45 protein-coding genes, 1 rRNA gene and 1 pseudogene (1 of these 47 running past the window's edge) are annotated in these 57671 nt (G+C 60.6%); 28 read left to right on the forward strand and 19 right to left on the reverse strand.

Going from position 1 to position 57671, the window contains the following annotated elements:
* From rrf to recD, 4 genes are all read left to right on the forward strand, one after another.
* A 5S ribosomal RNA gene (gene rrf, locus AB4Z35_RS17280) occupies nucleotides 1–83 on the forward strand; the annotation flags it as partial.
* Between the two features lie 139 nt (nucleotides 84–222).
* Nucleotides 223–3672: an exodeoxyribonuclease V subunit gamma gene (gene recC / locus AB4Z35_RS17285; protein ID WP_442098284.1), complete on the forward strand. Its 3450-nt coding sequence runs from the start codon at nucleotides 223–225 to the stop codon at nucleotides 3670–3672.
* Nucleotides 3672–7361, forward strand: coding sequence for an exodeoxyribonuclease V subunit beta (gene recB / locus AB4Z35_RS17290; protein WP_442098285.1), 3690 nt, complete (start codon nucleotides 3672–3674; stop codon nucleotides 7359–7361). Before recC ends, recB begins: the two co-directional genes overlap by 1 nt.
* Nucleotides 7358–9451 (forward strand): exodeoxyribonuclease V subunit alpha, encoded by a 2094-nt coding sequence (gene recD, locus AB4Z35_RS17295; protein WP_442098287.1) that lies wholly within the window; start codon nucleotides 7358–7360, stop codon nucleotides 9449–9451. Before recB ends, recD begins: the two co-directional genes overlap by 4 nt.
* Here the strand turns inward: recD and AB4Z35_RS17300 are convergent.
* Entirely contained in the window at nucleotides 9448–10395 is a 948-nt protein-coding gene (locus tag AB4Z35_RS17300; protein WP_104450826.1) for a LysR family transcriptional regulator, read from the reverse strand. The two genes, recD and AB4Z35_RS17300, sit on opposite strands and share 4 nt — an antisense overlap.
* Before the next feature lie 149 nt (nucleotides 10396–10544).
* On the opposite strand from AB4Z35_RS17300, the gene AB4Z35_RS17305 reads away from it, so the two are divergent.
* Together AB4Z35_RS17305 and mmsB are read left to right on the forward strand one after the other, a co-directional pair.
* The gene (locus AB4Z35_RS17305) at nucleotides 10545–12071 is read left to right on the forward strand and encodes a CoA-acylating methylmalonate-semialdehyde dehydrogenase (protein WP_108229312.1); all 1527 of its coding nucleotides are present in this window, start codon (nucleotides 10545–10547) and stop codon (nucleotides 12069–12071) included.
* Between the two features lie 10 nt (nucleotides 12072–12081).
* A complete protein-coding gene (gene mmsB / locus AB4Z35_RS17310; RefSeq protein ID WP_442098288.1) occupies nucleotides 12082–12969 on the forward strand; it encodes a 3-hydroxyisobutyrate dehydrogenase in 888 nt (295 codons plus the stop codon).
* 133 nt (nucleotides 12970–13102) lie between these two features.
* On the opposite strand, the gene AB4Z35_RS17315 is transcribed toward mmsB, so the two are convergent.
* The 7 genes from AB4Z35_RS17315 to AB4Z35_RS17345 all read right to left on the reverse strand — a co-directional run bounded on the left by AB4Z35_RS17315 (nucleotide 13103) and on the right by AB4Z35_RS17345 (nucleotide 19150).
* Nucleotides 13103–14200: a GlxA family transcriptional regulator gene (locus AB4Z35_RS17315; protein WP_442098289.1), complete on the reverse strand. Its 1098-nt coding sequence runs from the start codon at nucleotides 14198–14200 to the stop codon at nucleotides 13103–13105.
* Between the two features lie 109 nt (nucleotides 14201–14309).
* On the reverse strand, nucleotides 14310–15710 hold the full coding sequence (gene gabP / locus AB4Z35_RS17320; protein WP_116260225.1) for a GABA permease: 1401 nt from the start codon (nucleotides 15708–15710) through the stop codon (nucleotides 14310–14312).
* 483 nt (nucleotides 15711–16193) lie between these two features.
* Nucleotides 16194–16538: a cupin domain-containing protein gene (locus AB4Z35_RS17325; protein WP_007900627.1), complete on the reverse strand. Its 345-nt coding sequence runs from the start codon at nucleotides 16536–16538 to the stop codon at nucleotides 16194–16196.
* A gap of 106 nt (nucleotides 16539–16644) precedes the next feature.
* On the reverse strand, nucleotides 16645–17016 hold the full coding sequence (locus tag AB4Z35_RS17330; RefSeq protein WP_007998798.1) for a MerR family transcriptional regulator: 372 nt from the start codon (nucleotides 17014–17016) through the stop codon (nucleotides 16645–16647).
* A gap of 49 nt (nucleotides 17017–17065) precedes the next feature.
* The gene (locus tag AB4Z35_RS17335; protein WP_442098292.1) at nucleotides 17066–17644 is read right to left on the reverse strand and encodes an NAD(P)H-dependent oxidoreductase; all 579 of its coding nucleotides are present in this window, start codon (nucleotides 17642–17644) and stop codon (nucleotides 17066–17068) included.
* 42 nt (nucleotides 17645–17686) lie between these two features.
* On the reverse strand, nucleotides 17687–18571 hold the full coding sequence (locus AB4Z35_RS17340) for a LysR substrate-binding domain-containing protein (RefSeq protein ID WP_442098294.1): 885 nt from the start codon (nucleotides 18569–18571) through the stop codon (nucleotides 17687–17689).
* 234 nt (nucleotides 18572–18805) lie between these two features.
* Nucleotides 18806–19150, reverse strand: a complete 345-nt coding sequence (locus AB4Z35_RS17345) for a cupin domain-containing protein (RefSeq protein ID WP_007900627.1) — start codon at nucleotides 19148–19150, stop codon at nucleotides 18806–18808.
* A gap of 264 nt (nucleotides 19151–19414) precedes the next feature.
* Here AB4Z35_RS17345 and kynB point away from each other — a divergent pair, with 264 nt between their 5' ends.
* A complete protein-coding gene (gene kynB / locus AB4Z35_RS17350; protein WP_442098295.1) occupies nucleotides 19415–20080 on the forward strand; it encodes an arylformamidase in 666 nt (221 codons plus the stop codon).
* Nucleotides 20077–20931, forward strand: coding sequence for a tryptophan 2,3-dioxygenase (kynA, locus tag AB4Z35_RS17355; protein WP_442098297.1), 855 nt, complete (start codon nucleotides 20077–20079; stop codon nucleotides 20929–20931). The genes kynB and kynA overlap by 4 nt, the downstream gene beginning before the upstream one ends.
* A gap of 63 nt (nucleotides 20932–20994) precedes the next feature.
* On the opposite strand, the gene AB4Z35_RS17360 is transcribed toward kynA, so the two are convergent.
* From AB4Z35_RS17360 to antA, 4 genes are read right to left on the reverse strand one after another with little or no spacing between them, the layout of a single operon-like run.
* Nucleotides 20995–22398 (reverse strand): amino acid permease, encoded by a 1404-nt coding sequence (locus AB4Z35_RS17360; RefSeq protein WP_116260227.1) that lies wholly within the window; start codon nucleotides 22396–22398, stop codon nucleotides 20995–20997.
* A 43-nt stretch (nucleotides 22399–22441) separates the two neighbouring features.
* Nucleotides 22442–23461, reverse strand: coding sequence for an anthranilate 1,2-dioxygenase electron transfer component AntC (antC, locus tag AB4Z35_RS17365; RefSeq protein ID WP_442098299.1), 1020 nt, complete (start codon nucleotides 23459–23461; stop codon nucleotides 22442–22444).
* 18 nt (nucleotides 23462–23479) lie between these two features.
* The gene (gene antB / locus AB4Z35_RS17370) at nucleotides 23480–23971 is read right to left on the reverse strand and encodes an anthranilate 1,2-dioxygenase small subunit (protein WP_007989001.1); all 492 of its coding nucleotides are present in this window, start codon (nucleotides 23969–23971) and stop codon (nucleotides 23480–23482) included.
* Nucleotides 23971–25362, reverse strand: coding sequence for an anthranilate 1,2-dioxygenase large subunit (gene antA, locus AB4Z35_RS17375; protein WP_442098301.1), 1392 nt, complete (start codon nucleotides 25360–25362; stop codon nucleotides 23971–23973). Before antA ends, antB begins: the two co-directional genes overlap by 1 nt.
* Nucleotides 25363–25747: 385 nt before the next feature.
* On the opposite strand from antA, the gene AB4Z35_RS17380 reads away from it, so the two are divergent.
* Nucleotides 25748–26761: a helix-turn-helix domain-containing protein gene (locus AB4Z35_RS17380; protein ID WP_442098303.1), complete on the forward strand. Its 1014-nt coding sequence runs from the start codon at nucleotides 25748–25750 to the stop codon at nucleotides 26759–26761.
* A gap of 14 nt (nucleotides 26762–26775) precedes the next feature.
* Here the strand turns inward: AB4Z35_RS17380 and AB4Z35_RS17385 are convergent, their stop codons facing one another.
* Entirely contained in the window at nucleotides 26776–27249 is a 474-nt protein-coding gene (locus tag AB4Z35_RS17385; protein ID WP_007994565.1) for an Lrp/AsnC family transcriptional regulator, read from the reverse strand.
* Nucleotides 27250–27470: 221 nt separating this feature from the next.
* Here AB4Z35_RS17385 and kynU point away from each other — a divergent pair, with 221 nt between their 5' ends.
* The 3 genes from kynU to AB4Z35_RS17400 all read left to right on the forward strand — a co-directional run bounded on the left by kynU (nucleotide 27471) and on the right by AB4Z35_RS17400 (nucleotide 31637).
* Nucleotides 27471–28721: a kynureninase gene (gene kynU, locus AB4Z35_RS17390; protein WP_442098304.1), complete on the forward strand. Its 1251-nt coding sequence runs from the start codon at nucleotides 27471–27473 to the stop codon at nucleotides 28719–28721.
* A 104-nt stretch (nucleotides 28722–28825) separates the two neighbouring features.
* A complete protein-coding gene (locus AB4Z35_RS17395; protein WP_442098306.1) occupies nucleotides 28826–30139 on the forward strand; it encodes an OprD family porin in 1314 nt (437 codons plus the stop codon).
* A gap of 88 nt (nucleotides 30140–30227) precedes the next feature.
* The gene (locus AB4Z35_RS17400; RefSeq protein ID WP_442098307.1) at nucleotides 30228–31637 is read left to right on the forward strand and encodes an amino acid permease; all 1410 of its coding nucleotides are present in this window, start codon (nucleotides 30228–30230) and stop codon (nucleotides 31635–31637) included.
* Nucleotides 31638–31667: 30 nt separating this feature from the next.
* Here the strand turns inward: AB4Z35_RS17400 and AB4Z35_RS17405 are convergent, their stop codons facing one another.
* Nucleotides 31668–32558: a LysR substrate-binding domain-containing protein gene (locus tag AB4Z35_RS17405; protein WP_442098308.1), complete on the reverse strand. Its 891-nt coding sequence runs from the start codon at nucleotides 32556–32558 to the stop codon at nucleotides 31668–31670.
* Nucleotides 32559–32783: 225 nt separating this feature from the next.
* Between AB4Z35_RS17405 and AB4Z35_RS17410 the strand changes: the two genes are divergently transcribed.
* Nucleotides 32784–33548, forward strand: a complete 765-nt coding sequence (locus AB4Z35_RS17410; protein WP_442098309.1) for a sulfite exporter TauE/SafE family protein — start codon at nucleotides 32784–32786, stop codon at nucleotides 33546–33548.
* Here the strand turns inward: AB4Z35_RS17410 and AB4Z35_RS17415 are convergent.
* Nucleotides 33538–33852: a putative quinol monooxygenase gene (locus AB4Z35_RS17415; RefSeq protein WP_442098310.1), complete on the reverse strand. Its 315-nt coding sequence runs from the start codon at nucleotides 33850–33852 to the stop codon at nucleotides 33538–33540. The genes AB4Z35_RS17410 and AB4Z35_RS17415 overlap by 11 nt on opposite strands.
* A gap of 162 nt (nucleotides 33853–34014) precedes the next feature.
* Between AB4Z35_RS17415 and AB4Z35_RS17420 the strand changes: the two genes are divergently transcribed.
* The 7 genes from AB4Z35_RS17420 to AB4Z35_RS17450 all read left to right on the forward strand — a co-directional run bounded on the left by AB4Z35_RS17420 (nucleotide 34015) and on the right by AB4Z35_RS17450 (nucleotide 41854).
* On the forward strand, nucleotides 34015–34605 hold the full coding sequence (locus tag AB4Z35_RS17420) for an NAD(P)H-dependent oxidoreductase (RefSeq protein WP_442098312.1): 591 nt from the start codon (nucleotides 34015–34017) through the stop codon (nucleotides 34603–34605).
* Between the two features lie 121 nt (nucleotides 34606–34726).
* Nucleotides 34727–35638 (forward strand): LysR family transcriptional regulator, encoded by a 912-nt coding sequence (locus AB4Z35_RS17425; protein WP_442098313.1) that lies wholly within the window; start codon nucleotides 34727–34729, stop codon nucleotides 35636–35638.
* A gap of 281 nt (nucleotides 35639–35919) precedes the next feature.
* Nucleotides 35920–37365, forward strand: a complete 1446-nt coding sequence (locus tag AB4Z35_RS17430; protein ID WP_442098314.1) for a SulP family inorganic anion transporter — start codon at nucleotides 35920–35922, stop codon at nucleotides 37363–37365.
* Nucleotides 37366–37585: 220 nt separating this feature from the next.
* Nucleotides 37586–38935: a GntP family permease gene (locus AB4Z35_RS17435; protein WP_442098316.1), complete on the forward strand. Its 1350-nt coding sequence runs from the start codon at nucleotides 37586–37588 to the stop codon at nucleotides 38933–38935.
* 14 nt (nucleotides 38936–38949) lie between these two features.
* Entirely contained in the window at nucleotides 38950–39810 is an 861-nt protein-coding gene (locus AB4Z35_RS17440) for a MurR/RpiR family transcriptional regulator (protein ID WP_442098318.1), read from the forward strand.
* Nucleotide 39811: 1 nt separating this feature from the next.
* A complete protein-coding gene (locus tag AB4Z35_RS17445) occupies nucleotides 39812–41269 on the forward strand; it encodes an N-acyl-D-amino-acid deacylase family protein (protein ID WP_442098320.1) in 1458 nt (485 codons plus the stop codon).
* A 216-nt stretch (nucleotides 41270–41485) separates the two neighbouring features.
* Entirely contained in the window at nucleotides 41486–41854 is a 369-nt protein-coding gene (locus AB4Z35_RS17450; RefSeq protein WP_442098322.1) for a glyoxalase superfamily protein, read from the forward strand.
* 26 nt (nucleotides 41855–41880) lie between these two features.
* Here the strand turns inward: AB4Z35_RS17450 and gliR are convergent, their stop codons facing one another.
* Entirely contained in the window at nucleotides 41881–42909 is a 1029-nt protein-coding gene (gene gliR, locus AB4Z35_RS17455; RefSeq protein ID WP_442098324.1) for an AraC family transcriptional regulator GliR, read from the reverse strand.
* A 210-nt stretch (nucleotides 42910–43119) separates the two neighbouring features.
* Between gliR and AB4Z35_RS17460 the strand changes: the two genes are divergently transcribed.
* The 6 genes from AB4Z35_RS17460 (at nucleotide 43120) to AB4Z35_RS17485 (ending at nucleotide 52989) form a co-directional block, all read left to right on the forward strand.
* On the forward strand, nucleotides 43120–44715 hold the full coding sequence (locus AB4Z35_RS17460; RefSeq protein WP_442098326.1) for an FAD-binding oxidoreductase: 1596 nt from the start codon (nucleotides 43120–43122) through the stop codon (nucleotides 44713–44715).
* A 5-nt stretch (nucleotides 44716–44720) separates the two neighbouring features.
* Nucleotides 44721–46310, forward strand: a complete 1590-nt coding sequence (locus AB4Z35_RS17465; protein ID WP_442098328.1) for a glycerol-3-phosphate dehydrogenase/oxidase — start codon at nucleotides 44721–44723, stop codon at nucleotides 46308–46310.
* A 20-nt stretch (nucleotides 46311–46330) separates the two neighbouring features.
* Nucleotides 46331–47899 (forward strand): FGGY-family carbohydrate kinase, encoded by a 1569-nt coding sequence (locus AB4Z35_RS17470; RefSeq protein ID WP_442098329.1) that lies wholly within the window; start codon nucleotides 46331–46333, stop codon nucleotides 47897–47899.
* 242 nt (nucleotides 47900–48141) lie between these two features.
* Entirely contained in the window at nucleotides 48142–49431 is a 1290-nt protein-coding gene (locus AB4Z35_RS17475) for a phospholipase (RefSeq protein WP_442098331.1), read from the forward strand.
* 71 nt (nucleotides 49432–49502) lie between these two features.
* Nucleotides 49503–51458, forward strand: coding sequence for a DUF1302 domain-containing protein (locus AB4Z35_RS17480; RefSeq protein WP_442098332.1), 1956 nt, complete (start codon nucleotides 49503–49505; stop codon nucleotides 51456–51458).
* A gap of 157 nt (nucleotides 51459–51615) precedes the next feature.
* Nucleotides 51616–52989, forward strand: coding sequence for a DUF1329 domain-containing protein (locus tag AB4Z35_RS17485; RefSeq protein WP_442098333.1), 1374 nt, complete (start codon nucleotides 51616–51618; stop codon nucleotides 52987–52989).
* Between the two features lie 165 nt (nucleotides 52990–53154).
* Here the strand turns inward: AB4Z35_RS17485 and AB4Z35_RS17490 are convergent, their stop codons facing one another.
* Both AB4Z35_RS17490 and AB4Z35_RS17495 read right to left on the reverse strand, forming a co-directional pair.
* Nucleotides 53155–54018, reverse strand: coding sequence for a methyl-accepting chemotaxis protein (locus AB4Z35_RS17490; protein ID WP_442098392.1), 864 nt, complete (start codon nucleotides 54016–54018; stop codon nucleotides 53155–53157).
* Nucleotides 54013–55074: pseudogene (locus tag AB4Z35_RS17495) on the reverse strand (methyl-accepting chemotaxis protein); the annotation flags it as partial. The pseudogene AB4Z35_RS17495 and the gene AB4Z35_RS17490, both read right to left, overlap by 6 nt.
* Before the next feature lie 260 nt (nucleotides 55075–55334).
* On the opposite strand from AB4Z35_RS17495, the gene AB4Z35_RS17500 reads away from it, so the two are divergent.
* Nucleotides 55335–56006, forward strand: a complete 672-nt coding sequence (locus AB4Z35_RS17500) for a histidine phosphatase family protein (RefSeq protein WP_442098335.1) — start codon at nucleotides 55335–55337, stop codon at nucleotides 56004–56006.
* 34 nt (nucleotides 56007–56040) lie between these two features.
* Entirely contained in the window at nucleotides 56041–56874 is an 834-nt protein-coding gene (locus AB4Z35_RS17505) for a phosphatase PAP2 family protein (protein WP_442098336.1), read from the forward strand.
* Nucleotides 56875–57079: 205 nt separating this feature from the next.
* Here the strand turns inward: AB4Z35_RS17505 and AB4Z35_RS17510 are convergent, their stop codons facing one another.
* A protein-coding gene (locus tag AB4Z35_RS17510) for an ArnT family glycosyltransferase (RefSeq protein WP_442098338.1) crosses the window boundary here: on the reverse strand, nucleotides 57080–57671 show its 3' end. 848 nt of this gene lie beyond the right edge of the window; only the last 592 of its 1440 coding nucleotides appear in the window; the start codon falls outside the window, past its right edge — the gene reads right to left on this strand; it ends in the stop codon at nucleotides 57080–57082.

Raw genomic sequence — 57671 nt, forward strand, 5'->3', positions numbered from 1 at the left:
CCCATCCCGAACTCAGCAGTGAAACGATGCATCGCCGATGGTAGTGTGGGGTTTCCCCATGTGAGAGTAGGTCATCGTCAAGATTAAATTCCGAAACCCCTATCTGCGTACGCAGGTAGGGGTTTTGTTTTTCTGGCTCCTGTAGGAGCAAGCTCGCTCCTACAGCCAATCGCCTTCAATGCTAAAGTCGTCCCTCGAATTTGCATTTTCCAAGGAAGCCTTATGCCGGACGCGACGTCCCTCAGTGCTGGTTTTATGGTGGTTCACGGCAATCGCCTGGACGAGTTGCGCAGCCTGGTGGTCAGCTGGATGCGGCGCTACCCGCTGGCTCCCCTGGAGAATGAAATCGCGTTGGTGCAAAGCAATGGCATTGCCCAATGGCTGAAGCTGGCACTGGCGGAAGATTCCGAGGAAGACGACATGGGAGGCTGCGGCATCGCCGCCGCCATCGACGTGCAGTTGCCCGGTAGTTTCATGTGGCAGCTCTATCGCATGGTCCTTGGCCGCGATGAGATTCCGGCCAAGTCCCTGCTTGATAAAGCTCCGCTGACCTGGCGTCTGATGCGACTGCTGCCGCAGTTGATCAACCAACCGCACTTCGAGCCGCTGCAGCGTTTCCTGACCCATGACACCGATCTGCGCAAACGCTATCAATTGGCTGAGCGTCTGGCGGATCTGTTCGACCAATATCAGGTGTACCGAGCTGACTGGCTCGAAGATTGGGCAGAAGGTCGACATCAAACAAGAAACGGCAGGGGCGAAGCCCAACCCCTGACGCCGGCCAATTGCTGGCAGGCAGAGTTATGGCGCGCACTCTTGCTGGATGTGGGAGAAGAAGGCATGGCGCAAAGCCGTGCCGGCGTCCATCAGCGGTTTGTCGAGCGAATCAACAATCTCGAGGCAGCCCCCAAGGGATTACCCTCGCGAGTGATCGTTTTCGGGATTTCTTCGCTGCCTGCTCAAGCCCTGGAAGCATTGGCGGGATTGGCACGATTCAGCCAGGTCCTGCTCTGCGTACATAACCCATGTCGTCATCATTGGGCCGACATCGTCGCCGATAAAGACTTGTTACGGCATCAATACAAGCGTCAGGCCCGCAAAAGCGGCATGCCGGTAGTGATCGATCCGCAAACCCTCCACCAACATGCTCACCCGCTGCTGGCTGCCTGGGGTAAACAGGGGCGGGACTATATCAACCTGCTCGACAGTTATGACGATCCCAACAGCTATCGCTCGGCATTCCGCGACGGGCGCATCGACTTGTTCAGTGACGGTCAGCCGTTGAATGTGCTCAACCAGTTGCAGGATGACATCCTCGAGTTGCGCCCCCTCAACGAGACTCGGGAGCGTTGGCCGGCCATCGATCTGCAGAAGGACGGATCGATCCGTTTTCACATCGCTCATAGCGCCCAGCGAGAGGTCGAGATCCTCCACGATCAATTACTCGCGCGCTTCAGCGCCGACCCGAAATTGCGGCCCCGGGACATCATCGTGATGGTCCCGGACATCGACAGTTACGCACCGCATATTCGTGCCGTGTTTGGTCAGCTTGACCGCCAGGACCCACGCTTCATTCCATTTACTTTGGCTGACCAGGGCCAGCGTGGTCGCGATCCACTGCTGATTGCGGTCGAGCACCTGCTCAAGTTGCCTGACAGCCGATTCCCCGTCAGTGAGATTCTCGATCTGCTGGACGTCCCGGCACTGCGCGCTCGCTTTGGTGTCGAGGAGCGTGACCTGCCGACGCTGCACCGCTGGATCGAAGGTGCCGGCATTCGCTGGGGTATGAATGCCGAGCAACGTGCCGGGCTCGGGCTGCCGAATGAGCTGGAGCAAAACAGCTGGCGTTTCGGCTTGCGACGGATGTTGCTCGGTTATGCCGTTGGCAGCGCCGATGCTTATGAGGGGATCGAACCCTACGACGAGATCGGTGGTCTGGACGCTGCGCTCATCGGTCCGCTGGTTGCGTTGCTGGACGCGCTGGAAGTGGCTCATCATGAACTCTCTCAACCTGCGCCGCCGGGGCAATGGGGCTTGCGCTTGCAGGCTTTGGTGCAGTTGTTCTTCCTTGCCGGTAACGAACACGATGACTACTTGCTGGCCCAGCTCGAAGAGCTGCGCGAGACCTGGCTCGAGACCTGCGAATCCGTCGGCTTGCAGGACGAGTTGCCGCTGACCGTCGTCCGTGAAGCCTGGCTTGCAGGTCTGGATCAGGGCCGTTTGTCCCAACGCTTTCTGGCCGGTGCGGTCAACTTCTGCACCTTGATGCCCATGCGCGCTATCCCGTTCAAACTGGTCTGCCTGCTGGGCATGAATGACGGCGATTATCCGCGCGCGCAGCCACCGCTGGATTTCGATCTCATGGGCAGTGATTACCGGCCAGGCGATCGCTCCCGGCGCGAAGATGACCGTTACCTGCTACTGGAGGCCTTGTTGTCGGCACGGGACCAGCTCTACATCAGTTGGGTGGGCCGCAGCATCCGCGATAACAGCGAGAGACCTGCGTCGGTACTGATCGGCCAGTTGCGTGACCACTTGGCCAGCGGTTGGCGATTGGCACAAAGTGGCGAGGATCTGCTTGAAGCCATGACCCGGGAACACCCCTTGCAACCTTTTAGCGCCCGCTACTTTCACGAAGGGGATGAGTCGTTCAGCTACGCCACCGAATGGCAGGTCCTTCATCAAGCGGCAGAGCAACAGGCGAGTGTCGAAGTGCTTGAGGCTCACGTTCAGGACGAACCACTCAGTCTCGGTCAACTGCAGGATTTCCTGCGCAATCCGGTACGGCACTTTTTCAGCCAGCGACTGAAGGTCTTTTTCGAGGCGGCTGAAGTGCCGTTGGCCGATGAAGAGCCTTTTGTCCTGGATGCGTTGCAGCGTTACAGCCTCAGCGACCGTTTGCTCGAAGCGGCGCTGGCAGATCCGGGAAATACCGGACAAGCACTGGAAGATCAGGCAAAGCGCCTGCAAAACAGCGGACTGCTGCCCATGGCCGGATTCGGTGAGTGCCTGCAACATGAATTGATCGAGCCTTTACCTGACTTGTTGCAACGCCACCAACAGCTCCTGGCTTTGTGGCCAACACCGCTCAGCAGCGCGTTGCCCGTCAATCTTGAACTGCAAGGCCTGCAGATCGAGGGCTGGCTCAGCGGCCTGCATCGACGCGCTGATGGTGGTTTGCTGTCTATCACTACGATCCCCAACAGTATCGGCTCGATCAAGTCGCGCAAATGGCATCGACTGACGCGCCCGTGGCTCACGCATCTGGTGGCTAATGCCAGTGGCATGGCGTTGACCACCGCACTGGTGGCCAGCGACGACAGCCTGTTGCTCGGACCGATGGACGAGTCTACGGCACAGAAGATTCTGGGCGAGCTGTTGATGGCCTGGCAGTCGGGTATGCGCCAGCCGCTACCGATCGCGGTAAAGACAGCCTTCGCGTGGCTGGGGCAGACCGACCCGGTCAAAGCCGAAGCCGCTGCGCGCAAGGCTTATGAAGGTGATGGGCAGACGACGGAAGGAGAGCGTCGCGAAAGCCCGGCACTCGCACGCCAATTCGCCGATTACGATGGCTTGACCGCCGATGAAACCTTCCCCGACTGGTGTGATGCGCTCTATCGCCCGCTGCTTGAAGCACCCTGGCGTTCACTGTCCAGCGAGGAGTCGCGTTGATGAGTACAAAGACACCTCTGGCCCTGGCCTTCCCGCTGCGTGGCAGTCAACTGATCGAAGCCAGCGCCGGGACCGGCAAGACGTTCACCATTTCCGCGTTGTATCTGCGCCTGGTTCTTGGCCACGGTGACGAGGGCTCGGGGTTCGGGCGAGAGCTGTTGCCGCCGCAGATCCTCGTCGTGACGTTCACCGACGCCGCGACCAAAGAGCTGCGCGAACGCATTCGCACCCGGCTCGCCGAGGCCGCACGATTTTTCCGCGATGAAACGCCCGCCCCCGACAGCCTGATTGCCGAGTTGCGTGATCAGTACTTGCCCGAGCAATGGCCCGGGTGCGCAAACCGCCTGGATATCGCCGCCCAGTGGATGGACGAGGCGGCGGTGTCGACCATCCACAGTTGGTGCCAGCGCATGTTGCGCGAGCACGCATTCGACAGCGGCAGCCTGTTTACCCAGACCCTGGAAACCGACCACAGCGACTTGCTGGGGGAAGTCCTGCGTGATTACTGGCGGCTGTTCTGTTACCCGATGCAAGGTGACGCATTGAATTGGGTGCGCAGCAATTGGGGTGGACCGGCGGCGTTGCTGCCGCGGATTCGTGCGCTGTTCGCCAGTGAGCGGGATACGCCTCAAGGGAAAGAGCCCGCCGAGGTGATTGCGCAATGCTTGCAGGAGCGACGGGTTGCCCTGATCGAACTCAAGAAGCCCTGGCTCCAGTGGGCGGACGAGTTGCTTGCGATCTGTCACCAGGGCGTTGCCAGCAAGGCTGTCGACGGTCGCAAGATGCAGGCACGCTATTTCGAGCCCTGGTTTGAAAAGATCAAAGCCTGGGCCGAGGACGAATCCCTTGAGCAACTGGATATCGGCACCGGCTTCACTCGCCTGACCCCTGATGGCATGACCGAAGCCTGGAAGGGCGAAGCGCCTCGACATCCGGGGCTCGATGCGATGGCCGGCCTCAAGGCCTGTCTCGATGGGTTGCCAACGCCTGATGCCGCCGTACTGCAACACGCCGCCCGCTGGGTCGGGGCACGATTCGAGGAAGAGAAGCGCCGTCGCGCGGAAATGGGCTTCGACGACATGTTGCTGCGCCTTGATGCGGCCTTGCAGTCCGATGGCGGCGAGCGACTGGCAACCCTGATTCGTGAACAGTTTCCGGTCGCACTGATCGATGAGTTCCAGGACACCGACCCGGTGCAATACCGGATCTTCGAGAGCATCTACCGCATTGAAGAGAACAGCCCCGAGTGCGGCCTGTTCCTGATCGGTGACCCGAAACAGGCGATCTACGCTTTTCGCGGCGCCGACATCCATACCTACCTTCGCGCCCGTCAGGCCACCACTGGCCGTCTGCACACCCTGGGCACCAACTTCCGCTCAAGCCATGGCATGGTCAACGCGGTGAACCATGTGTTCGAGCGCGCTGAAGCCCGGGAGTCAGGACGCGGCGCTTTCCTCTTCCGGGAGAAAAACGGCGACACCCCGGTTCCGTTCATGCCGGTGGCCTCCCAGGGCCGCAAAGAGATCTTGCGCATCAATGATCAGGCAGTCCCGGCCTTGAACATCTGGCACTTGCCGGCCGAACAGCCGTTGTCCGGCGCGGTGTACCGGCAACATCTGGCGGCTGCCTGCGCCAGTGAAATCACCGCATTGCTCAATGGCGGGCAGCAGGGGCAAGCGGGATTCACCCAGGACGGCAAAGCCTTCAGGGGCCTGCTGCCGGCGGACATCGCCATCCTGGTACGCGACGGCAAGGAGGCGCAGGCGGTTCGTGCGCAATTGGCCGCCCGTGGCGTGCGCAGTGTTTATCTGTCGGACAAGGACTCGGTGTTCGCCGCCCAGGAGGCGCATGACGTGCTGACCTGGCTCAAGGCCTGCGCCGAGCCGGATGTCGAGCGCCCGCTGCGTGCCGCGTTGGCCAGCATCACGTTGAACCTTTCGTTGACTGAGCTGGAGCGGCTGAATCAGGACGAGTTGGCCTGGGAATCCCGGGTCATGCAGTTCCGTGGCTATCGCGAAGTCTGGCGCAAGCAGGGTGTGCTGCCGATGCTGCGCCGTTTGTTGCACGACTTCCGTCTGCCCCAGGCGTTGATCGCACGCAGTGACGGCGAGCGGGTTTTGACGAACCTCCTGCACCTGTCCGAATTGCTGCAACAGGCGGCGGCTGAACTCGATGGCGAGCAAGCCCTGATCCGGCATTTGTCCGAGCATCTGGCGTTGTCCGGTCAGGCTGGCGAAGAGCAGATCCTGCGTCTGGAAAGTGATGAGCAATTGGTCAAGGTCGTGACCATTCACAAATCCAAAGGCCTTGAGTATCCGTTGGTGTTCCTGCCGTTTATTTGCTCGGCGAAACCGGTAGATGGCAGCCGACTGCCGTTGCACTACCACGATGAATCAGGCAATGCCCAGGTCACGTTGAAGCCGACGGCAGAATTGATTGCCCTGGCTGACGATGAGCGTCTGGCCGAGGATCTGCGCTTGCTCTATGTCGCCCTGACCCGGGCGCAACACGCCTGCTGGCTGGGGGTGGCTGACCTCAAGCGCGGCAACAACAATGGCTCGGTGCTGCATCTGTCGGCATTGGGTTATCTGTTGGGCGGCGGTGCGTCATTGGCCGACTCCCCGGCGTTGCAGCTTTGGTTGCGGGACCTGCAACAGGACTGCCCGGCGCTGGCGTATGCCGAGCTGCCTGAAGCGACAACAGAGCATTACCAGCCACCGCAAAACGAAGCGGCGCTACTGGTTCCGCTGATCCCGAAACGCAAGGCCAGTGAAAACTGGTGGATTGCCTCTTACAGTGCATTGCGCATTGGCGACACCCTGAGTGTCGGCACGGACGAAGCGCCGGAGAGTCCGCAGGCGCAAAAACTGTTCGATGACGAACGTCTCGACCCGCAGGCCCCTGGAGAAGTGGTTGCTGGTGGCGGCGATATCCATCGCTTCCCGCGCGGTCCGAACCCTGGCACCTTCCTCCATGGTTTGCTCGAATGGGCGGGGGGCGAGGGTTTTGATGCGGCACCACAAGATGTGATCGACTCGATTGCCCGTCGCTGCAATCGTCGAGGCTGGGAAGGCTGGATCACCACGCTGAGTGACTGGCTGCAGCATCTGCTCAAGTCGCCGTTGCATCTGGGCGCCGGTCAGGCCCCGGTGATATTCGGGCAGTTGACGCAGTACCAGGTCGAGATGGAATTCTGGTTCGCCAGCCATAAGGTCGATGTGCTCAAGCTCGACGCGCTGGTGTGCCAATACACCCATAACGGCGTGGCCCGGGTGGCCGCCGAACCTGTGTTGCTCAACGGCATGTTCAAGGGCTTCATCGACCTGACGTTTGAGCACAACGGCCGCTATTACGTTGCCGACTACAAATCCAACTGGCTTGGCGCCGATGATGCGGCTTACACAGTGCAGGCCATGGAACAGTCGATTCTCGACAACCGTTATGACCTGCAATACGTGTTGTACCTGTTGGCCCTGCATCGCCAGCTCAAGGCGCGGCTTGCCGATTACGACTACGACCGGCATGTCGGCGGTGCCTTGTACCTGTTTTTGCGGGGTACGCGTGCGGCCAGCCAGGGTATGTTTTTCACCCGTCCGCCAAGAGAACTGATCGAGCGTCTGGACCGGCTGTTCCAGGGCAAGCCAGAGCCCAAGGCCGAGCCCGCCTGGGAACGGGGAGTACTGTTATGAATCGCTCATTCGCCGATTTGCTGCCCACATCGCTGGCAGCCGAAAGCCTGGCCGAACTCGCGCCGCTGAGCCGTGCCGATGACTTGCTGTTGTTGCTCACGCGTTGGGTCGAACGTGGCTGGTTGCGAGCGCTGGACAAAGCCTTTGTGGCGTTTCTGCATGAACTGGCTCCGGATGGTGATCCGTTGGTGTTGCTGGCCGCCGCGCTGACCAGCCACCAATTGGGCCACGGGCATGTCTGCCTTGACCTGTTCGAGACCCTGAAAGAACCTGACTTCGCCCTGTCATTACCGCCCGAAGGTGACGTGCAAGGCGGCGCAATGCTGTTGCCCTCGCAATTGCTCGGATCGCTGGACGGGGCCCATTGGTGCAAGGTACTGGCCGCCAGCAACCTGGTGGCTCTGGCTGCTGACAGTCGTGACAACGTGCGCGACCGACCTTTGGTGTTATCGGGCAAACGCTTGTACCTGCGTCGCTATTGGGCCTACGAGCGACGGATCGACCTTTCGTTGCGCGAGCGTCTGACGGAACACGAATCCACGCCGAGCGACCTGCTCCAGCGCCTCACAGGATTGTTTGGGCCTGCCCGGTCCGGTGAAGTGATCGACTGGCAGAAGCTTGCCTGCGCCCTGGCGACGCGCAGCGCCTTCAGCATCGTGACGGGGGGGCCGGGAACCGGCAAGACCACGACCGTCGTGCGCTTGCTGGCTTTGCTCCAGGCACCAGCGGTCGAGGCCGGCATGCCCCTGCGCATTCGCCTCGCCGCACCTACCGGCAAGGCTGCGGCGCGTCTGACAGAATCCATCAGCCAGCAAGTCCGGACCTTGAAGGTCACGGAAGAAATCCGGGAAAAGATCCCGTCCGACGTCACCACCGTTCACCGTCTGCTCGGCAGCCGGCCCGGGACTCGTCATTTTCGGCACCACGCGGGCAATCGCCTGCCGCTGGATGTATTGGTGGTGGACGAGGCCTCGATGATCGACCTGGAGATGATGGCCAATCTGCTCGACGCATTGCCGGCCCATGCGCGCCTTGTGCTGTTGGGTGACAAGGATCAGTTGGCTTCGGTAGAAGCCGGTGCGGTATTGGGGGATCTGTGTCGCGACGCGGAGGCGGGCTGGTACAGCCCGCAGACGCGCCAGTGGCTGGAAGCCGTCAGTGGCGAAAGCCTGCAGGCCAGCGGACTGCAGGAGGACGTGCAGGGTGCTCATCCATTGGCTCAACAGGTTGTGATGTTGCGCCATTCCCGGCGATTCGGAGAAGGCAGCGGTATTGGCCAACTGGCTCGTTGGGTCAACCAGCAGCAACCCGAAGAAGCACGCAAGTTGTTGTCTGCGCGAAGCCATGACGACGTGTATTCCTTGTCCCTCAAGGGGGAGCAGGACCGGGCTCTGGAACGCTTGTTGCTCGAAGGCCACGGTGAAGGACCGCAGGGTTATCGGCACTACTTGAGCCTGCTGCGCAATCAGCGCCCGGCGCTCGATAGTCCGCTGGAAGATTCACGCTGGACCGACTGGGCCCGGGAGGTGTTGCAAGCCTTCGACGCGTTCCAGTTGTTATGTGCCGTGCGCAAGGGGCCGTGGGGTGTGGAGGGCTTGAACCAGCGAGTGACGGACGCCTTGCTAAGGGCGCGCCTGATCGACAGTGACCAGCAGTGGTACGAAGGTCGCCCCGTGCTGATGACCCGCAACGATTACGGCCTGGGTTTGATGAACGGCGATATCGGCATCGCCCTCAAGCTTCCGGAGCGTGAGGGCCCCGAGGCCGGCAAGCAGGTTCTGCGTGTCGCCTTTCCGCGCAATGACGGCCAGGGTGGCGTGCGCTTTGTCCTGCCGAGCCGGCTCAATGATGTCGAAACCGTGTACGCCATGACCGTGCATAAATCCCAGGGCTCGGAATTTGCCCACACCGCGCTGATCCTCCCCGACGCCTTGAACCCCGTGCTGACCAAGGAACTGATCTACACCGGGATCACCCGGGCCAAGAACTGGTTCACCTTGATCGAGCCCCGAGCAGGGGTGTTCGAAGAGGCGGTGAGGCGCAAGGTCAAGCGCTTGAGCGGGTTGATGCTGGCGCTCGGCGCAGACTAATCGGCAAACAACATCTCCCGGCTTTCGCCCATCAGCAGGCCCTGATTCTGCTCGGTGACCTGGCGGATGTAATCCCACAACAGGGTGATCCGCTTGAGCTTCCTCAGGTCCTCGCGGCAGTACATCCAGAACTGTCGAGTGATATTGATTTCCTGTGGCAACACCGGCAGCAGGCGAGGGTCCTGAGTGGCGAGGAAGCACGGCAGGATGGCCAGTGAGCGCCCCTGCTGCGCCGCCACGAACTGCGCGATCACGCTGGTGCTGCGCAGATTGGCACTGGCGCCCGGCAGCACGTTGGCCAGGTACAGCAGCTCCGAGCTGAACGCCAGGTCGTCGACGTAACTGATAAACGAATGTTTCGCCAGGTCTGCCGGGCGGCGGATGGCCGGGTGGTTGTCGAGATAGTCCTGGGTCGCGTACAGCTGTAACCGGTAGTCGCACAATTTGCAGCATACATACGGACCATGCTCCGGACGCTCCAGGGCGATAACGATGTCGGCCTCGCGCTTGGACAGGCTGATGAAGTGCGGCAGCGGCAGAATATCCACCGAAATGGCCGGATAGGTGTCGACGAAGTGGCTCAGCTGCGGCGTGATGAAAAAGCTGCCGAAACCTTCGGTGCAGCCCATGCGCACATGGCCGGACAGCGCCACGCCGGACCCGGAAACCTGCTCGCACGCCATGTGCAAGGTGCTTTCGATCGACTCGGCATACCCCATCAACCGCTGGCCTTCGGCGGTCAGGACAAAGCCGTTGGTCCGGGATTTCTCGAACAGCAAGGTGCCCAACGCCGTTTCCAGGGAACTGATGCGCCGCGACACTGTGGTGTAGTCCACCGCCAGGCGCTTGGCCGCAGTGCTGGCTTTGCGTGTGCGGGCGACTTCAAGGAAAAACTTGAGGTCATCCCAGTTCAACGAACCGAGGGAGGTGATGTTTTTTTGCATGTTGGACCGGTTTTTATGTGCGTTCTTATTAGAAGTTTGCACATCTATACTCCAAAAACAGTCCGTTAACCATTTCGCGGCACACGCCTCATCTCAAGGCGACTTTTTCGCCTTGGCTCCCAGATAAAAATAAACATCCGGAGACCCACATGAACGTATCGCTCACGCCTAACGAAACCACCGTGCAGAAGGTCAAGCTGTTGATCGACGGCCAGTGGGTCGAGTCCAAGTCCACCGAATGGCACGACATCGTCAACCCGGCGACCCAGCAAGTGCTGGCCAAAGTGCCGTTTGCCACCGCCGAAGAAGTCGACGCCGCCATCAGCGCCGCTCATCGTGCTTTCCAGACCTGGAAGCTGACGCCAATCGGCGCGCGGATGCGCATCATGCTCAAGCTCCAGGCGCTGATCCGCGAGCATTCCAAGCGCATCGCCGCGGTCCTGAGTGCCGAGCAGGGCAAGACCATTGCCGACGCCGAAGGCGATATTTTCCGTGGCCTGGAAGTGGTCGAGCACGCCTGTTCCATCGGCAGCCTGCAAATGGGCGAATTCGCTGAAAACGTCGCCGGTGGCGTCGACACCTACACCCTGCGCCAGCCGATCGGCGTGTGCGCGGGCATCACCCCGTTCAACTTCCCGGCGATGATTCCGCTGTGGATGTTCCCGATGGCTATCGCCTGCGGCAACACCTTCGTGCTCAAACCGTCGGAACAGGACCCGATGTCGACCATGCTCCTGGTGGAACTGGCGATCGAGGCGGGTATTCCGGCCGGCGTGCTCAACGTCGTGCATGGCGGCAAGGACGTGGTGGACGGGCTCTGCACCCACAAGGACATCAAGGCAGTTTCCTTCGTCGGTTCGACCGCTGTCGGTACCCACGTCTATGACCTGGCGGGCAAACACGGCAAGCGTGTGCAATCGATGATGGGCGCCAAGAACCACGCCGTGGTGCTGCCGGACGCCAATCGCGAACAAGCGCTGAATGCGCTGGTGGGGGCCGGCTTCGGTGCTGCCGGTCAACGTTGCATGGCCACTTCTGTGGTGGTGCTGGTGGGCGCGGCCAAGCAATGGTTGCCGGATCTCAAGGCGCTGGCGCAAAAACTCAAGGTCAATGCCGGCAGCGAGCCGGGCACCGATGTCGGTCCGGTGATCTCGAAAAAAGCCAAGGCACGGATTCTCGATCTGATCGAAAGCGGCATCAAGGAAGGCGCCAAACTGGAGCTGGACGGTCGCGAGATCTCGGTTCCCGGTTACGAGAAGGGTAACTTCGTCGGCCCGACCCTGTTCTCCGGCGTGACCACCGACATGCAGATCTATACCCAGGAAATCTTCGGCCCGGTGCTGGTGGTGCTGGAAGTCGCCACTCTCGATGAGGCCATCGCCCTGGTCAACGCCAACCCGTTCGGCAACGGCACGGGCCTGTTCACCCAGAGCGGTGCGGCGGCGCGTAAATTCCAGAACGAGATCGATGTCGGCCAGGTCGGTATCAACATCCCGATCCCGGTGCCGGTGCCGTTCTTCAGCTTCACCGGTTCCCGTGGTTCCAAACTCGGCGACCTCGGCCCGTATGGCAAGCAAGTGGTGCAGTTCTACACTCAGACCAAGACCGTCACCAGCCGCTGGTTCGATGACGACAGCGTCAACGACGGTGTGAACACCACGATCAACCTGCGTTAAGGAGCCGGACATGAAAATTGCTTTTATCGGTCTGGGCAACATGGGCGCGCCGATGGCGCGCAACCTGATCAAGGCCGGCCATGCACTGCGCCTGGTGGACCTGAACAAAACCGTGTTGGCGGAGCTGGAGCAACTAGGCGGCAGTATCAGCGCATCGGCCCGCGAAGCGGCAGAGGGCGCCGAACTGGTCATCACCATGCTGCCTGCCGCGGTGCATGTGCGCAGTGTGTGGCTGGGTGAAGACGGCGTGCTCGCCGGTATCGGTAAAGGCGTACCGGCCGTGGATTGCAGCACCATCGATCCGCAGACCGCGCGGGACGTAGCCGCTGCCGCCGCCAAACAGGGTGTGGCCATGGCCGATGCGCCGGTCTCTGGCGGTACCGGTGGTGCAGCCGCCGGGACGCTGACCTTCATGGTCGGCGCCACCCCTGAACTGTTCGCCACCCTGCAACCGGTACTGGCGCAAATGGGCCGCAACATCGTCCATTGTGGTGAGGTTGGCACCGGGCAAATCGCTAAAATCTGCAACAACCTGCTGCTGGGGATTTCCATGGTCGGCGTCAGCGAAGCCATGGCGCTGGGCGATGCCCTGGGCATCGACACCAAGGTGTTGGCGGGCATCATCAACAGCTCTACCGGACGTTGCTGGAGTTCGGAGATGTACAACCCGTGGCCGGGCATCGTCGAAACGGCGCCAGCGTCGCGCGGTTATACCGGTGGTTTCGGGGCTGAACTGATGCTCAAGGATCTGGGGCTGGCCACTGAAGCGGCGCGCCAGGCGCATCAGCCCGTGGTGCTCGGCGCGGTGGCCCAGCAGTTGTATCAGGCGATGAGTTTGCGTGGGGAAGGCGGCAGCGACTTCTCGGCGATCATCAACAGCTATCGCAAGCCTGTGTAGGAGCAGCCGGTCGACGCTCCTACAGGTAAGGCATGTGCGCATCAACATTTACCGGGAGTCCGCGTCGGGCGGGCTCCCGGTTTTTTATTCGGAAAAAGATCGCAGCCAGCGATCTTTTGCTTGGTGAGGGGCGTTACCAGGAATGATCGTTCATCCGGACGCTGGCAAATGTCGACTCATTTCGCGCCTGCTCCAACGTCGTCACCGGCCTGGTCGATGGCTGCTGAACAATCGTAAGCGTTGCCGGTTTTTGACTCATTTCAGAGCCGGCGCGCTCGTCGCCAGGTGGGACGCCGAAGTACTCGCGATAGCATTTGGAAAAGTGGGGCGTGGACACAAAACCGCAGGCGGCCGTCAACTCAATGATCGACATCGACGTTTGCTTGAGCAACTGCCGCGCTCGAATGAGGCGTAATCTGAGGTAGTAACGGGACGGCGTGCAGTTCAGGTATTTCTGGAATAGCCGCTCCAATTGCCGACGTGACAGATCAACGTAATCTGCCAGATCATCCAGTTCGATCGGCTCCTCGAGGTTGGCCTCCATCAACGCAACGATTTCCTGCAGCTTGGGTTGATGAGTGCCCAGCACATGCTTGAGCGGTACGCGCTGATGGTCCTGTTCGTTGCGTATGCGTTCGTAGACAAACATCTCCGAAATGGCAGCGGACAATTCATGGCCATGATCGCGGCCGATCAGGTGCAGCATCATGTCCATGGGCGCCGTTCCGCCGGAGCTGGTGAACCGGTTCCGGTCAAGGGTAAACAGACTCGCGCTCATGCTGACCCGCGGGAAAGCTTCCTGCATGGCGGCCAGAAACTCCCAATGCACACGGCACTCGTAGCCATCGAGCAGGCCCGCTTTGGCCAGTGCCCAGCTACCGGTGCATATGCCTCCCAGCCGCCTGGATTGACGCGCCAGGGCTTTGAGCCAGGCAATGTGCTCGCGGGTGACCACATTCTGGATACCTACGCCACCGCACACGATCACAGTGTCTGTCACCCTGGGATCGTTCCACGAGGCGTCCGGGGTGATCGGCACGCCGTCACTGGCCCATACTGGCTCGCCACCGGGGCTGAACGTGTGCCAGCGGTATAGCTCTTGCCCTGACAATTGATTGGCCATGCGCAGTGGCTCTACAGCGGACGCCAGGGAAATCAGCGTGAATTGATCCAGCAACAGAAAACCAACGGATTGAGTCGTACCGACGGATACGCTGGAGCTCGATGACATTGTGGTCATGTCCTCACGAAGAGAGATGGCGGCCCGAGGCACGGTAGCGTGTAACGCACCTGCCTTGGGTACGCGCAAGTATCAGGTTCTCGCAGGTATCTCTCTTGTGTTATCCCACTGACGTCGCCCTTGCGGATTGCGCAGGTTGACGCGATGTGACCAGGCCGATAAAGGAAATCGCCAGCGCCAGGCCAATAGTCGTGCTCACTTCGGTACGGTGTTCAGGGGTGACCATCATCACCGCCAGCGCTGCGCAAATGAACGCGATCACCAGCCACGTCAGCCATGGAAACAGCCACATGCGAAAGGTCAGCTCGACGTTCTGTCGGCGCAGCATCCGGCGCATGCGCAGCTGCGACACCGCAATGGCCAGGTACACCAGCAAGGCAATCGCACCGGAACTGGCCAGCAGGAAGTCAAACAGTCCGGCGGGCATGAAGTAGCTCCACACGGTGATCGCCGCGCCCAGCACGGTGCTGGCGATGACTGCTGCCCGCGGCACGCCTTCGGAGGAGGTCGCCTTGAGCGCCTTCGGCGCATCGCCACGACGGCCCAGCGAGTACAGCATGCGCGAGGCAATGTAGATCGAGGAGTTCATGCAACTGGCCACGGCAATCAGCACCACCACGTCCACCATGAACTTGGCGTGGGGAATGTTCATGATTTCCAGTGCGCGCTGGTAGGAGCCTACCGAAGCCAACAGCGGATCGTTCCAGGGCACCACGGAGATGACCACGAAAATCGACAGCAGGTAAAACACCCCGATGCGCCAGATCACCGAACGGGTTGCCTTGGCAATGTTCTGTGACGGGTTGTCGGATTCGGCGGCGGCGATGGTGACCGCCTCGGTACCGATGAAGCTGAACATGATGGTGATGAAGGCGCCGACTACCGCCGACAGGCCGTTGGGAGCAAACCCGCCGTGCTCGGCCATCAGGCCGCTCAATCCGCTGACTTCCCGGTCGGGAACCCAGCCCATCAACACGGCAAAACCTACGGCGATGAAACCAATGATCGCTACGACCTTGGCCATGGCGAACCAGAACTCGAACTCGCCGTACTTGGACACACTGAACAGGTTGGTCACCACCAGTGCAATGATCGACACCAGGGCAAACAGCCAGGCATCGATCTGGGGAAACCACTGGTTCAACACATGGCCGGCGGCCAGCGCTTCGATAGGAATCACCAGCACCCAGAACCACCAGTAGAGCCAACCGATGGTGAAGCCCGCCCAACGGCCGATTGCCTGGTCGGCATAGGTGGAGAACGAGCCGGTGTCCGGGTTGGCCACCGCCATTTCACCGAGCATCCGCATGACCAGAACGACCAACAGGCCAGAGAATAGATAGGCCAGCAAGACGGCCGGGCCAGCAGCCGCAATGGCATGTCCTGAGCCAACGAATAAACCTGCGCCGATAATCCCGGCGATAGACAACATGGTGACGTGACGAGGCTTGAAGCCCTGCGCCAATTGGCCACTCGAATCCTTGGAGCTCGGGCTGATCATTGTTTTTTTTCTCTGGTGAACGACATTTAGGCGTGCTGATGGGGGGCAGCGATCATCACGGGTTGTCTGTTGCCCTTTCTGAAAGCGGCGCCCTCCAGACGCTGCTGTTCTTGTCGAACCCATCATCGCGATGTGGTTATTACGATGAAAAACAGCGCCACCTTACCCGGCTTGTCCGCCGCTCCAGTTCTCTGATCGCGTCACCTCTGTGTCTGAAATCGACACGAGCAAGCTTTGCGTTCGCGATTAAAACCAGTCGGTCACGGAATGGCAATAAGCAACCATTTTGTTTTGTTGGGAGATCTGCCAGGTCCGCAGCGAATGGGGGGAGCGGGCGTTATGAGCGTGCAGGACGTTTTCGGGACGGGCCGATTGCAGGCGCAGGTGATTGCGCAGGGCTTGTGCCGCAGCGAGTAGTTACTTCGGTAGCCACTCGCTGCGGCAGGGTACTGCGAACGTCGATAGTGGTTTTAGCGGGGGTGTTCAGGCAAACACGAAATACTTGCGCACGGTTTCCACCACTTCCCACGTCCCTTTCATCCCGGGCTCGATGACGAAAATGTCGCCGGCGCGCAGGTGGATCGGCGCCATGCCTTCCGGCGTGATGATGCAGTAGCCTTCCTGGAAGTGGCAGTATTCCCACTTCACGTATTCCACGTACCACTTGCCCGGCGTGCAAATCCAGGTGCCCATGATCTTGCTGCCGTCTTCACTGGTGTAGGCGTTGAGGTTGACGGTGTGCGGGTCGCCTTCGAGTTTTTCCCATTTGCAGGCGTCGAGCACAGGCAGCGGGTGGGTGTCGCGGAGAACGGTAATCGGTGCGGTCATGATGACTCCGGGCAGTGGGCTCAAGAACTGAAGTCGCACCCTATAGCGCCCGTCCATTGTTCAGTTGTCTGTAGTCGACACTGAGCTGTCCAGAAACGCACGGCCCTCAAAGGCTGGTCAGTGGGCAGTCGAGCCTGGATTGTTCGAGGTTGTTCTCGAACTCGACCAATTGCGAGTGCTGTTGCGACAGCGCCGCTATCCGTTCGCCGATTTCCTGTTTTTTGCTGGCGATGACCTGATGTGCCCGCTCCCATGGCAACTGCGGGCCCTGATGTCCAGCGAAGACTGACTGCAACTCCTTGAGTTTGAAACCCAGCTGCTGGGCACACTTGATGAACATCAGCAGGTCGACACTGTTCTGGTCATAGATGCGGTACTTGCCCTGACGGCGAGCGGCAGGCAGCAGGCCAATCGATTCGTAGTGACGGATGCTTTTGACAGTGGTTCCGGAACGTTGCGCGGCTTGGCCGATGTACATGGGAAGCTCCTTTTCTCCAAGGGTAACGCTCGGTGCATTATCGACAGACTCAACCACTGGCGATAGCTTCGGCTTGCCGTAGCCAAGCCGCATGCCGGTCCGCGCTGGCGCCGAGAATTGGCCCGAACGTGAGGGTTCGGGTTGGCTTGATACCACAGAATTCCAGCGTGGTTTTACGGACCTGATGCAAACCGGGCATGCGGTAGATCCAGCGGAAGTACCAGGGCGGTGTGTCCATGGTCACCAGCAGGTGGGCGGTTCGGCCGCGCAGGAGTTTGTCGGGGAAGGCTTTGCCCTGGCGATACTTGAAGGCAAAACCGGGCAAGAACACCCGGTCGAAAAAGCCCTTGAGCAAGGCCGGTACGCCACCCCACCAGATCGGATAAACCAGCGTCAGTTGTTCGGCCCACAGGATATCGGCCTGAGCGTTACCCAAGTCGGCTTCCAGCGGCTGGACCTGCTGATAGCCTTCGCGCAACACCGGGTCAAAATCCATGCTGCCCAGAAATAACTGCCGCACCTCATGCCCGGCGCGCATTGCCGACTGTGTGTAACGCTCGGCAAGGGTGGCGCAGAAGCTGTTGCTGGACGGATGCCCGAGGATCACCAGTATTCGTTTGCCCATCATCGCTGTCCTTGAAGATGAAACTTCAAGGATAAAGTCTGCCCCTCAAGGGAGAGTCAAGGCGTGCAGCAGGGCCTTGGCATAGCCGGGTAATGCGGCAAAGTCCCGGGCACAGAGCAACAGTTTGCGTTGGCCCCAGGGTTCTTGCAGGGCGAGGCTTTTGAAAGACAGTCCACCGGACCAGCGTTCGACGGCGGCCAGCGGTACGATTGCCAGTCCCGCCCCGCGGGCGACCATGCGCATCACGCCATCGAAACCGTCGGCGCGGATGCGAACCTGCATGCGCAGGCCGGTGTGAAGTGCCTGTTCTTCCAAGTACACCGCCAACGCGCTGTTGGCATTCAGGCCGACATAGTCGTGATGCAGCGTGTCGGTGAAGCTCACTGAAGTCGCCTGTGCCAAGGAGTGTTCACGGGGCATGATCAGCACCAGCGGATCGTCGCGGAACGGTCGGGTCTGCAAGTCATCGGTGTCCACCGCGTCGGAAACGATGCCGAGGTCCGCTGCACCCTGGCGCAAGGCGTGGGTGATGCGGGCGCTGGGCAATTCCTGCAGGTCGATGTTGAGGTTGGGATGGCTGTGCAGGAAGTCCGCGAGCAGCTCTGGCAGGTACTCGGTGATCGCCGTGGTATTGCACAGCAGGCGCACCTGACCTTTGACGCCCTTGGCGTATTCGGCCAGGTCCTGTTGCAGGCGTTCGGCTTGTTGCAGCAGCACCCGGGCGTGTCGGGCCAGGGCATTGCCGGCCGGCGTTGGCGTTACACCGCGCCGGCCTCTTTCGAGAAACCCGATCCCCAGTGAGGCTTCCATGGCACGAATGCGCGCACTGGCTGCCGCCAGGGACAGATGACTGCGTGCGGCGCCGGCGGTGATGTTGCCGGTGTCGAGGATGTTCAGGTACAGGCGCAGGTCGGTCAGGTCGAAGTGCATTACAGCAACCTCTGGATTTGTGTTGTCTGGATGGGCGCCTTAGCGGGCAAGCCCGCTCCCACAGGTGACGCGATTCACTGTGGGAGCGAGCTTGCTCGCGATGGGGACGGCACATTCAACATTGGCAGTGATTGATCCACCGCTATCGCGAGCAAGCTCGCTGCCACAGGGGTTGCATGTACTCAAAGATATTTACCGGGAGATCACGTCGGGTGATCCCCCGGTTTTTTTGTATCAGGCAAACACAAAATATTTGCGCACGGTTTCCACCACTTCCCACGTCCCTTTCATCCCGGGCTCGATGACGAAAATATCGCCGGCGCGCAGGTGGATCGGCGCCATGCCTTCCGGCGTGATGATGCAGTAGCCTTCCTGGAAGTGGCAGTATTCCCACTTCACGTATTCCACGTACCACTTGCCCGGCGTGCAGATCCAGGTGCCCATGATCTTGCTGCCGTCTTCACTGGTGTAGGCGTTGAGGTTGACGGTGTGCGGGTCGCCTTCGAGTTTTTCCCATTTGCAGGCGTCGAGTACGGGCAGCGGGTGGGTGTCGCGAAGAACGGTAATCGGTGCGGTCATGATGACTCCGGGCATGAGGGAGAGCTGAAGTCGCACCTATAGGGCCTGGCCGGGCATCAGTTGTCTGTGCTCGACATTGATGTATCCAGAAACGCAGCGGCCATTGCTTGGACGCGTTACCCGAAGCGGTTGAAATTTACCCTCGATAATTGATCGATTTCCGGCGGTTTCTGCGAAAGACCCGAGCATTACCGAAAGTTTTCGCAAGAACATGCACTGGTATCACTCGTATCATTCACTTCGGAAAAGGCCGAGAGCTTTGCTATGAAAAAAACAATGTCGTGGTGGGACATCAGCCCGCCCCTGAGTACCGCAACCCCGACCTGGCCGGGTGATACGCCGTTTCAGGAAGAACGCGTCTGGAGCTTGGGGCCCGAGTGCCCTGTGAATGTCGGGCGCATCACGCTGTCGCCGCACACCGGCGCCCATGTCGACGCGCCACTGCACTACAGCGCGGATGGCAAGGCCATTGGCGAAGTGTCGCTGGACGTCTATATCGGGCCTTGCCGGGTGTTGCATTGCCTGGACAGTGGCCAACTGGTGCAGCCGGAGCAACTGCAGGGGCGCCTGGACCATCTGCCTGAGCGCGTCCTGCTGCGTACTTATCGAAACGCACCGCTGACCACCTGGGACCCGAATTTCACCGCCGTCGCCAAAGAAACCGTCGATCTGCTGGCCAGCCTCGGCGTGCGGCTGATCGGCATCGATACGCCGTCGCTGGACCCGCAGCAATCCAAGACCATGGATTCGCACAACGCGGTGGCGCATCACGGCATGGCCATTCTCGAAGGCATCGTGCTCGATGAAGTCCCCGAAGGCGATTATGAACTGATCGCGCTGCCGTTACGTTTTGCCAATCTTGATGCCAGCCCGGTCCGGGCCATATTGCGTCCACTGAATTCACCGCCACATGAGGAGCCTGCTCAATGAGCCAATGTCCGTATTCGCCTGCCAATCAGACAGAAGAATGGCATAACGCCGAGCTGAATTTTTCCGACTCCATGAGCTACGGCGACTACCTGGACCTGGGGCGTATTCTCAGTGCCCAGCACCCGTTGTCGCCGGACCACAACGAGATGCTGTTCATCATCCAGCACCAGACCTCCGAGCTGTGGATGAAGCTGATGCTGCACGAGCTCAAGGCCGCCCGCGAACACGTTCGGCTGGGTGAGTTGCCGCCGGCCTTCAAGATGCTGGCGCGGGTCTCGCGGATCTTTGATCAGCTGGTGCATGCGTGGACGGTGCTGGCCACCATGACGCCCACCGAGTACCACTCGATCAGGCCTTTCCTGGGGCAATCGTCGGGCTTCCAGTCGTTTCAGTACCGTGAAATCGAGTTCATCCTGGGCAACAAGAGCGCAACGCTATTGCGCCCCCACGCCCATCGGCCGGAGCTGTTGCAGGAGCTAGAAAAAGCCATCGCCACCCCTTCGCTGTATGACGAAGCCATTCGCTTGATGGCCAGCGCCGGCCTGACGATCGACCCGCAGCGTTTCGAGCATGATCCGGCCGCCCCGACGCAGCATGACGCCTCGGTCGAAGCGGCCTGGCGTGTGGTCTACAAGGATCCGTCGCGTTATTGGGATCTCTATCAACTGGCCGAGAAATTCATCGATCTCGAAGACTCGTTCCGCCAGTGGCGCTTCCGCCATGTCACCACGGTCGAGCGGATCATCGGCTTCCAACCCGGCACTGGCGGCACTGAAGGGGTGGGATATCTGCGCAAGATGCTCGATACCGTGCTGTTCCCGGAGTTGTGGCGGGTGCGTTCGACCCTTTGACCTGACAGGCATTAAAAAGCCCCGGCATTCAATGAATGCCGGGGCTTTTTGTTGCACGCAGGATTATTGAGCGACTGACAAGCCGCGATCCCGCGCCACACGTATCCGGTAGAACAGGTAAATGATCGCCACCCACACCGGGATGGCGATGACCGAGGCGCGTATGCCCGGAATCATCCACATCACGCAGATGATCATGGCCATGAACGCCAGGCACAGGTAGTTGCTGTAGGGAAACCAGAACGACTTGAAGCCCGGCACGATGCCTTGCTGGCCCATGATCTTGCGAAACTTCAGGTGGGTCAGGCTGATCAGCGTCCAGTTGATCATCAACGAGGCGACCACCAGGGCGAACAGCAATTCCAGCGCTTCATGGGGCGCCAGGTAGTTGACCAGCACGGACAGCATGGTGATCAGCGCCGAGATGCCCAGCGCCCGCAGTGGCACGCCCTGTTTGTTCAGTTTCATCAGCGACTTCGGTGCGTCGCCCTGTTCGGCCAGGCCGTAGAGCATGCGGCTGTTGCAGTAGACGCCGCTGTTGTAGACCGAGAGCGCGGCGGTGAGCACCACGAAGTTGAGGATGTGCGCGGCGGTGTCGCTGCCGATCAGCGAGAAGATCTGTACGAACGGGCTGCCGCTGTAGGCATCGCCGGACGCGCCGAGGGTCTGCAGCAGTTGATCCCAGGGGTACAGCGATAGCAGCACGGTGAGTGCGCCGACATAGAAGATCAACACGCGATAAACCACCTGGTTGATCGCCTTGGGAATCACCTTCCTCGGCTCGCTGGCTTCAGCGGCGGTGATGCCGACCAGTTCCAGGCCGCCGAAGGAGAACATGATGAACGCCATCGACATCAGCAAGCCGGTGGTGCCGTTGGGGAAGAAACCGCCGTGGCTCCACAGGTTACTGACCGACGCCTGCGGGCCGCCGGTGCCGCTGAACAGCATGTAGCAGCCCAGGACGATCATGCCGATGATTGCCACGACCTTGATGATCGCGAACCAGAACTCCATCTCGCCGAAGACTTTTACGTTCATCGTGTTGATCAGGTTGACCAGGACGAAGAACACCGCGGCGCTGACCCAGGTCGGGATCTCCGGCCACCAGAACTGCACGTACTTGCCGACGGCCGTCAGCTCGGCCATGCCCACCAGCACGTACAGCACCCAGTAATTCCAGCCGGACAGGAAGCCGGCATAACCGCTCCAGTACTTGTGGGCGAAGTGACTGAACGAACCGGCCACCGGCTCCTCGACAATCATCTCGCCCAACTGGCGCATGATCAGGAAGGCGATGAACCCGGCAATCGCATAACCGAGGATCATCGACGGGCCGGCCGACTTGAGCACGCCTGCAGAGCCGAGGAACAGCCCGGTACCAATAGCCCCGCCCAGGGCGATCAGTTGAATATGGCGATTTTTCAACCCCCGCTTGAGCGTTCCCTGTTGCAAGATTTCATCCGCCATCTCGTTCCCTTCTGGTTATTGTTGTCAGGCCTGATTTGAAAGATCAGATATTACTCTCGGTGAACTTTTCGTAGTACAGGTGAATGCTGTCCATTGCCTGGGTCTGCAACCAGTCCTTGATCGACTCGACCATCGGCGGTGGACCGCAGACGTACATGTCGACCGGCGCGTCGCGCAGTTCACTGATGTCGAAATGCTCGGCAATGTAGCCTCGCTTGCCCGTCCACTGTGGCGATGGATCGCTGACGACTTCGGTGTAGCGAAACCCCGGAAGGCGTTCGGCATAGGCCTCAATCCGTGCGCGTTCGCACAGATCGGCAGCGTCGCGCACGCCGTAGTACAGGTGCACCGGTTGCGCACAACCACGTTCGGCGAGGTCGTCGAGCATGCCCAGCAGTGCCGACAGCCCGGTTCCGCCCGCCACCAGAATCAGCGGTTTGGCCACATGCCGCAGATAGAACGCACCCAGAGGGGCCTCCAGCATGATTTCGTCGCCCACCCGGCAGCGTTCACGGATGTAGTTGCTCATCACCCCGTCGGGCAACAGGCGAATCAAAAATTGCAGTTGATTGTGTTCACTCGGCCGATTGGCAAACGAGTAGGAACGCTTGCTTTCGGTCCCCGGAATCAACAACCGGGCGTATTGCCCCGGCAGAAAATCCAGTGGGGTCGTCGTACCGAGATCCAGGTGCAGGATCGCGGTGCCGGCTGAAATCTGCCTGACGTCAGTCACCGTTGCGCTCAGTTGTTCCGGACCCGAGGCGTTGCACAGGCTGGAGGCGAAGTCGAAATAGAACGCCGCGTCGGACTTCACTCGGGTCTGGCAGGTGAGCATCTTGCGCTGCTGCAGGTCCAGGCTCGAGAGCGCTTCCTCGTCCACGTAATCCTGGCTGTAGTCGCCCGATTCACAGCGACCCTGACAGGTTCCGCAGACGCCTTCGCGGCAATCCAGGGGAATGTTGATGCCGTTGCGCAGGGCGGCGTCGAGCAGGATTTCGTTGGGCTGTACCGGAAAGAACAGGGTTTTGCCGTCGGCAAAGCTGAACGCTACTTTGTGATTCATGCCTCGGTCTCCATGGGTTCAGAGGTGGTAGAAGTCGAGTACCGAGTTGATGGTGTCGTTGAGCAGCAGCACATGCTTGCGGCTGATCAGCCAGCTGTCGGCATGAGGCTTGAGATGATAGGTCGCACGGCCAAAGAACTGCTCGGCCGTGGCCAGTCGATAGAACAAGGTGTGCCAGTTCAGGCGCACCTCCAGCTCGCCGTTCTCCAGTTCGTCGATCTGCACGTTGTTGATCAAATGCAAGGTGCGCGGCATCGGCGTCGAAGACGCGGACTTGCCCGTGCGCAGACGGAACACGCGGTCTTCCAGGCCGGAACGGTTGGGGTAGTAGATCAGCGACATTTCGCGTTTTGGGTCGCGGGTGTAGACGTGTTCCGAGTCCCATTGCGGCAGGTGGAACTCACTCTGTTCGTCGAACAACTGGAGATAGGCGTCCCAATCCTGGGCGTCACACAGTTCGGATTTGCGATAGAAAAACTGTTCGATCTGGTACTTCAATTGCGCATTCATCATTGCACCTCACGGAGTTTCAGGGATTTCGCGTCCAGGCCATCGAGCAGGAATTTCTGCCAGTTGCTGTGCTGGTTGACGTACAGCCCTTCGTGGGTGAATTCAGTGCCGGTCATGGCCGGGGCAATGCCGATCGCTTCGCTGTTGGGCGTGGCGCCGGTGGCCCATTGGTGACTGCCTCGGGAAATGTCGCTCCAGCGCTCCAGGCGCGCCTGGAAACCGCGTTGGGCTTCACGGAATTCCACCAGGTCATCCGGTGTACCCAGGCCCGAGACATTGAAGAAATCCTCGAACTGGCGAATGCGGTTTTCGCGGTCGGCGTCCGACTCGTTTTTCACCCCCAGGCACTGGCTGATGATCTCGGTCTTGTTCCAGGCCACCGGGCGGATGATGCGCAGTTGCGAGCTGATCTGATCGAGGAAAAACAGGCTTGGATAGATGTTCAGGTTGCGCAGGCGATGCATCATCCATTCGGCTTTTTGCTGGCCGTGTTCTTCGACCAGGCGCGGCATGATCGTCGCGTAGCCGGAGCGCACCGTCGGGTTCGGCATGTCGCTGAATAACACGCTATGACCATTGTTGAAGGCGAACCAGCCGTCATCGGTATTGGCGTCGCCGGCACCGAGTTTGCTGTAGTCGAGGGTACTGCCGCTGCTGGTGCCGTTCTCGCTGTTGACCTGCTGGCGGTGTTGCACCGTGGCCACGTAGTTATAGTGAACAGTGCTGACGTGGTAGCCGTCGAGGCCGTTTTCGTTCTGCAGTTTCCAGTTGCCGTCGTAGGTGTAGGCCGACTTGCCGGGCAGCACTTCCAGCTCACCGGTTGGTGACTGGGCAACCATCATGTCGAAGAACACCTTGGCGTCGCCGAGGAAGTCTTCGAGGCTGTTGTCGGCGTGTACGTCGAGACTGATGAACACGAAGCCCTTGTAGCTCTCGATACGGGCCTTTTTCAGGCCCCGGGTGGCCTTGTCGAAACCTTCCGGGTACTCGCCGGGCGCCTTGACCTTCACCAGGCGGCCGTCGCTTTTGTAGCACCAGGCGTGGAACGGGCAAGTGAAGGTCGACTGGTTGCCCTTGCCGACGCGGGTCAGGGTTGTGCCGCGATGCTGGCAGGCGTTGATCAGGGCGTTGAGTTTTCCTTCACCGTCGCGGGTGATGATCATCGGCTGACGGCCGGCGCGCATGGTGACGAAGTCGTGATTGTTGGCCAGCTCGCTTTCGTGGCAGGCGTAGATCCAGTTCTTCTCGAAGATCAGTTCCATCTCCAGATCGAACAACTGCGGCTCGGTGAAAATGTCCCGGGCGATGCGGAACACGCCCTCTACCGGACGGAAATCCAGGCAGCCTTTGATAAACGCTTTCCACTGCTCGACGTTTTTTTCGCCACTCATGGGTGTGTACCTGTTTTTATTGGGGCTAATCGTGGGCTCATTAGAGGGGGCAGGGCGGGTAGGGGTCTATCCGGTTAGTCGGCGAAGGCAGTCCATAAAATTGGTGCGGTAACACCTACCCGGTATCAGGCTGGGCAGCGACGACTCAAACGGCGCACCAGGCGATGAACGGCTGCCCCTGTTTGCAGCAATCAGGTACTGTTTTGTGCAGCGTCGAATGCGGTTTGATAGCGATTGTCTGCCTCTGGCCGGCGGCGTTATCCGCTTAGTTGAGGATTGCTATCCGCTAAGTTGGCGCTGGTGTTTTGTGGCTTGGAACTTGCCTTTCCAATCCTGAGACGCGCCGTCAGAGCGCGCCGAAAAAATAGCCCGTGAGTGCGCCGTGATGAACAGCAAAACTGATCCGCAGTGTCGCGACATTCGTGTCGACAGCGATGACCTTGAGGCCGCGAGGCGCTGGATGTCCGGTATCTGCGGGCCGCATCGACTCGTCACCACGACGCCCGAACGGATCCGTTTTCATCACAGCGCCAACATGTTCAAGTCGATGGCCACGACCCTTGGCACCATCGAGTACGGCACCGATGTCACCATCGATATCGAAGACGCCGAGCACTTCAGCAGTTACAGCCTGAGTCTGCCGCTGGTGGGCGAGCAGGAGTTGAGCAAGAACGGCAGCGTGGTGAAGTCCGACCGCGATCAAGGGGTGATCATTTCCCCGAATGAAAACCAGCTGTTGGCGATCTCCGGCGATTGCCGCAAGGTCCAGGTGGTGATAACCCGAGTCGCCATGAGCGAGTCTCTGGAGGGGCTTCTACAGCGGCCTCTGGATACGCCGCTGCGGTTCGAGCCGGTGATGGACGCGGTCGACGGAGCGTCGGCCTCATGGTGGCGCATGGCGCGCTATTTCATCGCCGAGCTGGAGCGCAGCAGCGAACTCTATGAGCAGGTGGCCTTCACTCGGGACATTGAAAGTTCGCTGATCAAAGGCTTGATCCTCGCTCAGCCGAACAACTATTCAGAAGAACTGCGAAACGTGCTGGGCGTGAAGTTGCCGCACTACCTGATCAGGGCCCGGCAGTACATCCATGCAAACGCCCGCGAAGCCCTGCACCTGGAGGACATTGAAGCCGCCGCCGGAGTCTCGCGCTTCAAGCTGTTCGAGGCGTTCAAGAAGTACTTCGCCTTGTCGCCGATGGCCTACCTGAAAAAATACCGCTTGAACGCCGTGCGTCAGGAGATTCTTGAGCACGGTTCTGCGCGCAATATTTCCGCTATCGCCATGGGCTGGGGCTTCACCCATCTCGGGCGTTTTTCCGCCGAGTACCGCAAGTTGTTCGACGAAACACCGACCATAACCTTGCAGCGCAACGAAGCCCGCCGCATGCGTGGCTTCTGAGGGGCCGGGCGCCCTTACTTGCGCACCACCAGATCCAGCAATTCGTCGCGCTCCTTGATTTTCTGCAGGACGATTTCCGAGCGGATATCGGTGACACCCACCGTGCGGTTCAGGTGATTCACGATGAAATCCGAGAAGTGTTTCAGGTTGCGCGCCTGTACTCGCAACACATAGTTGCTCGCCCCGGTAATCACATAGGCGGTGACCACTTCCGGCCACGACTGGACCTTCTTGATGAAGGTCTCGTGCCAGTCCGCGACGTCCTGTCGCAACGACACATGGACGATGGCTTCCAGTTCGATTCCCAGCCGTTCGGCATTCAGCACCGCGCGATAGCCGGTGATGATTCCCTCGCTTTCCAGCAGGCGTAGTCGACGCAAGCAAGCTGACGGCGACAGCGCGACTTTCTCTGCCAATTCCTGGTTGCTGATACGACCATCCTGTTGCAGTTGATGGAGGATTCGCAGGTCTGTCGAGTCGAGATTCATGGTTGAAATAAATCCGTGTTTATTAGCGTTGGAATCGAATTTTCTGCGAGATAAGTACTATAGCGTCGCTCACTTTGCACGAAAATTCTCCAAGGCTTAGTTCATTATCTCTCCACCAAAAAGGCGCAAATAGCGCCTGAAACAGGGCGCTGGGCGCTCTGCTCGCCTCGACTTTCACGATGTGCCCGGACGGCATGTCATTCAAAAAAACAGGACATCCAATGACTACAAGAAACGATTGCCTGGCGCTTGATGCACAGGACAGTCTGGCGCCTCTGCGTCAGCAGTTTGCGCTTCCTGAAGGCGTGATTTATCTCGATGGCAACTCCTTGGGCGCACGCCCTGTCGCGGCATTGGCTCGCGCTCAGGCGGTGATCGCCGAGGAGTGGGGCAATGGCCTGATCCGCAGTTGGAACAGCGCTGGCTGGCGCGATCTGTCCGAGCGTCTGGGCAACCGATTGGCCACATTGATAGGTGCCCGCGACGGCGAAGTGGTGGTGACCGACACCACCTCGATCAACCTGTTCAAGGTGCTCAGCGCCGCGTTGCGTGTGCAGGCCACCCGGTCGCCAGAGCGCCGGGTGATCGTCACCGAAACCAGCAACTTCCCTACCGACCTGTACATCGCCGAAGGCCTGGCCGACATGCTGCAGCAGGGGTACACCTTGCGTCTGGTCGACAGCCCGGAAGAGTTGCCGCAAGCGATTGACCAGGACACGGCAGTGGTGATGCTCACCCACGTCAATTACAAGACCGGCTACATGCACGACATGCAGGCCCTGACCGCGCTGAGCCACGAGTGTGGCGCGCTGGCTATCTGGGATCTGGCGCATTCCGCCGGGGCGGTGCCGGTTGATTTGCATCAGGCGGGCGCCGACTACGCCATCGGTTGCACTTACAAATACCTCAATGGCGGTCCGGGTTCACAGGCGTTTGTCTGGGTCTCGCCGCAGCTGTGCGATCTGGTGTCGCAGCCCCTGTCGGGCTGGTTCGGCCATTCGCGGCAGTTCGCCATGGAATCTCGCTACGAGCCGAGCAGCGGCATCGCCCGCTACCTGTGCGGCACCCAGCCCATCACTTCATTGGCGATGGTCGAGTGTGGGCTGGATGTTTTCGCCCAGACCGATATGGCCAGCCTGCGCCGCAAATCCCTGGCCCTGACCGACCTGTTCATTGAACTCGTCGAGCAGCGCTGCGCTGCTCATGAACTGACCCTGGTCACGCCACGCGAACACGCCAGGCGTGGCAGCCATGTCAGCTTCGAGCATCCCGAGGGTTATGCCGTGATCCAGGCCCTGATTGACCGCGGTGTGATCGGTGACTACCGCGAGCCGCGGATCATGCGCTTCGGCTTTACCCCGCTGTACACGACGTTCACCGAAGTCTGGGATGCCGTGCAGATCCTCGGCGAAATCCTCGACCGGAAAACCTGGGCGCAGGCGCAATTCCAGGTCCGCCACAGCGTCACCTGAGTTAACCGATGTCCGCGTCCTGCTGCCGGGTTTTCCTGGCGGCAGGGCTTCGGGTGCCGTCAATCAAGAGTTCTGTGCAAACACAATAATAAGGAGCACGCAGAATGAAATTGTCCCTTTGGCCCGCCTTGCCGCTCGCCATCACCAGTTGCCTCGGTCAAATGGCTTACGCCGCAAACGACAATGGATTCGTCGAAGACAGCAGCCTGATCCTGACCAACCGCAACTTCTATTTCTACCGCAACAATCTCAACAACCCGGGTGGCCAGAACTATCGGGACGAATGGGCCCACGGGATCATGCTCGATTACCGTTCCGGGTATACCCGGGGCACGGTGGGTTTCGGCGTCGATGCCTATGCGCAGTTGGGCCTCAAACTCGACAGCGGCAAGGGACGAACCGGCACCGGTTTGCTGCCGGTCGATTCCGACGGTCGCCCCGAGGATGAGTATTCCGAAGCAGGTGGTGCGCTCAAGGCGCGGATCTCCAACACCGAACTCAAGTACGGCAACCTGACCCCGTTCAACCCGGTGTTCGGCACGGGCAATGCGCGGCTGTTTACCAGCGTGGCCACCGGCTTTCAGCTGACCAGTAATGAACTCAAGGCGCTGCAAGTGGACATCGGCCACTTCACAGCCGGCAACGACAGTAACTCCACCAACGCCGATGGCGCCCTGAAAGCGTTGTATGCCGGGGTGGAAACCCGCAGCGTCGACTATCTGGGCGGCAGCTATGCAGTGAGCGATCAACTGAGCGTCAGCCTGTACGGTTCGCAGTTCACCGACATCTGGCGGCAGTATTACGCCAACACCAACTACACCTTTGCCTTGAGCGAAGGGCAGTCGCTGAACCTGGATCTCAATATTTACCGTACCAACGACGATGGCCAGAGCCTGGCCGGCAAGATCGATAACACCACCTGGTCGTTGGCCACAGCGTACAAGTTCGGCGCCCATCGTTTGACCCTGGCGTATCAACGCGTCGATGGCGATGAGCCGTTCGATTACCTGGGGTTCGATCAACAACCGGGGACTTCGATTTTCCTCGCCAACTCGATCCAGGTCCTCGATTTCAACGCCCCCAACGAACGTTCCTGGCAACTGCGCTACGACCTGGACATGGCGCCATTCGGCGTGCCGGGCCTGAGCTTCATGTCGCGTTACGTCAGCGGTGACCATATCGACGACAGCCACTACGACGGCGGCCCCAACGGCGCTTACGGGCGTTACGGCGATGACGGCAAACGCTGGGAACGCGACCTCGAAGCGCGCTACGTCGTGCAGTCGGGCAAAGCCAGGGATCTGTCGGTGCGGGTGCGTCAGGCCAGTGTGCGTTCGACCGCTCAAGTGGCGCGCGCCGACACCACGGACAACAACGAAGTCCGCGTCATCATCGAGTATCCACTGAGTATTTTCTGATCCGTGTCCTGCTGTGCGTGGCTGATCCCCACGAGACCATCCAACCACGTGCTCTCTTCAAGACAGACAATATTCAGAGGACAGACAAATGACCGATAACTCCGGTTTTGAAACGATATCCAACCGTGAACAAGGCTTGCGGCGTCAACTGACGTCGGGGCAGATGAGCATGATCGCCATTGGCGGTGCGATTGGCACCGGGCTGTTCATGGGCAGCGCCTACGCCATCGGCTATGCCGGGCCGAGCGTGCTGCTCAGCTACGCCATCGGCGCGATCATCACCCTGCTGTTGATGGGCTGCCTGGCGGAAATGACCGTGGCCCATTCGACCTCGGGTTCGTTCGGTGCTTATGCCGAATTCTATGTCAGCCCGCTGGCCGGGTTCCTGGTGCGTTATGCCTACTGGGCGGCGATCGTGCTGGCGGTCGGTACGGAAGTAACGGCGGTGGCGATGTACATGAAGTACTGGTTCGCCAACGTGCCGGAATGGATCTGGATCGTCTCGTTCTCCAGTGTGCTGATCGTGCTCAACGCCATCAGCGTGAAGACCTTCGGCACCTTCGAGTACTGGTTCTCGACCATCAAGATCGGCGCGATTGTCGGCTTCATCATTCTGGCGGTGTATGTGGTGTTTGGCTCCGGCAACCCGGAATACGGCGTGCATAACTACACCTCCCATGGCGGTTTTTTCCCCAACGGTTTGCAAGGCATGTGGGTCGCGGTGATCGTGTCGATCTTCAGTTACCTGAGCGTCGAGATGATCGCGGTGGCCGCCGGTGAGGCGAAGGATCCGGAGCAAGCGGTGAAGAAAGCCTTTCGCGCGACCATCGTGCGCCTGGTGGTGTTCTACCTGCTGACCCTCGCGCTGATGCTGGCGATTGTGCCGTGGGTCCAGGCCGGCAAAGCCCAGAGCCCGTTCGTCACGGTCATGCAGTCGATCGGTATTCCCGGCGCGACCGGTGTGATGAATTTCGTGATTCTGATTGCGGCGTTGTCGGCGATGAACAGTCAGTTGTACATCACCACGCGCATGATGTTCAGCCTGTCCCGTGGTGGTTATGCGCCGAAATCCATGGGCGTGTTGAGCAAGAGCGGGATTCCGCTGAACGCACTGTTGCTGTCGAGCTCGGGTATCGCCCTGGCGACCTTGCTCAACATCCTGTATCCGGAAAGCTCGTTCACCTTGATGATGGCAATCTCCATGTTCGGCGCCATTTTCACCTGGTTCATGATTTTCCTGACGCATTACTGCTTCCGTCGTTATCACCAGCGCAACGGTGAACGCAAACTGTCGTTCCGCATGCGGCTGTTCCCCTACTCGACCCTGTTGGGGCTGGTGTTGATGGGCGCGGTGATGATCACCACCTATTTCACCGACGCCTTCAAGATGACCCTGGTCTTCGGTGTGCCTTTCCTGGTGGTACTCACGGTGATCTACGGGATCTTTTTCAGAAAACCCAAGACTGCCGAAGCCTTGCGTCCGTTGCCCAAGGTCTAGTCTGGAAGCAACACGGCGGGGCGACAGTCTTCAAAGGCTGTCGCCCTGCAATGCCTCGAACAGGGCTTTGGCATAACCGGGCAGGTTGTCGAATGAGCGAGCACAGAGCAGCAGTTTGCGCTGCGCCCAGTCTTCCTCCAGCGCGACACTTTTCAACGACTCATCGAGCGACCCGCGCTGGATCGCCGCCAACGGCACAATCGCCAATCCGGCGCCGTGTGCGACCATGCGCATCACCCCGTCGAAGCCGTCGGCGCGGATGCGGATCTGCATCCGTGTACCGGTGTGCAGCGCCTGTTCCTCCAGGTACACGGCGAGGGCGCTGTTGGCGTTCAGGCCGACGTAATCGTGACGCAATGTGTCGGTGAAACTAACTGAGGCCGCCTGTGCCAAGGGATGTTCGCGGGGCATGATCAGTACCAGCGGATCATCGCGAAACGGGCGGGTTTGCAGGTCGTGGGTGTCGATGGCGTCGGAGACGATACCGAGGTCTGCCGCACCCAGGCGCAAGGCATGGGTGATACGGGTACTGGGCAATTCCTGCAGGTCGATATCCAGGTTGGGGTAGTCGCGCAGGAAGTCGGCGAGCAACTCCGGCAGGTACTCGGTGATCGCCGTGGTGTTGCACAACAATCGCACCTGGCCTTTTACGCCCTTGGCGTATTCGGCCAGGTCCTGCTGCAGGCGTTCGGCTTGTTGCATCAGCACACGTGCGTGTCGGGCCAGGGCATTGCCGGCCGGCGTTGGCGTTACACCGCGCCGGCCTCTTTCGAGAAACCCGATCCCCAGTGAGGCTTCCATGGCACGAATGCGCGCGCTGGCCGCCGCCAGGGACAGATGACTGCGTGCGGCGCCGGCGGTGATGTTGCCGGTGTCGAGGATGTTCAGGTACAGGCGCAGGTCGGTCAGGTCGAAGTGCATTACAGCAACCTCAAGATGTGTGTTGTCTGGGAGGACGCCTTCGCGGGCAAGCCCGCTCCCACAAGTGACCGAGTTCGCGTGGGAGAAATGCGATCCACTGTGGGAGCGAGCTTGCTCGCGATGGGGACAGATGCCGCACCCAGTTATTCAGCCTCTTGCCTTACGAGAGGCACCCTCAGTATATGGCAGATTTTCAATCAATCCTCGCGGGCTCACCATAGCCCCATGAACACACTCTCGGCGTTTTACCAAAACCTCGGTCTGACCCTTTCCGTACTGGTTATCGGCACCTTTGTGCTGGCCGGCATGATCAAGGGCGTGATCGGCCTCGGCCTGCCGACCGTTGCCATGGGCCTGCTCGGTCTGGCTATGGTGCCGACGCAGGCTGCGGCGCTATTGATCATTCCGGCAACCCTCACCAACGTCTGGCAACTGGCATTCGGCGGGCATTTGTCCGGGCTGGTCAAACGACTGTGGCCGATGTTGCTGGCGATTTTCATCGGCACCGGGGCGGGCACGCTGTGGATCGGCATGAGCGGTGGCCATTGGGTGGTGCGAGGGTTGGGCGCTGCGTTGTTGCTGTATGCACTGAGCGGATTGTGCCTGCCGACCTTGCGCGTAGGACCCCAGCGTGAACGCTGGCTCGGTCCACTGTGCGGCCTGCTGACCGGCGTCATCACTTCGGCCACCGGCGTGTTCGTGATTCCGGCGGTGCCCTACCTGCAAGCGCTGGGTTTGAGCAGGGACGAACTGGTGCAGGCGCTGGGCCTGTCGTTCACCGTCTCGACCCTGGCCCTGGCCGGAGGCTTGCTATGGCGCGGCGCTCTCGGCGGGGGCGAGTTGAGCGCGTCGCTGCTGGCGCTGATCCCGGCAATGCTCGGCATGTGGCTGGGGCAATCGCTGCGCCAGCGGATCAGCGCCGTGTTGTTCAAGCGTGTGTTCTTCATTGGCCTGGGTTTGCTCGGCGGCCATTTGCTGATCAGCGGCTAGCGGACGACGGGCTGATCATCTCGATGGCGCGGATCTCGAAGTCCCGTTCCAGGTATTCATCACGCTGGTCGAGGAACTGCTTCATGTGTGGAAGGTTCGAGTGCACATCGAGGTGGGCCTGGGACTGCCATATTTCGTAGAAGATGAACAGGGTCGGGTCCTGTTTGTCGCGCAGCATGTGGTATTCGATGCAGCCAGGCTCGGCGCGGCTTGCTTCCACGTAGCCGCTGAAAAACGCTTCGAAGGCGTCGGATTTTTCCGGGCGGGTCTTGGCGTGCAGGATGAAGCCCTGGATTTCACTCATCTACATTTCTCCTCAGGTCAGAACTGGCGCCAGTCTAAGGCAACAATCGGCCATTGATTCGTGCTTGTGGGTCAAATGATTTTTGCCCAATCGACGCTTACTCCGCGTGAGGCCGGTCGGTACTCTGCCGCCATCCGATTCCCGACCTTCCCGAGACCTCCCATGAAAAAAGTCCTGTTGCTCAATGGCGGCAAAAAGTTTGCGCACTCCGATGGCCGCTACAACACCACCCTGCATGAAACCGCGTTGAGCGTGCTGGATCGCGGCGGTGTGGATGTCAGAGCCACCTTCATCGACGAGGGCTACGACATCGCCGAAGAAGTGGCCAAGTTCCTCTGGGCCGATGTGATCATTTACCAGATGCCCGGCTGGTGGATGGGCGCGCCGTGGACCGTGAAAAAGTACATCGATGAAGTCTTTACCGAAGGGCATGGCAGCCTCTATGCCAGCGACGGTCGCACCCGTTCGGACGCGTCGCAGAAGTACGGCAGCGGCGGCCTGATTCACGGCAAGCAATACATGTTGTCGCTGACCTGGAACGCCCCGCAGCAAGCCTTCGACGACCCGACAGATTTCTTCGAAGCCAAAGGTGTGGACGCGGTGTACTTCCCGTTCCACAAGGCCAACGAGTTCCTTGGCATGTCCGGTTTGCCGACGTTCCTCTGCGTGGACGTGATGAAGCGCCCGAACATCGAAGCTGATGTGGCGCGTTATGAGCAGCATTTGACTGAGGTGTTTGGTCTGAAGGCGTAACGCTCGGCTACTATCGACATCTGAAGCGAACGCTGAACTGTGGCGAGGGGGCAAGCCCCCTCGCCACAATGGTTTCTCTCAGCCCAGAAGAACGGCGCAGGACTATCGATAAGGTACACACGTGAAAGCCAGATCCGATGAATTGCAGATTTTCGTCTGCGTGATTGAATGCGGGTCGATTTCTGCGGCGGCCGAGCAGGTCGGGCAAACGCCTTCGGCGGTCAGCCGTACGCTGTCGCGGCTGGAGGCCAAGCTCGACACCACGTTGATCAATCGCACCACGCGGCGCATGGACCTGACCGAAGAGGGCAAGTATTTCTTCGAGCACGCCAAGCGGATTCTCGATCAGATGGATGAACTCGAAGAACGCCTGTCCTCACGCCAGCAAACGCCGTCCGGGCGCCTGCGGATCAACGCGGCAGCGCCTTTCATGCTGCATGCCATCGTGCCCTACATCGATGAATTCCGCAGGCTCTACCCGGACATCCAGCTCGAACTCAACAGCAACGATTTGATCATCGACCTGCTGGAACAGAGCACTGACATCGCCATCCGCATTGGCACCCTGACCGACTCGACACTGCATGCCCGCTCCCTGGGATGCAGCCCGTTGCACATCGTCGCCAGCCCGGCCTACCTGGAAAAGCACGGCACACCGCAAGCCGTGGCTGACCTGGCCAACCATACGCTGCTGGGGTTTACCCAGAACGAAGGCCTCAACCAATGGCCGTTGCGTTATGTGCATGGCGATCGCTGGCCGATCCAGGCATCGATCAGCGCCTCCAGCGGCGAGACCATCCGCCATCTCGCACTGGACGGCCAGGGCATCGCCAGCCTGTCGCACTTCATGACCATCGAAGACATTCGTGCCGGCCGCTTGAAAGTGTTGTTGGCTGAATTCAACAGCGGCTACCGCCAGCCGATCAACGCGGTGTACTACCGCAACTCGCAACTGGCCCTGCGGATTCAATGCTTCCTGGACTTCATCCAGGGGAAGTTGTCGGATTATGCGGACGCGGATTTCAAGGGCTGATTCGTGATTGCTGCGCAAGGGTGAATGGGGTTATGAAATGGCCAACGGGTTTGCGGCGAGAGGGTGTGAGTTCGCGTTAGACCGAGTTGCGGCTATCGCGAGCAGGCTCGCTCCCACAAGGGATCTGCGTCGAACACAAAATCTGTGCCCTATGGAGATCAAATGTGGGAGCGAGCTTGCTCGCGATGGCGTTTGCAGAGGCACAACAACTGGTCGGTCTGACTGCATTTCCGTAACATCCGCACACTCTTTTCCCGTCTCTCCCTGTGTGCGGTCCCTCCATGAAAGCAAAACGTCTACGCGCCGATGTCCTGGCCGGACTTACCACTTCCTTCGCCTTATTGCCCGAGTGCATCGCTTTCGCGCTGGTGGCCCACCTCAATCCGCTGATGGGGCTTTATGGCGCGTTCATCATTTGCACGCTGACTGCGTTGTTTGGCGGGCGGCCGGGCATGGTGTCCGGGGCGGCCGGCTCGATGGCCGTGGTGATCGTCGCGCTGGTGGTGCAACACGGCGTGCAGTATTTGCTGGCCACGGTGTTGCTGGGCGGGCTGATCATGATGGCGTTCGGGCTGCTCAAGCTCGGCAAACTGGTGCGCATGGTGCCGCACCCGGTGATGCTCGGCTTCGTCAATGGCCTGGCGATCATCATTGCCCTGGCGCAACTGGAGCACTTCAAGAGCGGTGAAGCCTGGTTGAGCGGTACGCCGCTGTACATGATGCTTGGCCTGGTCGCGGTGACCATGGCTGTTGTCTACGTGCTGCCGCGCCTGACCCGCACTGTGCCGCCAGCGCTGGTGGCTATTCTCGGCGTGGGCCTGGCGGTGTATCTGCTTGGCTTGCCGACCCGCACCCTCGGCGACATGGCGCACATCGCCGGTGGCTTGCCGACGCTGGCGTTGCCGGACATTCCTTGGACCCTGGACACCCTGCGCATCGTCGCGCCCTACGCGATCCTGATGGCGCTGGTCGGGTTGCTGGAAACCCTGTTGACCCTGAACCTCACCGACGAAATCACCGAGAGCCGTGGCTACCCGGATCGCGAGTGCGTGGCGCTGGGGGCGGCGAATGTGGTGTCCGGTGCGTTCGGCGGCATGGGCGGGTGCGCCATGATCGGCCAGACCATGATCAACCTCAGTTCCGGTGGGCGCGGGCGCTTGTCCGGGGTGGTGGCCGGAGTGTCGGTCCTGCTGTTCATTCTGTTTCTGTCGCCGCTGATCGAGCGTATTCCGCTGGCCGCACTGGTCGGGGTGATGTTCGTGGTGTCGCAACAGACCTTCGCCTGGGCTTCGTTGCGGGTGCTGAACAAGGTGCCGCTCAACGACGTGCTGGTGATCATTGCGGTGACGGTGATTACCGTTTTCACCGATCTGGCCACTGCGGTGCTTTGCGGCATCATCATTGCGGCGCTGAATTTTGCCTGGCAGCAGGCCCGGCAGCTGTATGCCGACAGTCACCTGGAGAACGACGGCAACAAGTTGTACCGGGTGCATGGCACGCTGTTCTTCGCCTCGACCACAGCGTTTCTCAATCAGTTCGATCCTGCTAATGACCCGGTGCAAGTGACCCTGGATTGTCGTCACCTGAGTGTTGTCGACTACTCGGCCATTGCCGCGCTGGGCACCTTGCGCGAGCGCTACGCCAAGGCCGGCAAGCACCTGCGTGTGCTGCACTTGTCCGAGCGTTGCAAGAAACTGCTCAAGCGCGCCCGGGTGCATCACGACTGAATCCAGCCATTCGATCTTTCCCACGCTGAGCGGGGGAAAGATCTGTTGTTGGTGATGAAAATTCACACGTCCGACTTTCATAATTCGCGACACGCCATACCCCTGCGCGACATCCCTTACCTCTGCGCGAAAATTACTTTCACCTCGTTTGAATATCGCGTCTCGAAATGTTTTAAGAGTTTCACAAATATTTCGACGTGACCCTCTCGAGGAGTACCGCATGACCCTGTCCTTCGGCTATTGGCTGCTGGTGTATGCCGCCGTTGCCATCATCGCGCTGATCGTTCTGATCGCCCGTTACCGGCTCAATCCGTTCATTGTCATCACCCTGATCTCCCTTGGTCTGGCGCTGGTTGCCGGGATGCCGCCGTCCGGCGTGGTGGGGGCGTATGAGGCGGGCGTCGGCAAAACCCTGGGGCACATCGCACTGGTGGTGGCGCTGGGGACCATGCTCGGCAAGATGATGGCCGAGTCCGGCGGCGCCGAGCAGGTGGCGCGGACCTTGATCGACCGCTTTGGCGAGAAGAACGCGCATTGGGCGATGGTGACTATCGCGTTTCTGGTCGGGCTGCCACTGTTCTTCGAAGTCGGTTTCGTCTTGCTGGTACCGATTGCCTTTACCGTGGCGCGGCGCGTGGGCGTGTCGATCCTGATGGTCGGCTTGCCGATGGTTGCCGGGCTTTCGGTGGTGCATGCGCTGGTGCCGCCGCACCCGGCGGCGATGCTGGCGGTGCAGGTGTATCAGGCGTCGGTGGGGCAGACCTTGCTCTATGCGATAGCGATCGGTATTCCGACCGCAATCATTGCCGGTCCCCTGTATGCCAAGTTCATCGTGCCGCGCATTCAATTGCCGGCGGAAAACCCGCTGGAGCGTCAGTTCCTGGAGCGCGAACCCCGCGACAGCCTGCCGGGGTTCGGCATCACCATGGCGACCATCCTGTTGCCAGTGGTGCTGATGCTGATCGGCGGCTGGGCCAATCTGATTTCCACGCCGGGTAGTGGTTTCAACCAGTTCCTGCTGTTCATCGGTAACTCGGTGATCGCGCTGTTGCTGGCCACATTGCTGAGCTTCTGGACCCTCGGCCTGGCCCAGGGCTTCAACCGCGAATCGATCCTCAAGTTCACCAACGAATGTCTGGCGCCGACCGCGAGCATCACCTTGCTGGTGGGCGCCGGTGGTGGCTTGAACCGGATTCTGGTGGACGCCGGCGTCACCGACCAGATCGTCGGCCTGGCCCACGAGTTCCACCTGTCGCCGCTGTTGATGGGCTGGCTGTTCGCGGCACTGATGCGCATCGCCACCGGTTCTGCCACTGTGGCCATGACCACTGCTTCAGGTGTGGTCGCGCCAGTGGCCATTGGTCTGGGTTATCCCCATCCGGAGCTGCTGGTGCTGGCGACGGGCGCAGGGTCGGTTATCTTTTCCCACGTTAACGACGGCGGTTTCTGGTTGATCAAGGAATACTTCAACATGACCGTTGCCCAAACCTTCAAGACCTGGACCGTGCTCGAGACATTGATCTCGGTCGTCGCCTTCGGCTTGACCGTTGGCCTTTCTTATCTGATTTAGCCGGAGCCACCCGCATGGACATCCTCTACCAGATCCGCGCCCGTCAGGATTCCTTCAGTGCCGGTGAAGGACGCATCGCACGCCTGATGCTCGACGACGTAGGATTTGCCGCCTCCGCCAGCCTCGATGAACTGGCGCTGCGGGCAGAGGTCAGCAGCGCCACGCTGTCACGTTTCGCCCGCACGGTCGGCTGCCGGGATTTGCGTGACTTGCGTTTGCAACTGGCCCAGGCCAGTGGCGTTGGCAGCCGATTTCTCGACCCGGCGGGCACGCCCGAGCAGTCGGCGTTCTACGGGCAAATCGTCGGCGACATCGAATCGACCTTGCGCCAGCACCTGGCGGCATTCGATGAGTCGCGTTTCGCCGATGCGGTGAAACTGCTGGGCAAGGCGCGGATGATTCACGCTTTCGGCATGGGTGGCTGCTCGACCCTGTGCAGCGATGAACTGCAAGTGCGCCTGGTGCGCCTCGGCTATCCGATCACGGCGTGCCACGATGCGGTGATGATGCGCGTCACCGCCGCCAGCCTCAGCACCGAACACGTGGTGATTGTATGTTCGCTGACCGGGATCACCCCGGAGCTGATTGAGACGGTGGAGCTGGCGCGCAACTATGGCGCGCGCATCCTGGCCATCACTCGCGGCGATTCGCCGCTGGCGCAACTGGCCGACATCGTCCTGCCCCTGCAAAGTGCCGAAACCTCGTTCATCTACAAACCCACGGCGGCGCGCTACGGCATGCTGCTGGCCATCGATGTGCTCGCCACCGAGCTGGCCCTGGCCAACCCTGAAGACAATCAAGAACGTCTGCGGCGGATCAAACTCGCCCTCGACGAATACCGCGGCGGCGACGATCACTTGCCGCTGGGAGACTGACATGCAGTACGACACGCTGATTCGCAACGCCCTGATCATCGACGGCAGCAACAGCCCCGGTTATCCCGCCGACGTGGCCATTCTCAACGGGCGCATCGAGCGTATCGGCGACTTGCGCGATGCCCGTGCCAATGAAGAAATCGACGCACAGGGCCATGTGCTGGCGCCGGGTTTCATCGACGTGCACACCCATGACGACACCGTGGTCATTCGCCAACCGCAGATGCTGCCCAAGCTCAGCCAGGGCGTGACCACGGTCATTGTCGGCAACTGCGGGATCAGTGCTTCGCCGGTGAGTCTGCGCGGCGATCCGCCGGACCCGATGAACCTGCTGGGCACGGCCGCTGCGTTCGTTTATCCGACCTTCCGCGACTACCGCACGGCGGTGGAAGCGGCGAACACTACGCTGAACGTCGCGGCGCTGGTGGGCCACACGGCATTGCGCAGCAATCATCTGGACGACCTGTTCCGCACCGCCACGGCGGATGAAATCGCCGCGATGCGCGAGCAACTGCGCGACAGCCTTGAGGCCGGCGCGTTGGGCCTGTCCACCGGCCTTGCCTATGCCAGCGCCTTCTCGGCATCAACCGATGAAGTGATGCAACTGACCGAAGAGTTGTCGGCGTTTGGTGCGGTCTACACCACCCATTTGCGCAGCGAATTCGAACCGGTGCTGGAGGCCATGAACGAGGCGTTCCAGATCGGTCGTCATGCGCAAAGCCCGGTGATCATTTCCCACCTCAAGTGTGCCGGCGCCGGTAACTGGGGGCGTAGTCCGCAGCTGTTGGCGTCCCTGGAAGAAGCAGCGAAATCGCACCCCGTGGGTTGCGATTGCTATCCGTATGCCGCGAGTTCATCGACCCTGGACCTCAAGCAGGTGACCGATGCCCACCGCATCACCATTACCTGGTCGACTCCGCATCCGCAGATGGGCGGCCGCGACCTGATGGACATTGCCGCCGAATGGAATCTGTCATTGCTGGAGGCCGCCCGCCAACTGCAACCGGCCGGTGCGGTGTACTACGGCATGGATGAGGCGGATGTGCGCCGGATCCTCGCGCATCCGCTGTCGATGGTCGGCTCCGACGGCTTGCCGGAAGACCCGTTCCCACACCCACGCCTGTGGGGCGCATTCCCCAGGGTGCTCGGACATTTCAGCCGTGACGTAGGACTGTTCCCGCTGCACACTGCCGTGCACAAAATGACCGGACTGTCGGCGGCACGCTTTGGTTTGAAGGCGCGCGGGGAAATCCGCGAAGGCCATTGGGCCGACCTGGTGTTGTTCGATCCGGCGACCATCCGTGATGTCGCCGACTTCAACGATCCGCAGCGGGCGGCGCAAGGCATCGAGGGCGTATGGGTCAACGGTGTGTTGAGTTACCGCGATGGCCAGGCCAACGGGCGCAGGGAAGGGCGGTTCCTGGCCCGGGAAGGGGATTTGCGCACAGGGTTTCAGTGACGTTTCGAGGACTGCGTCACAGTGATGGCACTTTGAGGCTAAAGAATGGCGTTTCCGCGCCGAAGGACTGATATCAAATCCGACAACCTAACGCTGTTCAATCATGTAGGAGCGAGCCTGCTCGCGATGGAGTCAAAGGCGCCGCGTTTAGCCAGTCAAAACGCGTTATCGTTAACGACCATCGCGAGCAGGCTCGCTCCTACAGGGAGCAACTCGATGAGCTTCGGCAAAACCACTCCGATCCTGCGCATTTTCGACGAAGCCAAGGCAGTGGAGTTCTACGTTGATTTCCTCGGCTTCAAGATCGACTGGCAGCATCGATTCGAAGCGAATTTCCCGCTGTACCTGCAAATCTCCCGTGGCGAATGTGTGCTGCACTTGTCCGAACACCATGGCGACAGCACGCCGGGTTCTGCGCTGCGAATCGAGACGGATGAGTTGGAGAAGTTTCAACAGCAACTGTTGGCCAAGGAGTACAGGTTTTCCCATCCACAGATTCAGGCCATGCCGTGGGGCAGCCAGGACATGACCATCGTCGACCCGTTCGGCAATCGGTTGGTGTTCACCAACGCGATCAGTCTCTGAACCTTCAGCCCCGCAGACTTAAGCCTTCAGCCTTCGTTTGGTACCCGGTGGGTTTGGCGAAACTCGCCGGGCGGCATCCCGCGCCGGCTTTTGAACGTGCGGTGAAACGAGCGGGGTTCGGTGAAACCCAGGTATTGGGCGATGTCCTGAATCGGCAGGGTGCTGTTGAGCAGGTAATGCTCGGCCAACTCCTGGCGCAGGTCATCGAGGATCTGCTGGTACGATGTACCGGCCTGATGCAGCTGACGTTGCAGCGTGCGCACGGACACGGCGAGATGCTCGGCCACCTGCTCCTTGCGTGGCAAACCTTCCTTGAGCAACTGGCGCAGGATGCTTTTAACGCGCTGTTCCAGCGACGCGTCCTCCAGTGTGGCCATCAATCCCAGGGCATGTTCTTCCAGCGTGCGCAGCAATTGCGCATCGGCCTGGCGCAATGGCAACTGCAAATACGGCAACGGCACAATCAGCGCCGAATAAGGCTGGTCGAACAGTACCGGGCAGTCGAAGAACTGCTCGTACTGTGCCAACGTCGTGTCGGCCGGACAGGCATGCTCCAGCCAGACGGCAGCCGGCGACATTTGCGTATCGGCGATCCAGCGCGCGTATTGCAGCCAGGAACCGAGCACGTTTTCCACCAGGTGCCGGCGAATTCGCGGGCGTTGATGGCGGCAGGTCCAGATCAGGTGCACGTCGCTGCCTTGCACCTCGGCGCGGCTGACGCCCATGTCTCCCACCAGCTTCTCGAACGGCATGATGCGGCTCATGGCGTCGCCCAGTGTCGCGCAGTTCATGGTGATGTAACCCAGCACGCTCCAGGAGTTGGGCAACACAAAACGTGCGGCGTTGAGACCGAACAACGGATCGCACGAGTGTTCGCAGAAATAATCGAGCAGTCGTTCATGGGCTTCACCCGGCAACCGCAGGCTGTTGTCACTCAATTGCTGTGCCTGCAACCCGGCAGCCGTCAACGCAGGCTCGATGGCCATGCCCAGTTGTTCGGCATGACGCAGGTATTTGAGCAGCGGCGGAACTGAAGTGAAGCCCAGGGATTGCATGATCGTATTCCTTTGATCAAGGCCCGCGTGCGCGGATGAATGCCCTGAAAGGTAATTTGAAACCACGGCTAAAGTAAATGGCTGACGCCTGCGCGACGTTTGACTCAATTGGCTACTCGAACTGGCCCGATGCGACCGTGACACTTTCCGGCGGCTGACTAGTATGGGGGCCTGAAATATCACTGATCAGAACCGCAAAAGGACACACGCATGCGACGCTGGAACGGCTGGGGAGATGCAACCACGGTGGTCGAACTGCCGGCCCAGGGCGCGAGTTTTCTCGCCCGGCGGGTGGGTGACGGTCGAGCGCTGCCCGATGCGACGCTTGAGACGGCATTGGCCCGCGTGCCCCCGTCGCGGTTGCAGCAACGCTCCTTGTACAGTGTGGATGCCCATGATCGTTTGCTGCATGCCCGGGGGCAGAGCCTGCCGGACTGGCTGGCGTTGCGTGAGGGCGCGTTGGGGAGTTATCCCGACGCCGTAGCATTCCCCGAAACCGCTGAACAGATTCGCCAGTTGCTGGCGCTCGCCCATGAGCAGGACCTGTGCCTGATTCCGTATGGTGGCGGCACCTCAGTGGCGGGGCACATCAATCCGCCGAATTCTACGCGGCCGGTGGTGACGGTTTCGCTGGCGCGGATGAACCGCTTGCTCGACCTCGACGAACAGAGCCTGCTGGCCACCTTCGGCCCTGGTGCCAGTGGGCCGCAGGTGGAAAGTCAGCTGCGCGCCCGCGGCTACACCCTGGGGCATTTCCCGCAGTCGTGGGAGCTGTCGACCGTGGGCGGTTGGGTCGCCAGCCGTTCCAGTGGCCAGCAGTCGTTGCGCTATGGGCGCATCGAGCAACTGTTTGCCGGTGGGACCCTGGAAACCTTTGCCGGACCTTTGCAAATCACCTCGTTTCCGGCCTCGGCTGCCGGACCCGATCTGCGCGAGGTGGTGTTGGGTTGTGAGGGCCGTTTCGGGATCATTTCCGAGGTCAAGGTGCGGGTCAGCGCACTGCCCGCCGATGAACGTTTCTATGGGGTGTTTCTGCCCGATTGGCCCAAGGCGCTGCAAGCCATCCGCCAGTTGGCCCAGGCACGCGTGCCGCTGTCGATGCTGCGCTTGTCCAACGCGGTGGAAACCGAAACCCAGCTGGCGCTGGCCGGCCACCCGCAGCAGATTGCCTGGCTGGAAAAGTACCTGGCCCTGCGCGGTGCCGGTGAGGGAAAATGCCTGTTGACGTTCGGCGTCACCGGCAATCGCCGGCAAAATGCGTTGTCCCTGCGTCAGGCCCGGCGGCACCTCAAGTCTTTCGGCGGGGTGTTTACCGGGACCTTGCTCGGCAAGAAGTGGGCACAGAATCGTTTTCGTTTTCCCTACCTGCGCGAAAACCTGTGGAACGCCGGTTACGTGGTGGACACCCTGGAAACGGCCACTGACTGGAGCAACGTCGATCACCTCCTCACGCTTATCGAAAACAGCCTGCGCGACGCCCTGGCTGCCGAAGGCGAGCGGGTGCATGTCTTCACCCACCTTTCCCATGTCTATGGCGAAGGATCAAGCATCTACACCACTTATGTGTTTCGCCCGGCGGCGGACTACCCCGCCACCCTGGCGCGCTGGCAGGCACTCAAGCAGGCGGCCAGCCAGACCATCGTCGACAACCACGGCACCATCAGTCACCAGCATGGCGTGGGCAAGGACCATGCGCCGTACCTGCGGCGGGAGAAGGGCGCGCTGGCGATGGACACCCTGCAGGCACTGAGTCGGCATTTTGATCCGGCCGGGCGACTGAACCCTGGCACGCTGTTGCAGGAGTGACGGCCATGAGCCTGGACTGGAATGCGGCGTGGCGTCAGCAGGTGCTGCCGACGCTGGCGGATGAAACCTGGGATCTGATCGTCATCGGCGGCGGCATCAGCGGCGCCGGTATCCTGCGCGAAGCCGCACGCCGAGGGTGGCGTTGCCTGCTGCTGGAGCAGCGCGATTTCGCTTGGGGCACCTCCAGCCGCTCCTCGAAAATGGTTCATGGCGGCTTGCGCTATATCGCCAAGGGCCAGTGGCGGCTGACCCGCGATTCGGTCCGCGAACGCCAGCGCCTGCTCGACGAAGCGCCGGGGCTGGTGGAGCCGATGAGTTTCATGATGCCGCATTACCGTGGCGGTTTTCCCGGACCGCGGGTGCTGGGTGGTTTGCTGTCCATCTATGACGCATTGGCCGGGCGGCGCAACCATCGCTTCCATGACGCGCAACAACTGCGTTATCTGGCGCCCGGGGTGAAGGAAGATGACCTGCTGGGCGGCACCTGTTTTGTCGATGCGCTGACCGATGATGCCCGTCTGGTGATGCGCGTATTGGGCGAGGCCCGGGCCGGCGGCGCCGTGGTGCTCAACGGCGTGCGCGTGCAGCAATTGCTGCGTGAAGAGGGGCGCGTTTGCGGCGTTCAGGTCGAAGACTGCGAGGGTGGCGGATTACTGACATTGCGTTGTGGTGTGCTGGCCGTGGCCACCGGCGCGTGGGCCGAGCGCTTGCGCCTGCCCGATGCCCCTCGCCAGTTGCGCCCGTTGCGTGGCAGTCATTTGTTGTTGCCGGGCTGGCGTTTGCCAGTGGCGCAAGCCTTCACTTTCCTGCACGAGCGCGACCGTCGACCGGTGTTCGTTTTCCCTTGGGAGGGTGCCACGGTGGTCGGCACCACGGACCTCGATCATCAAGGCGATCTGGACCAGAGCGCAAGCATCAGCTTTGATGAACTCGACTATCTGCTGGCGGCCTGCAGCCAACAGTTCCCCCAGGCCGGTGTGGTCGCTGCCGATGTACTGTCGACCTGGTCGGGGGTGCGCCCGGTAGTGGGCAGCGCGGCGGGTGAGCTCAAACCGTCGAATGAAACCCGTGAGCATGTGCTGTGGCAGGAGCCTGGGTGCGTGACCCTGGCCGGCGGCAAGCTGACCACCTTTCGCCCCCAGGCAATCGAAGTGCTCAAGGCCTGCGCGAGCATGCTCGACCGCCCCTTCAATGATGACGCCGCGCCGGTGTTCGCCGTCGTGCCGCCGCAGGCGATACCGGGGCTCAGCGCCAACCAGTGGCGGCGCCTGGCCGGGCGGCACGGCCGTGACCTGCCGAGGCTGGCGAAGCTGCTCGTCGAACTGGGCCATGACACCGTCGGCGGCACTGACACCTTGTGGGTGGAGCTGGTCTTCGCGTGTGAGGCGGAAATGGTCCTGCACCTGGATGACCTGCTGCTGCGCCGAACCCGCCTGGGCCTGTTGCTGCCGCGCGGTGGCGAGGATTATTTCGCCGCCATTCGCCAGCTCTGCCAACCGCGACTGGGCTGGGACGATGAGCATTGGCAGCAGGAATTACAGCGTTATCGGGCGTTGTGGCAACGCCATCATGGTTTGCCGGATGCCGCGCATTGATGCCCATTGAAGAGAGCTCCATGGATAACCACCCGAACAAGCGTTACCTGCTGGCCATCGACAATGGCACCCAGAGCGTGCGCGCGCTGCTCTTCGATCTGCAGGGCAATCTGCTGGGCAAAGGCAAGGTCGAGTTGCAGGCCTATTACTCGACTCAACCCGGCTGGGCCGAGCAGGACCCGGAGTATTACTGGGCAAAACTGGGTGAGGCCTGCCAGCAGGTTTGGCAGCAAACCGGTATCGATCGTTCACAGATTGCCGGCGTGTCCCTGACCACCCAGCGCGGCACGGTGATCAACGTCGATGCCCAAGGCAAGCCGCTACGCCCGGCGATCCTGTGGCTCGATCAACGCCAGGCCGAAGTCAAGGACGGCATCAAGGGACCGTGGGGCTGGCTGTTCAAGCTGGTCGGCGCGCAAGCCACGGTGGACTACTTTCGCACCCAGGCCGAGGCCAACTGGATCGCCCGCCACCAGCCTGAGGTCTGGGCGGCGACCGACAAGTTTTTGCTGCTCTCGGGGTTTCTCACCCATCGCCTTTGTGGACGCTTTGTCGATTCCGTAGGCTGTTGCGTCGGTTACCTGCCGTTCGACTTCAAGCGCTTGCGCTGGGCTGCGCCCGCCGACTGGAAATGGCAGGCGCTGGCGGTGCGTCCCGAGCAACTGCCGAGCCTGCACAAACCCGGTGAAACCCTCGGCTACATCAGCGCCGAGGCCAGCCGCCACACCGGCATTCCCGAGGGGCTGCCGCTGATCGCCGCGGGTGCCGACAAGGCCTGCGAAGTCGTCGGTTCCGGCGTCGTCGACGCAGGCACCGTGTGCCTTTCCTACGGCACCACGGCGACGATCACCAGCACCCGGTCGCGCTACCTGGAAATCGTCCCGTTGATTCCGCCTTACCCGTCTGCGGTGCCGGATCAATACAACTGCGAGGTGATGATTTATCGCGGCTACTGGATGGTCAGCTGGTTCAAGAACGAGTTCGGCCTGCGGGAAATGCAGCAGGCCAAAGCACAGGGCGTGGAGCCTGAGCAACTCTTCGATGCGCTGGTCGACGCGGTGCCGCCGGGCTCCATGGGGTTGATGCTGCAACCCTACTGGTCGCCCGGCATCCGTGAGCCGGGTGTGGAAGCCAAGGGCGCGATGATCGGCTTCGGTGACGTGCATACCCGTGCGCACATTTACCGGGCGATCCTCGAAGGTCTGGCGTATGCCTTGCGTCAGGGCATGGAGAAGATCGAGAAGCGTTCGAGGGTCTCCATCACGCGTTTGCGCGTCGCCGGTGGTGGCTCCCAGAGTGATGCCGCGATGCAACTCACTGCGAACATTTTCGGCCTGCCGGCCGAGCGTCCGCACGTCTACGAAGCGTCCGGCCTGGGCGCGGCCATTTGCTGCGCGGTGGGGCTGGGGCTGCACGCGGACTTTCCCACGGCGATGGCCGCCATGACTCGGGTCGGTGCGGTATTCATGCCGCAACCCGAGGCGCAGCAGATCTATGAGCGACTGTACAAAGAGGTCTACCTGCGCATGTATCGACAGCTCAAGCCGTTGTACCAAAGCATCCGCAAAATCACCGGTTACCCCGCTTAGGAAAACACCCGAGAACCCTGTGGGAGCGAGCTTGCTCGCGATGACGGCAGCACATTCGATATCAATGGTGACTGACCCACCACCATCGCGAGCAAGCTCGCTCCCACAATGACCTTCGGTGTTTTTTTACACCGTGCATGTGGCGCTATCGGAGAACTTTTCTGGTGAGATTGGACAGTGTCAGGGGCAGGACCGGTTGTTAGGCTCAACCCTCACTGCACATCCAATAAGAACCAAAAGCAATGAAGCTGACATTTCTCCTGCTGCTGCTTTGTGGAACGGTGCCGACGGCGTGGGGCTGGTCCAACCATACGGTGGGCAGCTACCTGGCGTTGCAGGACCTGCCGGCCTTGCGCGCAGTCCCGCAGGTCGAAGTCGAGCCATTGGAGCAGTTTCTCGCGCAGCAATACGAAGCAGTGAGCGCTCTGCTGGACGAACAGGAACGCTTCGCCCGCGAGCACTTCGCCCAATACCCGCCACGCCCCGATAATCTGCGGCTGCCCGTCGTGCCCGGGGACAACTTGCGGCACGACTTCCTCACCGCGATGCGGATCAATCCACAGATTCATCTGGCCATGGTGATCCAGCCGTTGCCGGGCAAGGACCAGCCTGAACGTGAACACCTCAACGCCGGGCAGGTCATGGTTGAACAGACCCGCTCACCGTGGAATCGTCAGCGCTTCATCCGCGTGGAGGACGGCGAAAAAGTAGCACCGCTGGCCGTGTTGGCCAGCGCCGCCGATGAGCCTGATTATGGCCACGACATCAACCTGTTCAGCGACAACCCGGGCGAGGTGGGCGCGTTGTACGGTTTCGGCCCACAGCCTTTCGGCGACGCGCGTTTTCAGTACAGCTCCCAGGCGCCGTTCCATATGGGGTTTTTCCATGAAAGCCCGGTGGTGTATGCCGCTGCCGGATTTCTTCAGCGCAGTTGGCCGGACTGGCGCGCCTATCAGTACATGGGGTTGGCGCGACTGGCGTTTGCCACTGGTCATCCTTATTGGGGCTATCGATTTCTCGGTTGGGGCCTGCACCACGTTCAGGACCTGACCCAGCCTTATCACGCCAAGCCGCTGCCAGGTGTCGACCTGGCGAGCCTGCTGTTGCTGGAAGGCAAGGCCTTGGCCGGCTTCGATGCCGACAAACAGGCGGCCATCGAACGGGTCGCCACCCGGCACATGGAAGTGGAGAAATATCAGTCGACCTGGCTTCGTCGCCTGCTGCGCGCAGGCCAGGTACACCCGATGCTCGACGCTTATGCCGATTTTGCACAGGACGCCCGTTATCCGCCGTACTCGGTGGACTACCTGCGCGAAGTGGTGAGTGCAGAGTCCGTCGACGAATCCGCAGGGTTCGATGAAGCCATCGGCCAATGGCTGGACACAGCACCGATCACCAGCGATTTCAGCAGTGGTAATCAGCTGCAGCGCGAAGACTTCGACCATCCGGCACTTAATCAACAGCTGTTCAAACTGCTGGGACATTTCGGCGCACACAGCCGGATTTATGCCAGTGCGGGATTGGCGCCATAGCCATTGCGGCAACTTTGTCCGCTTACACAGAAACAATAAAAACAACAAAACCAGGGAAAGAGGAACAGATCATGAGGACTCGATTTCGGCTGTCTGGCGCGGCGCTTCCCGGCGTCGGCCTGGCAGGGCTGCTGCAACTGTGCGCGGTCGACGGCGTGCAGGCCGAAGAGTTCAGTGTGCTGGACAAACAGATCACCGGTTCATTCGACAGTACCTTGTCTTATGGCCGCTTGTGGCGGGTCCAGGGCCGGGACAAGAACAACGACGACATCAACACCAACGACGGCAATCGCAACTTCGACACCGGTCTGGTTTCCGAGGTGTACAAGATCACCTCCGAGCTCGAGGCCAACTATCAGAACTACGGGATGTTCGTGCGCGGCACCGCGTTCTATGACACCCAACTGATGGACAAGCGCAACGATTACTACCGCAACAACAACCCGGCGCAACCTAGTCAGAATTTCCCGCAGGACGACCACTTCACTGACCAGACCCGCGATATCGCCGGCAGCCGGGTGGAGATGCTCGACGCCTACCTCTATGGCAACTGGGACGTAGCGCAGATGCCGCTCACGGCACGTATAGGGCGCCAGGTGTTCAACTGGGGCGAGGGGATTTTCTACCGTGGCGGGATCAACACCACCAACCCGGTGGATGCGGCCAAGTACCGTTTGCCCGGGGCCGAAGTCAAGGAAGTGCTGGTACCGGTGGAAGCGCTCAGCTTCAACATCGGCCTGACCGACACCCTGACCATGGAAAGCTTTTACCAGACGAACTGGAAGGAAACCCGCATCGACCCGGTCGGCACTTTCTACTCGCAGACGGACCTGTTCGCCGACGGCGGCAACACCGCCTACAACAACTTTACCGGTACCGCGCTGGACACCCCGGTGCCTGGCTTTGGCAACGTGATCGATCTGTACAGCGCGCTGGGCAACAACCCGGTGCTTAAACAGGCCCTGAGCACCACCGGCCTGTACGCCAACGGAGTAACCCCGGCCTTTGGCAACACCGTCAAAGTGGCCTCGGTCGGCAAGGATTTCAACGCGCGCAACGACGGCCAGTTCGGTTTCGCTTTTCGCTACATCGCAGAAGCACTCAACAGCACCGAGTTCGGGTTGTACATGGTCAACTACCACGCCAAGGAACCGACCATTTCCGCCGATCTGGGAGGGTACAAGGGCATCGACATGAATGCCCTGACCAACCTGTTGGCCGGTGTCGCCGGCAGTCAGGCGGGGCAACTGGCCAACGGCCTGGCGACCGTGGATGTGCTGGGCAATATTCAGGCGCATCGGCGCTACGCCGAAGACATCCGCATGTACGGCTTCAGTTTCAACACCACCCTGGGCCAGGCGTCGGTGTTCGGTGAGGTGGCTTATCGGCCGAACCTGCCCATCGGGGTCGCCGCCACCAACGACCTGATCGGCGACCTGGCCAACGGCGCTGCCGCAGCGGCAGCCGGCCAGACCATCAACATCGGCGGGCAGCAGGTCACGCTCGACAGCCAGATCAATAACGCTGAGCGGGTGGAAGCGTTCAACACGTCCATGGGCACCATTTACAACTTTGGCCCGAGCCTGTCATTCGACTCGATGTTCGGCGTGTTCGAACTGGCGTCCGAGCACCTGCGCGGCAGCAGCCTGCAATACACCGCTTTTGACGGCAGTACCCGTTACTTCGCGGGCACAGGTAACTTTTCATATGTGTCCGGTGGCGAGCGCAGCGACCAGGTCAACCGCAACTCCTACAGCTACACCGCGATGCTCAACGGCACCTGGAACGACGTGTATGCCGGGGTCAACGTCTCGCCTTATGTCGTCTACAAGGATGACTTCGAGGGCAACAGCTATCAGGCGGGCAACATCATCGAGGGCCGCAAGGCCTACACCCTGGGGATCAAGGCCAACTACCAGAACAAACTGGAGGCCGAGCTGCAATACACCGAGTTCTATGGCGGTGGGCAGGACAACGGCCTGCGTGACCGCGATAACGTCGGCTTCAACCTCAAGTACTTCTTGTGAGTTCCAACTCATCCCCCTGTAGGAGTGAGCCTGCTCGCGATGACGGACTTTCAGTCGAAGTTGATGTTGGCTGACACACCGCTATCGCGAGCAGGCTCGCTCCTACAGGGGATCTGCTGTGTTTTGCAGACCTGCTGGATTTTTTCGGAGAACGATCATGTTTTACACTTCACGACTGACCAAGACCACGCTGGCGCTGTTCCTGAGTCTGGCCGCCGGCAGTGCGCTGGCCGCGGTCACGCCCCAGCAAGCCGAGCAATTGAAAAGCACGCTGACGCCGCTGGGGGCCGAGCGTGCCGGCAACGCGGCCGGGACCATTCCGGCATGGAGCGGCGGTATCACCCAGGCGCCGGCGGGCTACAAGCCTGGCCAGCATCACCTGGACCCGTATGCGGCGGACAAGCCGCTTTTCACCATCACCAAGGCCAACCTTGAACAGTACAAGGCCCACCTCAGCCCGGGTCAGATCGCACTGTTCAACAGCTACCCCGACACCTTCCAGATGCCGGTCTATCCCTCTCGCCGCTCTGGCTCGGCGCCGCAGTGGCTGTATGACAACACCTTGAAAAATGCGATCTCGGCCAAGCTGCTCGATGGCGGGACCGGTTTTGCCGATGCCTATGGCGGTGTGCCGTTCCCGGTGCCCAAGGATGGGGTCGAGGTGCTGTGGAACCACATCACCCGTTATCGCGGCATCTATGTGGTCCGTCGTGCCTCCGAAGCGCCGGTACAACGCAACGGCAGTTTCGCGCTTGTGACCTCGCAGCAGGAGGGGCTCTTCAACTATTACCGTCCGGGCGGGCAGTTTGCCGACCTGAAAAACATCCTGTTTTACTACTTGGCGTTCGTGAAGAGCCCGGCCCGGCTGGCTGGCGGTGCGGCGTTGGTTCACGAGACCCTGGACCAGCTCAAGGACTCGCGTCAGGCCTGGGTCTACGACGCGGGCCAACGCCGTGTACGCCGGGCGCCGAACCTCGCGTATGACACCCCGATCGCCTCATCCGACGGCCTGCGTACGGCGGACGATACTGACCTGTTCAACGGCTCGCCAGACCGCTACGACTGGAAGCTCAAGGGCAAGCAAGAGGTCTACATTCCCTATAACAATTACAAAGTCGGTAGCCCTGAGGTGAAGTACGCGCAGTTGCTCACACCGGGCCACCTCAACCCGCAATACACCCGTTATGAGCTGCATCGGGTCTGGGTGGTCGAAGGCACGCTCAAGCCGGGCGCGCGGCATATCTATTCCAGGCGCGTGCTGTTTCTGGACGAGGACAGTTGGGGCGCCGCATTGGTGGATCAATATGACGGGCGAGGGGAGTTGTGGCGGGTGTCGATGGCCTACCTGAAAAACTTCTACGACCTGCCCACCACCTGGAGTGCGCTGGACGTATTCCATGACTTGCAGGCGCGTCGTTACTACGTGCAGAACCTGGACAACGAAGAGCCGGCCACAGTGGACTTCGCCCAACCGGTACCGGAAGACGCGTACTTCATGCCGTCTGCATTGCGCCAGCGTGGAACGCGGTAAGCCCCGTGCAGCACACCTTTTCAGATGTAGTCTGTGAGATCGCAATCGCGAGCAGGCTCGCTCCCACAGGTTTTTCTGAGTCGTTCACATATTCTGTGTTCGACTCTTTACCTGTGGGAGCGGGCTTGCCCGCGAATGGGTCTTCCAATCACAGCAGGTATACGGTCAAACGCGGAAGTGGCTCACCATCTGCTGCAATTGACCACCCAGCCGCGCCAGTTCAACGCTGGACTTGGCAGTCTCATCGCTCGCCGCAGCGGTCTGTTCGGACACGTCGCGCACGTTGATGATGCTGCGGCTGATCTCTTCGGCCACGGCGCTTTGCTGTTCGGCAGCGGCGGCGATTTGCTGGTTCATCGACTGGATGTTGGACACCGTGCGGGTGATGTTCTCCAGTGACTCGCCAGCCTTGCGGGTCAGGGCCACGCTGCTGTCGGTGAGGACGCGGCTGTTGTTCATCACCGCCGACACTTGCTGCGTGCCGTTCTGCAGGCCGGCCACCAGGCCTTCGATTTCCTCGGTGGATTTCTGCGTGCGCTGGGCCAGGCCGCGAACCTCGTCGGCCACCACGGCAAAGCCACGACCGGCTTCACCGGCACGGGCTGCTTCGATGGCGGCATTGAGCGCCAGCAGGTTGGTCTGTTCGGCAACGGCCTTGATCACGTCCATGACGCTGCCGATCTTGTCGCTTTCCTGTTGCAGCACGCTCATGGCTTCGGTGGAGCGCACCACCTCGCTGGCCAGACGCTCGATCTGGGCGATGGCTTCGTTGACCACCTTGTCACCTTCACGGGCTTCGCCGTCCGCCGCGGCAGCGGCTCGCGAGGCTTCTTCAGCGTTGCGCGCGACTTCCTGCACGGTGGCGGTCATCTCGTGCATGGCGGTCGCGACCTGATCGGTCTCGACTTTCTGGCTGTTGACCCCGGCGCTGGTCTGCTCGGTCACGGCCGACAGCTCTTCGGCGGCGCTGGCGATCTGGGTCACGCCGTCGCGGATGCCGCTGATCAAGTCGCGCAGGGTCACGCCCATGCGCGCGATGCCTTGCTGCAACACGCCGAGTTCGTCGCGGCGGGTAACCAGGACGTTTTGGGACAGGTCACCACTGGCGATGCGATCGACCACCGCCAGGGTTTCACGCAATGGGCGGGTGATCTGGCGAGTGATGACCACGGCGGCAATGATGCCCACCAGCAACGCCAGCAACGTACTGATCATTTGCAGAGTGCGTGCCCGGGCGCTTTCGGCGTCACGGCGGTCGAGCTGGATCTGGTACATCTGATCGCTCTGGGACACGATGGCGGCGCCCTGGTCGGTCATTTCCTTGCGCGCTTGCACCGCGTCGTTGCTGGCAACTTTGTAGGCCTGCAAGGCGCTGCGGTAGTTGCCCAGCGCGGTTTCCAGCTGACGCAGGGCGTCTTGCCGGGAATCGGCGAAATGCGTGTTCAGCGGTTTCAGGCTGGCGATGGCGGCGTCCAGTTGGCCGACCGCTTTTTGCTCGGTCTCGGCATTGGTACTGGCGGTATAGCCGCGCACTTCGTAGCGGGCCAGCAGGAACGCTTCCTTGGTCGCGGTGATGGCCTGGAACTGATCGAAGCGCTGGTCGCTCAACGGCATTTGCTGCACGCGGGCGTTGATGTCATTGATCAACGTGTTGGCGGTTTCGGCGCTGGCGCTCATGGCGTCGCGGGCGCTGTTGCCGGTGCGATAGGCGTTGCGCATCTTGCCGAGGGACGTCTTGTAGGCATCGATGACGGCGCCCTGCTCCCTGAGCAACTTGAGGTTTTCCGGGCTCTTGAACTTCGCCAGCAGGGCTTGCTGCTGGGCCGAGAAGGCGTCGAGGGTGGTCTGTACGGTCTGCGCGGCGGTTTCGTCGCCGTTGGTCAGCATGTACTGCAGGCGAACCACGCGCAGCTTGGTCAGGCCGCCATTGAGCTGGGTGATGTCGCTCATCCAGTTACTGCGGTCGATCAACCCGCCCAGGCTGGTCCAGCCGGTCAGGGCGAGGACGCAGGTCAGTGCCAGGACCAGGCCAAATCCCAGGCCCAGTTTCAGGTTCACGCTGATGTTGCCGAACCAGCTATTCATCAAATTCCTCCAGGAACGTAGTGCTTCTTTTTTGTCGGTTGGCTGGAAGATTGTTTTTTTTGGGGGCCGCCAAGCTGCGTAAGCAGGATGTATCGGCCGCAATCCCGGGAGCTGAAAGGATTTTGCCGAGCGGATTCTGTAACAAGATTTTTACAGCGCTTTTAAGCTTTTTTTCACATGCGTTTCACCAGTCACCGACGCAGGTTTCGCTAACCTTCCGGGATCTAATGGGGTGGTGTGTGCCGGCGAGGCGGCTTGATGTGGAATTAAGACTGAGTCTTTTCGGAATAAAACGCTCGATCGATCTGAACCGTTTTGCCCGCTATCGCAACGCTGCGGTGGTGTTGGCCTCGGCGTTGCTGGTTATCCCGCTGACCGTGTTTTTGCTGCGTCCCGCCACCGCGCCGGACCTGGCTCACGGCAATGTGGCCGGTGCACAGGCTCTGATGACGGGATGGGCCAAGGGCGACGTGATCGTACTGGTGCGCCACGTCGAGCGCTGCGACCACTCCTCTGCGCCTTGCCTGGTTGGTAACGATGGCATTACCGAGCGCTCTCGCAGTGTTGCCGAGAGCCTCGGGGCACAGTTCAAACACCTTGGCCTGGACAAGGCCGATATCTACAACAGCCCGATCCTGCGTACGGCGCAGACCGCCAACTTCATGTTCAACAAGGTCGGCACGGGCGAAGACTGGCTGATCATTTGCAAGGGCACCATGCTGCGCGACGCGTTGGCACACAAGGTTGCCGGTCGTAACCTGGTTCTGGTGACCCACAGCGAATGCATGGAACAACTGGAAATAGACCTCAAGTTACCGCCTTCGACCCTTGGTTATGGCGCTTCACTGTTTATTTCCGCCGAAACCCCGCAAACTCCGCGCATGCTTGGTTTCATCGATGCTTCTGACTGGAGCTCGGTGAGCACTCATTGAGTTTTTCCCTCTTCTTTTTGAATCAGGATTCACAATGCTGACCGCTTCTCGCTACCGCTTTTACTGGGTGAATTTCGGTATTCCGCTGGCCTGCGCGGTCGTGGTGTTCCTGATGTTCGACATGACCAGTATCGACATCGCCTTCAACAACTATTTTTTTGATCCGGTGACGCAGACGTACCCGCTGGACCAGGTCCATCTGTTCGAAAAAATCACCCATAAATGGGCGCGGATTATCCCGAACTGGACGGGCGAGATTGCGATTATCGGTGCCTTGTTGTCATTTCTCTGGCCGCGCCTGAAGGCCGAAAAGCATTCGAAAATCATCGCCTTCCTGGAAAAAATCAAAGTCGCACCGGTGCTGCGCTTTGCCACCCGGCACCGTCGCGATTTTCTCTACGTGGTGTTCGCGTTCTCCATCAGCACCGGGGTAATTCACTACCTCAAGGGCCACACCAGCGTGTATTGCCCGATCGAGACCACCCAGTACGGCGGCAAAATGGAGCACGTCGAGTGGTATGAAAATTTCGACCTGCTGAAAGTTGCCGGTCCGGGACGTTGCTGGCCGGGCGGGCACGCGTCGGGCGGGTTCACCATGCTGGCGTTGTACTTCGTGGCACGTCGCTACCGCTGGCGCTATTCGAAAGCGATCATGTACGGCTCGCTGACCCTCGGTTTCATCTATGGCACCACGCGAGTACTGCAAGGCTGGCACTATATGTCCCACACTTTATGGGCCGGGATCTTTGTGTGGCTGGCGTGTTTGCTGACGGCGCTGGCGTTTTACGGGCGGGCGAGGCTGGAACAGCCCGTGCTTTCAAAGGCGCAACAACCGCTACCGGCGACTCAGACCCAGCCAGTGAATTGAATTCGCCTTGAACAGCAAAACCCGCAACCCGAAAGGGCTGCGGGTTTTTTGTTGCTTGAGGAAATGTCAGTGAGTCATGGTTTGGGCGCAGCAAAGATCCACTGTGGGAGCGAGCTTGCTCGCGATAGCGGCAGGTCAGTCCGCATCATCATTGGTTGCTCTACCGCCATCGCGAGCAAGCTCGCTCCTACAAGTGGCGGGTGCCTCACTGCGCAACGAAGTAGTAGGCCTGACGCCCCACCATCATCGTCTTGAGCACCTTCAACGGTGCGGCAGGCTCAGTGTCGCCGGAGAGCACCGCGACATGATCGGGCGATGCGCCCAGAAACTCATGCAACTGCGACTCGGTATCGAGCCCTTTGAGCACGCTGCGGGTATAGAACACGCTGGCGCCGCCCAATCGTTCAGTGGCCTGGTACAGGGCAACTTGTTGCCCGTTGGCCTGCATCGACTGGATCTGCTCGGTCAGCGGCAGGAAGGACAACTTCCGGTCGGCATGGGGCATCGCCCATTGAGCCGCGGCGAAGTAGCCGCAAATGACCACGGCCAGGGTGCCAACCGCCAGACCGTTACGATACCCGGCCACGCGACCGATCCAGGTCGGTGAACCTTCACGGGACTTCAAGCGCTCGAGCAGCACGCTCGCGTACTCGGCAGCGACCACCGCTGCTGCGGGCGTCAGTGACATCAGGTACACCGTACGTTTGCTCGACGCCAGCGTCAGCATCACAAATTGCGCCAGCAACCACAGGGTGAAAAACAGTAAGTAACGGTTGGCCACCAGGCTTTTACGAAAA

The sequence above is a fragment of the Pseudomonas sp. KB_15 genome (assembly GCF_052114525.1).
GTDB lineage: Bacteria > Pseudomonadota > Gammaproteobacteria > Pseudomonadales > Pseudomonadaceae > Aquipseudomonas.

Excerpts from the sequence above, each read along its gene's own strand:
- recC (WP_442098284.1), top strand. The coding sequence starts at position 223 with ATGCCGGACGCGACGTCCCTCAGTGCTGGTTTTATGGTGGTTCACGGC.
- recB (WP_442098285.1), top strand. The coding sequence starts at position 3,672 with ATGAGTACAAAGACACCTCTGGCCCTGGCCTTCCCGCTGCGTGGCAGT.
- recD (WP_442098287.1), top strand. The coding sequence starts at position 7,358 with ATGAATCGCTCATTCGCCGATTTGCTGCCCACATCGCTGGCAGCCGAA.
- AB4Z35_RS17300 (WP_104450826.1), bottom strand. The coding sequence starts at position 10,395 with ATGCAAAAAAACATCACCTCCCTCGGTTCGTTGAACTGGGATGACCTC.
- AB4Z35_RS17305 (WP_108229312.1), top strand. The coding sequence starts at position 10,545 with ATGAACGTATCGCTCACGCCTAACGAAACCACCGTGCAGAAGGTCAAG.
- mmsB (WP_442098288.1), top strand. The coding sequence starts at position 12,082 with ATGAAAATTGCTTTTATCGGTCTGGGCAACATGGGCGCGCCGATGGCG.
- AB4Z35_RS17315 (WP_442098289.1), bottom strand. The coding sequence starts at position 14,200 with ATGTCATCGAGCTCCAGCGTATCCGTCGGTACGACTCAATCCGTTGGT.
- gabP (WP_116260225.1), bottom strand. The coding sequence starts at position 15,710 with ATGATCAGCCCGAGCTCCAAGGATTCGAGTGGCCAATTGGCGCAGGGC.
- AB4Z35_RS17325 (WP_007900627.1), bottom strand. The coding sequence starts at position 16,538 with ATGACCGCACCGATTACCGTTCTCCGCGACACCCACCCGCTGCCTGTG.
- AB4Z35_RS17330 (WP_007998798.1), bottom strand. The coding sequence starts at position 17,016 with ATGTACATCGGCCAAGCCGCGCAACGTTCCGGAACCACTGTCAAAAGC.
- AB4Z35_RS17335 (WP_442098292.1), bottom strand. The coding sequence starts at position 17,644 with ATGATGGGCAAACGAATACTGGTGATCCTCGGGCATCCGTCCAGCAAC.
- AB4Z35_RS17340 (WP_442098294.1), bottom strand. The coding sequence starts at position 18,571 with ATGCACTTCGACCTGACCGACCTGCGCCTGTACCTGAACATCCTCGAC.
- AB4Z35_RS17345 (WP_007900627.1), bottom strand. The coding sequence starts at position 19,150 with ATGACCGCACCGATTACCGTTCTTCGCGACACCCACCCGCTGCCCGTA.
- kynB (WP_442098295.1), top strand. The coding sequence starts at position 19,415 with ATGAAAAAAACAATGTCGTGGTGGGACATCAGCCCGCCCCTGAGTACC.
- kynA (WP_442098297.1), top strand. The coding sequence starts at position 20,077 with ATGAGCCAATGTCCGTATTCGCCTGCCAATCAGACAGAAGAATGGCAT.
- AB4Z35_RS17360 (WP_116260227.1), bottom strand. The coding sequence starts at position 22,398 with ATGGCGGATGAAATCTTGCAACAGGGAACGCTCAAGCGGGGGTTGAAA.
- antC (WP_442098299.1), bottom strand. The coding sequence starts at position 23,461 with ATGAATCACAAAGTAGCGTTCAGCTTTGCCGACGGCAAAACCCTGTTC.
- antB (WP_007989001.1), bottom strand. The coding sequence starts at position 23,971 with ATGAATGCGCAATTGAAGTACCAGATCGAACAGTTTTTCTATCGCAAA.
- antA (WP_442098301.1), bottom strand. The coding sequence starts at position 25,362 with ATGAGTGGCGAAAAAAACGTCGAGCAGTGGAAAGCGTTTATCAAAGGC.
- AB4Z35_RS17380 (WP_442098303.1), top strand. The coding sequence starts at position 25,748 with ATGAACAGCAAAACTGATCCGCAGTGTCGCGACATTCGTGTCGACAGC.
- AB4Z35_RS17385 (WP_007994565.1), bottom strand. The coding sequence starts at position 27,249 with ATGAATCTCGACTCGACAGACCTGCGAATCCTCCATCAACTGCAACAG.
- kynU (WP_442098304.1), top strand. The coding sequence starts at position 27,471 with ATGACTACAAGAAACGATTGCCTGGCGCTTGATGCACAGGACAGTCTG.
- AB4Z35_RS17395 (WP_442098306.1), top strand. The coding sequence starts at position 28,826 with ATGAAATTGTCCCTTTGGCCCGCCTTGCCGCTCGCCATCACCAGTTGC.
- AB4Z35_RS17400 (WP_442098307.1), top strand. The coding sequence starts at position 30,228 with ATGACCGATAACTCCGGTTTTGAAACGATATCCAACCGTGAACAAGGC.
- AB4Z35_RS17405 (WP_442098308.1), bottom strand. The coding sequence starts at position 32,558 with ATGCACTTCGACCTGACCGACCTGCGCCTGTACCTGAACATCCTCGAC.
- AB4Z35_RS17410 (WP_442098309.1), top strand. The coding sequence starts at position 32,784 with ATGAACACACTCTCGGCGTTTTACCAAAACCTCGGTCTGACCCTTTCC.
- AB4Z35_RS17415 (WP_442098310.1), bottom strand. The coding sequence starts at position 33,852 with ATGAGTGAAATCCAGGGCTTCATCCTGCACGCCAAGACCCGCCCGGAA.
- AB4Z35_RS17420 (WP_442098312.1), top strand. The coding sequence starts at position 34,015 with ATGAAAAAAGTCCTGTTGCTCAATGGCGGCAAAAAGTTTGCGCACTCC.
- AB4Z35_RS17430 (WP_442098314.1), top strand. The coding sequence starts at position 35,920 with ATGAAAGCAAAACGTCTACGCGCCGATGTCCTGGCCGGACTTACCACT.
- AB4Z35_RS17435 (WP_442098316.1), top strand. The coding sequence starts at position 37,586 with ATGACCCTGTCCTTCGGCTATTGGCTGCTGGTGTATGCCGCCGTTGCC.
- AB4Z35_RS17440 (WP_442098318.1), top strand. The coding sequence starts at position 38,950 with ATGGACATCCTCTACCAGATCCGCGCCCGTCAGGATTCCTTCAGTGCC.
- AB4Z35_RS17445 (WP_442098320.1), top strand. The coding sequence starts at position 39,812 with ATGCAGTACGACACGCTGATTCGCAACGCCCTGATCATCGACGGCAGC.
- AB4Z35_RS17450 (WP_442098322.1), top strand. The coding sequence starts at position 41,486 with ATGAGCTTCGGCAAAACCACTCCGATCCTGCGCATTTTCGACGAAGCC.
- gliR (WP_442098324.1), bottom strand. The coding sequence starts at position 42,909 with ATGCAATCCCTGGGCTTCACTTCAGTTCCGCCGCTGCTCAAATACCTG.
- AB4Z35_RS17460 (WP_442098326.1), top strand. The coding sequence starts at position 43,120 with ATGCGACGCTGGAACGGCTGGGGAGATGCAACCACGGTGGTCGAACTG.
- AB4Z35_RS17465 (WP_442098328.1), top strand. The coding sequence starts at position 44,721 with ATGAGCCTGGACTGGAATGCGGCGTGGCGTCAGCAGGTGCTGCCGACG.
- AB4Z35_RS17470 (WP_442098329.1), top strand. The coding sequence starts at position 46,331 with ATGGATAACCACCCGAACAAGCGTTACCTGCTGGCCATCGACAATGGC.
- AB4Z35_RS17475 (WP_442098331.1), top strand. The coding sequence starts at position 48,142 with ATGAAGCTGACATTTCTCCTGCTGCTGCTTTGTGGAACGGTGCCGACG.
- AB4Z35_RS17480 (WP_442098332.1), top strand. The coding sequence starts at position 49,503 with ATGAGGACTCGATTTCGGCTGTCTGGCGCGGCGCTTCCCGGCGTCGGC.
- AB4Z35_RS17485 (WP_442098333.1), top strand. The coding sequence starts at position 51,616 with ATGTTTTACACTTCACGACTGACCAAGACCACGCTGGCGCTGTTCCTG.
- AB4Z35_RS17490 (WP_442098392.1), bottom strand. The coding sequence starts at position 54,018 with ATGGGCGTGACCCTGCGCGACTTGATCAGCGGCATCCGCGACGGCGTG.
- AB4Z35_RS17505 (WP_442098336.1), top strand. The coding sequence starts at position 56,041 with ATGCTGACCGCTTCTCGCTACCGCTTTTACTGGGTGAATTTCGGTATT.